The 54,854-nt window shown below is 66.6% G+C and carries 56 protein-coding genes and 1 tRNA gene (1 of these 57 running past the window's edge); 33 read left to right on the forward strand and 24 right to left on the reverse strand.

Going from position 1 to position 54,854, the window contains the following annotated elements; translation table 11 throughout:
- The first annotated feature begins 108 nt into the window (after nucleotides 1–108).
- A tRNA-Met gene (locus GR702_RS17820) sits at nucleotides 109–185 on the forward strand.
- A gap of 344 nt (nucleotides 186–529) precedes the next feature.
- Here GR702_RS17820 and GR702_RS17825 read toward each other — a convergent pair.
- The 8 genes from GR702_RS17825 to GR702_RS17865 form a co-directional block, all read right to left on the reverse strand.
- Nucleotides 530–2,041, reverse strand: a complete 1,512-nt coding sequence (locus GR702_RS17825) for a PAS domain S-box protein (RefSeq protein WP_160987073.1) — start codon at nucleotides 2,039–2,041, stop codon at nucleotides 530–532.
- An 86-nt stretch (nucleotides 2,042–2,127) separates the two neighbouring features.
- Nucleotides 2,128–2,400, reverse strand: a complete 273-nt coding sequence (locus tag GR702_RS17830; protein WP_160987074.1) for a hypothetical protein — start codon at nucleotides 2,398–2,400, stop codon at nucleotides 2,128–2,130.
- Nucleotides 2,401–2,424: 24 nt separating this feature from the next.
- Nucleotides 2,425–4,524 carry a bifunctional glycosyltransferase/UDP-glucuronate decarboxylase gene (locus tag GR702_RS22715; RefSeq protein WP_337192641.1) on the reverse strand — a complete coding sequence of 700 codons (2,100 nt, stop codon included), beginning with the start codon at nucleotides 4,522–4,524 and terminating at the stop codon, nucleotides 2,425–2,427.
- Nucleotides 4,521–5,603, reverse strand: a complete 1,083-nt coding sequence (locus GR702_RS17845; protein WP_160987075.1) for a CgeB family protein — start codon at nucleotides 5,601–5,603, stop codon at nucleotides 4,521–4,523. The genes GR702_RS22715 and GR702_RS17845 overlap by 4 nt, the downstream gene beginning before the upstream one ends.
- Nucleotides 5,600–6,709: a CgeB family protein gene (locus GR702_RS17850; protein WP_160987076.1), complete on the reverse strand. Its 1,110-nt coding sequence runs from the start codon at nucleotides 6,707–6,709 to the stop codon at nucleotides 5,600–5,602. Before GR702_RS17850 ends, GR702_RS17845 begins: the two co-directional genes overlap by 4 nt.
- Nucleotides 6,706–7,824 carry a glycosyltransferase gene (locus GR702_RS17855; protein ID WP_160987077.1) on the reverse strand — a complete coding sequence of 373 codons (1,119 nt, stop codon included), beginning with the start codon at nucleotides 7,822–7,824 and terminating at the stop codon, nucleotides 6,706–6,708. Before GR702_RS17855 ends, GR702_RS17850 begins: the two co-directional genes overlap by 4 nt.
- Complete coding sequence (locus GR702_RS17860; protein WP_160987078.1) at nucleotides 7,821–8,912, reverse strand: NAD-dependent epimerase/dehydratase family protein; 1,092 nt, start codon at nucleotides 8,910–8,912, stop codon at nucleotides 7,821–7,823. The genes GR702_RS17855 and GR702_RS17860 overlap by 4 nt, the downstream gene beginning before the upstream one ends.
- The gene (locus tag GR702_RS17865) at nucleotides 8,909–10,024 is read right to left on the reverse strand and encodes an NAD-dependent epimerase/dehydratase family protein (protein WP_160987079.1); all 1,116 of its coding nucleotides are present in this window, start codon (nucleotides 10,022–10,024) and stop codon (nucleotides 8,909–8,911) included. The genes GR702_RS17860 and GR702_RS17865 overlap by 4 nt, the downstream gene beginning before the upstream one ends.
- Before the next feature lie 224 nt (nucleotides 10,025–10,248).
- On the opposite strand from GR702_RS17865, the gene GR702_RS17870 reads away from it, so the two are divergent.
- Nucleotides 10,249–10,836 carry a histidine phosphatase family protein gene (locus GR702_RS17870; protein ID WP_160987080.1) on the forward strand — a complete coding sequence of 196 codons (588 nt, stop codon included), beginning with the start codon at nucleotides 10,249–10,251 and terminating at the stop codon, nucleotides 10,834–10,836.
- Here GR702_RS17870 and GR702_RS17875 read toward each other — a convergent pair.
- The gene (locus GR702_RS17875; RefSeq protein ID WP_160987081.1) at nucleotides 10,814–11,248 is read right to left on the reverse strand and encodes a DUF6165 family protein; all 435 of its coding nucleotides are present in this window, start codon (nucleotides 11,246–11,248) and stop codon (nucleotides 10,814–10,816) included. The genes GR702_RS17870 and GR702_RS17875 overlap by 23 nt on opposite strands.
- A 4-nt stretch (nucleotides 11,249–11,252) precedes the next feature.
- The gene (locus GR702_RS17880; RefSeq protein ID WP_237449790.1) at nucleotides 11,253–12,140 is read right to left on the reverse strand and encodes a glycosyltransferase family 9 protein; all 888 of its coding nucleotides are present in this window, start codon (nucleotides 12,138–12,140) and stop codon (nucleotides 11,253–11,255) included.
- A 231-nt stretch (nucleotides 12,141–12,371) separates the two neighbouring features.
- Here GR702_RS17880 and GR702_RS17885 point away from each other — a divergent pair, with 231 nt between their 5' ends.
- The 7 genes from GR702_RS17885 to GR702_RS17915 all read left to right on the forward strand — a co-directional run bounded on the left by GR702_RS17885 (nucleotide 12,372) and on the right by GR702_RS17915 (nucleotide 19,930).
- Nucleotides 12,372–13,208, forward strand: a complete 837-nt coding sequence (locus GR702_RS17885) for a TIGR04290 family methyltransferase (protein ID WP_160987082.1) — start codon at nucleotides 12,372–12,374, stop codon at nucleotides 13,206–13,208.
- Complete coding sequence (locus tag GR702_RS17890) at nucleotides 13,205–14,218, forward strand: glycosyl hydrolase (protein WP_160987083.1); 1,014 nt, start codon at nucleotides 13,205–13,207, stop codon at nucleotides 14,216–14,218. Before GR702_RS17885 ends, GR702_RS17890 begins: the two co-directional genes overlap by 4 nt.
- A complete protein-coding gene (locus tag GR702_RS17895; RefSeq protein ID WP_160987084.1) occupies nucleotides 14,218–15,327 on the forward strand; it encodes an inositol-3-phosphate synthase in 1,110 nt (369 codons plus the stop codon). The genes GR702_RS17890 and GR702_RS17895 overlap by 1 nt, the downstream gene beginning before the upstream one ends.
- A 253-nt stretch (nucleotides 15,328–15,580) precedes the next feature.
- The gene (locus GR702_RS17900) at nucleotides 15,581–16,540 is read left to right on the forward strand and encodes an MDR/zinc-dependent alcohol dehydrogenase-like family protein (protein WP_202408357.1); all 960 of its coding nucleotides are present in this window, start codon (nucleotides 15,581–15,583) and stop codon (nucleotides 16,538–16,540) included.
- Nucleotides 16,537–17,511, forward strand: a complete 975-nt coding sequence (locus GR702_RS17905; RefSeq protein ID WP_160987085.1) for a Gfo/Idh/MocA family protein — start codon at nucleotides 16,537–16,539, stop codon at nucleotides 17,509–17,511. Before GR702_RS17900 ends, GR702_RS17905 begins: the two co-directional genes overlap by 4 nt.
- Nucleotides 17,512–17,517: 6 nt before the next feature.
- Complete coding sequence (locus GR702_RS17910) at nucleotides 17,518–18,573, forward strand: polysaccharide pyruvyl transferase family protein (protein WP_160987086.1); 1,056 nt, start codon at nucleotides 17,518–17,520, stop codon at nucleotides 18,571–18,573.
- Nucleotides 18,566–19,930, forward strand: a complete 1,365-nt coding sequence (locus GR702_RS17915; protein WP_160987087.1) for a Coenzyme F420 hydrogenase/dehydrogenase, beta subunit C-terminal domain — start codon at nucleotides 18,566–18,568, stop codon at nucleotides 19,928–19,930. Before GR702_RS17910 ends, GR702_RS17915 begins: the two co-directional genes overlap by 8 nt.
- 7 nt (nucleotides 19,931–19,937) lie before the next feature.
- Here the strand turns inward: GR702_RS17915 and GR702_RS17920 are convergent, their stop codons facing one another.
- The 5 genes from GR702_RS17920 to GR702_RS22720 all read right to left on the reverse strand — a co-directional run bounded on the left by GR702_RS17920 (nucleotide 19,938) and on the right by GR702_RS22720 (nucleotide 23,205).
- Nucleotides 19,938–20,717 (reverse strand): SDR family NAD(P)-dependent oxidoreductase, encoded by a 780-nt coding sequence (locus GR702_RS17920; protein WP_160987088.1) that lies wholly within the window; start codon nucleotides 20,715–20,717, stop codon nucleotides 19,938–19,940.
- Between the two features lie 11 nt (nucleotides 20,718–20,728).
- On the reverse strand, nucleotides 20,729–21,919 hold the full coding sequence (locus tag GR702_RS17925) for a zinc-dependent alcohol dehydrogenase (protein ID WP_160987089.1): 1,191 nt from the start codon (nucleotides 21,917–21,919) through the stop codon (nucleotides 20,729–20,731).
- Nucleotides 21,919–22,494 carry an SRPBCC family protein gene (locus tag GR702_RS17930; RefSeq protein ID WP_160987090.1) on the reverse strand — a complete coding sequence of 192 codons (576 nt, stop codon included), beginning with the start codon at nucleotides 22,492–22,494 and terminating at the stop codon, nucleotides 21,919–21,921. The genes GR702_RS17925 and GR702_RS17930 overlap by 1 nt, the downstream gene beginning before the upstream one ends.
- Before the next feature lie 22 nt (nucleotides 22,495–22,516).
- Nucleotides 22,517–22,741: a hypothetical protein gene (locus GR702_RS17935; RefSeq protein WP_160987091.1), complete on the reverse strand. Its 225-nt coding sequence runs from the start codon at nucleotides 22,739–22,741 to the stop codon at nucleotides 22,517–22,519.
- Between the two features lie 317 nt (nucleotides 22,742–23,058).
- Entirely contained in the window at nucleotides 23,059–23,205 is a 147-nt protein-coding gene (locus GR702_RS22720) for a hypothetical protein (RefSeq protein WP_337192642.1), read from the reverse strand.
- Between GR702_RS22720 and GR702_RS17940 the strand changes: the two genes are divergently transcribed.
- Complete coding sequence (locus GR702_RS17940) at nucleotides 23,206–23,799, forward strand: Crp/Fnr family transcriptional regulator (RefSeq protein WP_337192643.1); 594 nt, start codon at nucleotides 23,206–23,208, stop codon at nucleotides 23,797–23,799.
- An 83-nt stretch (nucleotides 23,800–23,882) separates the two neighbouring features.
- Here the strand turns inward: GR702_RS17940 and GR702_RS17945 are convergent, their stop codons facing one another.
- Nucleotides 23,883–24,392, reverse strand: a complete 510-nt coding sequence (locus GR702_RS17945) for a DUF4142 domain-containing protein (RefSeq protein ID WP_237449792.1) — start codon at nucleotides 24,390–24,392, stop codon at nucleotides 23,883–23,885.
- A gap of 20 nt (nucleotides 24,393–24,412) precedes the next feature.
- The gene (locus GR702_RS17950) at nucleotides 24,413–25,510 is read right to left on the reverse strand and encodes an alpha/beta hydrolase (RefSeq protein ID WP_160987093.1); all 1,098 of its coding nucleotides are present in this window, start codon (nucleotides 25,508–25,510) and stop codon (nucleotides 24,413–24,415) included.
- 209 nt (nucleotides 25,511–25,719) lie between these two features.
- Here GR702_RS17950 and GR702_RS17955 point away from each other — a divergent pair, with 209 nt between their 5' ends.
- Together GR702_RS17955 and GR702_RS17960 are read left to right on the forward strand one after the other, a co-directional pair.
- Nucleotides 25,720–25,905: a hypothetical protein gene (locus GR702_RS17955; protein WP_160987094.1), complete on the forward strand. Its 186-nt coding sequence runs from the start codon at nucleotides 25,720–25,722 to the stop codon at nucleotides 25,903–25,905.
- 82 nt (nucleotides 25,906–25,987) lie between these two features.
- Nucleotides 25,988–26,185 carry a hypothetical protein gene (locus tag GR702_RS17960; RefSeq protein WP_160987095.1) on the forward strand — a complete coding sequence of 66 codons (198 nt, stop codon included), beginning with the start codon at nucleotides 25,988–25,990 and terminating at the stop codon, nucleotides 26,183–26,185.
- A 101-nt stretch (nucleotides 26,186–26,286) separates the two neighbouring features.
- Here the strand turns inward: GR702_RS17960 and GR702_RS17965 are convergent, their stop codons facing one another.
- The gene (locus GR702_RS17965; RefSeq protein WP_160987096.1) at nucleotides 26,287–27,600 is read right to left on the reverse strand and encodes an MFS transporter; all 1,314 of its coding nucleotides are present in this window, start codon (nucleotides 27,598–27,600) and stop codon (nucleotides 26,287–26,289) included.
- Between the two features lie 188 nt (nucleotides 27,601–27,788).
- Between GR702_RS17965 and cyoA the strand changes: the two genes are divergently transcribed.
- The 9 genes from cyoA to GR702_RS18010 all read left to right on the forward strand — a co-directional run bounded on the left by cyoA (nucleotide 27,789) and on the right by GR702_RS18010 (nucleotide 36,140).
- Entirely contained in the window at nucleotides 27,789–29,126 is a 1,338-nt protein-coding gene (cyoA, locus tag GR702_RS17970) for a ubiquinol oxidase subunit II (protein WP_160987097.1), read from the forward strand.
- A gap of 7 nt (nucleotides 29,127–29,133) precedes the next feature.
- Nucleotides 29,134–31,149 (forward strand): cytochrome o ubiquinol oxidase subunit I, encoded by a 2,016-nt coding sequence (gene cyoB / locus GR702_RS17975; protein ID WP_160987098.1) that lies wholly within the window; start codon nucleotides 29,134–29,136, stop codon nucleotides 31,147–31,149.
- A gap of 4 nt (nucleotides 31,150–31,153) precedes the next feature.
- A complete protein-coding gene (gene cyoC / locus GR702_RS17980; protein WP_160987099.1) occupies nucleotides 31,154–31,795 on the forward strand; it encodes a cytochrome o ubiquinol oxidase subunit III in 642 nt (213 codons plus the stop codon).
- Complete coding sequence (gene cyoD / locus GR702_RS17985) at nucleotides 31,795–32,202, forward strand: cytochrome o ubiquinol oxidase subunit IV (RefSeq protein ID WP_160987100.1); 408 nt, start codon at nucleotides 31,795–31,797, stop codon at nucleotides 32,200–32,202. The genes cyoC and cyoD overlap by 1 nt, the downstream gene beginning before the upstream one ends.
- 19 nt (nucleotides 32,203–32,221) lie before the next feature.
- Nucleotides 32,222–32,953, forward strand: coding sequence for an SURF1 family protein (locus GR702_RS17990; RefSeq protein ID WP_337192644.1), 732 nt, complete (start codon nucleotides 32,222–32,224; stop codon nucleotides 32,951–32,953).
- Entirely contained in the window at nucleotides 32,950–34,278 is a 1,329-nt protein-coding gene (locus GR702_RS17995; protein WP_337192645.1) for an ATP-binding protein, read from the forward strand. Before GR702_RS17990 ends, GR702_RS17995 begins: the two co-directional genes overlap by 4 nt.
- On the forward strand, nucleotides 34,275–34,823 hold the full coding sequence (locus GR702_RS18000; protein WP_160987101.1) for a response regulator transcription factor: 549 nt from the start codon (nucleotides 34,275–34,277) through the stop codon (nucleotides 34,821–34,823). Before GR702_RS17995 ends, GR702_RS18000 begins: the two co-directional genes overlap by 4 nt.
- Before the next feature lie 102 nt (nucleotides 34,824–34,925).
- Nucleotides 34,926–35,627 carry a Crp/Fnr family transcriptional regulator gene (locus GR702_RS18005; RefSeq protein WP_160987102.1) on the forward strand — a complete coding sequence of 234 codons (702 nt, stop codon included), beginning with the start codon at nucleotides 34,926–34,928 and terminating at the stop codon, nucleotides 35,625–35,627.
- A 75-nt stretch (nucleotides 35,628–35,702) separates the two neighbouring features.
- Nucleotides 35,703–36,140 carry a GtrA family protein gene (locus tag GR702_RS18010; RefSeq protein WP_160987103.1) on the forward strand — a complete coding sequence of 146 codons (438 nt, stop codon included), beginning with the start codon at nucleotides 35,703–35,705 and terminating at the stop codon, nucleotides 36,138–36,140.
- 42 nt (nucleotides 36,141–36,182) lie between these two features.
- Here GR702_RS18010 and GR702_RS18015 read toward each other — a convergent pair whose 3' ends face one another.
- Nucleotides 36,183–36,884, reverse strand: a complete 702-nt coding sequence (locus GR702_RS18015) for an OmpW/AlkL family protein (RefSeq protein WP_160987104.1) — start codon at nucleotides 36,882–36,884, stop codon at nucleotides 36,183–36,185.
- 221 nt (nucleotides 36,885–37,105) lie between these two features.
- Here GR702_RS18015 and ccoN point away from each other — a divergent pair, with 221 nt between their 5' ends.
- The 10 genes from ccoN to GR702_RS18065 all read left to right on the forward strand — a co-directional run bounded on the left by ccoN (nucleotide 37,106) and on the right by GR702_RS18065 (nucleotide 46,534).
- Complete coding sequence (gene ccoN, locus GR702_RS18020; RefSeq protein WP_160987105.1) at nucleotides 37,106–38,755, forward strand: cytochrome-c oxidase, cbb3-type subunit I; 1,650 nt, start codon at nucleotides 37,106–37,108, stop codon at nucleotides 38,753–38,755.
- Between the two features lie 20 nt (nucleotides 38,756–38,775).
- Nucleotides 38,776–39,525: a cytochrome-c oxidase, cbb3-type subunit II gene (gene ccoO / locus GR702_RS18025; protein WP_160987106.1), complete on the forward strand. Its 750-nt coding sequence runs from the start codon at nucleotides 38,776–38,778 to the stop codon at nucleotides 39,523–39,525.
- On the forward strand, nucleotides 39,522–39,692 hold the full coding sequence (locus GR702_RS18030) for a cbb3-type cytochrome c oxidase subunit 3 (RefSeq protein WP_160987107.1): 171 nt from the start codon (nucleotides 39,522–39,524) through the stop codon (nucleotides 39,690–39,692). Before ccoO ends, GR702_RS18030 begins: the two co-directional genes overlap by 4 nt.
- The gene (ccoP, locus tag GR702_RS18035) at nucleotides 39,685–40,671 is read left to right on the forward strand and encodes a cytochrome-c oxidase, cbb3-type subunit III (protein ID WP_160987108.1); all 987 of its coding nucleotides are present in this window, start codon (nucleotides 39,685–39,687) and stop codon (nucleotides 40,669–40,671) included. The genes GR702_RS18030 and ccoP overlap by 8 nt, the downstream gene beginning before the upstream one ends.
- 74 nt (nucleotides 40,672–40,745) lie before the next feature.
- A complete protein-coding gene (gene ccoG, locus GR702_RS18040) occupies nucleotides 40,746–42,206 on the forward strand; it encodes a cytochrome c oxidase accessory protein CcoG (protein WP_160987109.1) in 1,461 nt (486 codons plus the stop codon).
- Between the two features lie 4 nt (nucleotides 42,207–42,210).
- A complete protein-coding gene (locus tag GR702_RS18045; RefSeq protein ID WP_160987110.1) occupies nucleotides 42,211–42,693 on the forward strand; it encodes a FixH family protein in 483 nt (160 codons plus the stop codon).
- Complete coding sequence (locus GR702_RS18050) at nucleotides 42,690–44,828, forward strand: heavy metal translocating P-type ATPase (protein WP_337192646.1); 2,139 nt, start codon at nucleotides 42,690–42,692, stop codon at nucleotides 44,826–44,828. Before GR702_RS18045 ends, GR702_RS18050 begins: the two co-directional genes overlap by 4 nt.
- On the forward strand, nucleotides 44,825–44,968 hold the full coding sequence (ccoS, locus tag GR702_RS18055; protein ID WP_160987112.1) for a cbb3-type cytochrome oxidase assembly protein CcoS: 144 nt from the start codon (nucleotides 44,825–44,827) through the stop codon (nucleotides 44,966–44,968). The genes GR702_RS18050 and ccoS overlap by 4 nt, the downstream gene beginning before the upstream one ends.
- Nucleotides 44,965–45,189: a hypothetical protein gene (locus GR702_RS18060; protein WP_160987113.1), complete on the forward strand. Its 225-nt coding sequence runs from the start codon at nucleotides 44,965–44,967 to the stop codon at nucleotides 45,187–45,189. The genes ccoS and GR702_RS18060 overlap by 4 nt, the downstream gene beginning before the upstream one ends.
- A gap of 31 nt (nucleotides 45,190–45,220) precedes the next feature.
- Complete coding sequence (locus tag GR702_RS18065) at nucleotides 45,221–46,534, forward strand: radical SAM protein (protein ID WP_160987140.1); 1,314 nt, start codon at nucleotides 45,221–45,223, stop codon at nucleotides 46,532–46,534.
- Nucleotides 46,535–46,547: 13 nt separating this feature from the next.
- On the opposite strand, the gene GR702_RS18070 is transcribed toward GR702_RS18065, so the two are convergent.
- From GR702_RS18070 to GR702_RS18090, 5 genes are all read right to left on the reverse strand, one after another.
- Nucleotides 46,548–46,820, reverse strand: a complete 273-nt coding sequence (locus GR702_RS18070; protein WP_160987114.1) for a histidine kinase — start codon at nucleotides 46,818–46,820, stop codon at nucleotides 46,548–46,550.
- A gap of 341 nt (nucleotides 46,821–47,161) precedes the next feature.
- Complete coding sequence (locus GR702_RS18075; protein WP_160987115.1) at nucleotides 47,162–47,860, reverse strand: peptidoglycan DD-metalloendopeptidase family protein; 699 nt, start codon at nucleotides 47,858–47,860, stop codon at nucleotides 47,162–47,164.
- A 165-nt stretch (nucleotides 47,861–48,025) separates the two neighbouring features.
- Nucleotides 48,026–48,823: a DUF455 family protein gene (locus GR702_RS18080; protein ID WP_160987116.1), complete on the reverse strand. Its 798-nt coding sequence runs from the start codon at nucleotides 48,821–48,823 to the stop codon at nucleotides 48,026–48,028.
- Nucleotides 48,820–49,296 carry a peroxiredoxin gene (locus GR702_RS18085; RefSeq protein ID WP_160987117.1) on the reverse strand — a complete coding sequence of 159 codons (477 nt, stop codon included), beginning with the start codon at nucleotides 49,294–49,296 and terminating at the stop codon, nucleotides 48,820–48,822. Before GR702_RS18085 ends, GR702_RS18080 begins: the two co-directional genes overlap by 4 nt.
- Before the next feature lie 3 nt (nucleotides 49,297–49,299).
- Nucleotides 49,300–52,062 (reverse strand): bifunctional [glutamine synthetase] adenylyltransferase/[glutamine synthetase]-adenylyl-L-tyrosine phosphorylase, encoded by a 2,763-nt coding sequence (locus GR702_RS18090; RefSeq protein ID WP_160987118.1) that lies wholly within the window; start codon nucleotides 52,060–52,062, stop codon nucleotides 49,300–49,302.
- A 177-nt stretch (nucleotides 52,063–52,239) separates the two neighbouring features.
- On the opposite strand from GR702_RS18090, the gene GR702_RS18095 reads away from it, so the two are divergent.
- A complete protein-coding gene (locus tag GR702_RS18095; RefSeq protein WP_160987119.1) occupies nucleotides 52,240–53,970 on the forward strand; it encodes a M28 family metallopeptidase in 1,731 nt (576 codons plus the stop codon).
- Nucleotides 53,955–54,854, forward strand: partial view of an agmatine deiminase family protein gene (locus GR702_RS18100; RefSeq protein WP_160987120.1) — the 5' portion only. 99 nt of this gene lie beyond the right edge of the window; 900 of the gene's 999 nt are visible here — the first part of the coding sequence; the start codon lies at nucleotides 53,955–53,957; its stop codon lies beyond the right edge, outside the window. The genes GR702_RS18095 and GR702_RS18100 overlap by 16 nt, the downstream gene beginning before the upstream one ends.

A 54,854-nucleotide genomic window follows, 5' to 3' on the forward strand; every position in this document is an offset into this window, starting at 1 on the left:
CCCATCACAATGACAAACGCATCAGGGGGGCCAAAGCCCCCTTTTTGCATGCCTTGCAACGCCAAGGCCAACGCTTTGCAGGCTGACACACTCAGCCCAAAACGGTGACGCGGGGTGGAGCAGCCCGGTAGCTCGTCAGGCTCATAACCTGAAGGTCGCAGGTTCAAATCCTGCCCCCGCAACCAACACCAAAACAATACGCAGGCCGAGCAACGCTCAGGGCGGCTCCTCTGTGAATACCTTTCGCAGCTTACACGCAAAAATCAGCCACCCTGCAGCCCCTCTCAAATCCTTAGGATCGCACAATCCTAAACGTGCGACGCGCCGAACATATCGGAGACAAAGCCATCGACTAGCGCTCACTATAATGAGCGAGACGGCCGCTGACGTCCGACCCTTCTGCGCGCCATCGTAGCGTCTTAGACACGTCAGAGGGTCAACAGCCGCACAAGGGACGCTCCGAGAGCGTCAGCCAGCGGATGAGCCGGCCACCAGCAAGGCTTTCCTCCGACCACCAAACCAATGCTTATTACATTTCCTTCCACGTCGCTGTTCCGGCGGAAGCCACTGCGGGGACGGACAGGAGGCAGTATACGCCCCCCGCACGGAACTGGAGACTGGTTTTCATTCCCAACCGGTAAGGAAGAGCGTCCTCTATCAAGCCGCTGCCAAAGCCTCTTCGCGCCGGCGTGCAGTCGATGGCGGGAACGCCCTGCTCCGACCATGCAAGATCGAGCGAGAAACCCCCGCAATCGGCCGGATTGATGCTCCACTCGATCTGCAGTCGTGCGCCAGGGAAGCGCAGGGCACCGAACTTCAGGGCGTTGGTTGTGAGCTCGTGAATGGCAAGACCTATGGCCTCGGCGAGCCGTTCGCTCAATCCGACGGCGGGGCCGGCGATAGACACGTTTTCACAATCGGCCACGCCGACGCTCAGGAGTTCCTCGCGAACGAGGTCTTCCAGATCGGCCAGCCCGTCCGGGCTTAGGGCGGCGGAAATCTGGGTGCGGGCAAGATGGTCCAGTCGGCCGCGAAAGTGTTCCGCGATGCTGTCCATGTCGCCGCCGGCCTCCACGGTGCGGGAGAAGACTGCGCGAGTGACAGCGAGGATGTTGCGGGCGCGATACTGCAGCTCGATCAGGAGCCTTTGAAGGCGCCGCTCGCTGGCACGAAGGGCCTGCTGGGATCGCTTAAGCTCGTCGATGTCGTTGACGACGGTCACGGCTCCGGTGACGGAACCTTCCCCATCGCGGAGGGGAACGCATGCGACCGTGGTCCACCGCTCGCCGCCTTGCGCGTCGGTATGGATGAACTCCATTCCCGGCAGAGTGCTGAAGCCCTGCAGCGCCCTGATCCCCGGGTAGTCCGCGGTTGCAACGGGTGAGCCGTCCTGATCGACGGCTTTCCACCCGGGATTTCCGACCGGATCAACGGAGGGCAGGCGCCCCGAGACGAAGAGCCGCTGGGCCTCGGCGTTCGCAAGGATCAGCGTGCCTGCCGCGTCCGAAAGGGCTATGCCGACAGGCGCGGTTTCGAAGATGGCGGCCAGCTGCTGCGCTTTCTGCGCAAGTTGTGTCTGGGTCTGCTTCCGCTCGAGCACATCGCGAAAAAGCACCGCGAGTTGACGGTCGCCTGGGTCGCCAAAAGGCGTTGCGAACACTTCATACCACCGCCCGAGAGCATCGGCCCGATCTTCGAAGCGCTCCGCCGTCCCGGTGCGAAGGATGCGGCCGAAAGTGTCGAACCAATGCTGTTCGTGATCGGGCACGAGTTCACGAGCCGTCCGGCCCACGGGCTGGGAAATGCCGGTCTGTCGTTCGAAGGCCGCATTGGCCTGAAGGAAGCGGTAATCGAGGGGGGCGCCCGCGCCGTCCTCTATAATCTCGATTATGCACAGCGCATCGTCGATGGCATCGAACAGGGCGCGATAACGCGCCTCCGACCGCTCGGCAGCCGCAAGGCGGGCCCTCGCGTCGCCCAGATCGGCCTCTGCCAGCGTCAGCCGTGCGGTCAGGCGGGAGATCTCACCGTCGTCGGACATCGTTCAGCCGTTCGATTACCGATATCCGGACGGGGCGAGCCTCCCGCCCGGGAGACCCGAGGGGAGGCTTTGCGGAAGTTTTGCGATCAGCCGTCCTTGGAGACGAACTTGTTGAAGCGGCTCTGCTTGCTCTCGGCGGTCTCGTCCTGATGAAGGAACGCGAGGTCGTTCTCGTCGAAGATTTCGAAGAACCGCTCCCAGTCCACTTCCTCGAGTTCGTCGTCAGGCTCGGCGAAGTCCACGCGCAGCAGGCCGCCTTTTCCATCGTCGGTCGAGGCGACGATCGTCGGGCGCCCACCGCGCTCCTCGATCCACTTGCGGATTTCGTCGTGATCGGTGGTCTTGTTGGCTGAACTCATGATCTTCTCCTGCAACTGGCGATGTTACTCCGCCGCTACCGGCACAGTCACCGGATCCTGAACGTCGCCGCCGGCGATCTCCTCGGCGAACCAGGCGCATGTCCGCGCCAGGCCCACGGAGAGCGGCGTACGTGGCCGCCAGCCGAGCTGCGCTTCGGCGCGCGAGATGTCGGGCCGGCGGCGACGGGGATCGTCGGTGGGCAAGGGCAGGTGCGTCACCGTCACCGGGCGGTCGACGATCTGGAGAATCGCTTCGAGCAGTTCCGTCACGGTCAGTTCCTCGGGATTTCCGAGATTGACCGGCTCCGACCCGTCGAGGTCTCCCTCCATCAGGGCAATCAGGCCTTCGACCATGTCGGAGACGTAGCAGAAGCTGCGGGTCTGGCTGCCGTCGCCATAGATCGTGATGTCACGGCCCGAGAGCGCCTGGCATACGAGGTTCGATACCACCCGTCCGTCGTCCGGGTGCATGTGAGGGCCATAGGTGTTGAAGATGCGGGCGACGCGGACATCGGCGCGGCCCATGCGCGCGAAGTCGAAGGCCATCGCCTCGGCTGCGCGCTTGCCCTCGTCGTAGCAGGCCCGCGGGCCGGTGCAGTTGACCCATCCGCGATAGTTTTCAGGCTGCGGGTGCACTTCGGGATCGCCGTAGACCTCGCTGGTGGAGGTGAGCAGGAAGCGCGCGCCCGACGTCTCGGCGAGCCGCAGCAGGTGGTCGGTCCCCACCACGCAGGTCAGCATCGTGTGCTCTGGATCCGCTTGGTACTGCGGCGGCGATGCGGCGCAGGCGAGATTGTAGATCCGCTCGAACTGCCCGGCGCGAGACGTGATGTCCACCGGCAGCGCATTGACGATGTCGCCTTCCACGAACTCGAAGTTGGGGTGGTCCTCGAGCAGGCGCAGGTTCGTGGGCCGTGCGGTCTGAAGATTGTCCAAGCAGACCACGCGCTTGCCGCGGGCAAGAAGTTCCGCGCACAGGTGCGAACCGATGAAGCCCGCCCCGCCGGCTACTAGGGTGAGCGATTGGTCTTGAGCAAGCTTCATCGTCCTCTTCTCCATGTTCTTGTTGGCGCGGCGCGGCATGGCCTCGACCAGGTGAGCTTCCAGCTCTGCAGCGCGGTGTGCGGCGGTGTGGGCGGCAAGGACCCGCTGGCGTGCCGCATCGCCGACCTCGCGGGTGGAGCTCGCCAGAACGTCGAGGACCTGCTCCGGCGTATCGGCAAGCACGATCTCGCGTCCGGGCACGAACAGGCTGTCGATACCCTCCCAGCGGTCGGACAGGATCGGAGTGCCGCATGCCGCGGCTTCGAACAGGCGGACCGAGGGCGACCAACCTGCCGCGATCATGTCGTCCCGGGTGACGTTCAGGGTCATGCGCGAGGCGTTGTAGAACGCCGCGTGCTCGGCGGGGGGCAAGTGCTCGATCCGCTCGACGTTGGCAGGCCAGTCGATGTCGGCGGGGTACTGCGGCCCCGCCACCGCGAAACGCAGGTCGGGGCGGCGGCGCGCAGGCTCAAGCAGAAGCCGCTCCAACGTAGGCTGGCGATCGGGGCTGTAGGTGCCAAGGTAGGTCAGGTCCCAACGCACAGGCTCGTCAAGCGGACGGTAGGCCTCGGGATCGACGGAACAGTAGAGCGCGCGGGCTGCCGGAGAGCCATAGTCCGCCTCGATGCGCCGCAGCGTGGGCCCGCCCGTGAACGAGAGATAGGTGTCAAAACCGGGGATGACCTCGGGAGAGAGATATTCGTAATCGCCTCGCGCCAGCCGGGCCAGCGTAACGGGCGTATCGATATCGTAGAAGGCAGTCGCACCGGATGCATGTTCCTGCACGAACCGCGCGACTTCCACGCCCTCGGGGACGTACGAGCCCACGATGACCGCATCGGCCTGCGCGATCGCCTCGCGGTGGCGGGAAAGCTGGTCGAGGTCGCGGTAGTATTCGAGGCGGCAGAACTGCGGGTTCACGAGATCGCGATGGTCTCCCCCATACCACGGGACTTCGCGCTCCAGAAACAGCACATCGTGTCCACGCGCGGCGAAAGCGGCGAGGAGAGCGCGGTAAGTGGTGGCATGGCCGTTGCCCCACGAGGAACCGAGGCTAAGGCCGAGAACGACGAGCTTCATGCGGTTTCCCTTGCGCGGTGTTGCTGGAAGATGCGGTGCACCTGTTCGGCGCGCAGCGCATAAGTGTGCTCGGCCAGCACCCTCTTCAGGGCTGCGGCGCCGATCTCTTCCGCCCGTTCCTCGGAAAGGCCCGACAGGATATCGGCCACGTCCTGCCCGTCCCGCGCAACGAGGACTTCCTTGTCAGGCGTGAGGAACTGCTCGATGCCTTCCCAGGCGTCGGTGATAAGGCAGGCGGCGGCGCCGGCCGCCTCGAACACGCGGGTGGCGGGCGAGAAGCCGACCTGCGCCATCGAATCGCGGGCCACGTTCAGCACGGCGCGGGGGGTGGCGTTGAAGGCGTTGTGATCGCCGGTGCCGACGTGCCCGATCGCGCGCACGTTCTCGCTCATTCCCTTGTCGTCCCAGCCGTTGCCCCCCAACAGAAAGCGGTGCTGCGGGAGAGCGGCGGCAGGCCGCAGGAAGAACTCCTCAATACGGCTTTCACGGTCAGGCAGGCGGTTCGCAAGCAGCCCCAGGTCGGCGGAAAAGCGGGAATCGCGAGGAGCTGGGTGATGCGTTTCGGGGTCGAGCGCATTGTAGATCGGCTCGCAGCGCGCCGCGCCGAAATCGACATACGCGTCAACCACCGGCGGGCCGCCGCCATAGGTCAGAACCATGTCGAGCTGCGGCAGGGCCTTCAGCACCGGGTGCGAGGCATCCCCACGCATCTCGTCGAGAGTGGCGGCGGCATCCACGTCCCAGAAGATCCGCATGGCACCGGGCCGGCTCTGCTCGACGATGCCTTCGAGCAGTTCGCGATCGAACACGCCCACGCCGTTGGCCTTCACGACCACGTCGGCGTCGCCCGCCCGGGCGAGGACGCCCCGCAGGCCTTCTTCAGTGGCGGGATAGACGACCGAGCGTGCCCATTCCGGCGGCTCGATGTCGCGGTGCTGCTGGCGGTCGAAAGCGTCGGGCTCGTAGAAGGTGATGTCGTAGCCGTGCGCCGCCAGCGCCTTGAGGATGCCCCGGTAATAGGTGGCGGCGCCGTTCCAGTAGGACGACAGCAGGCTCGATCCGTAGAAGGCGATTTTCATGCGGCATCCTTGGCGGGGGTGGTCGTGAGCGCGGCGGCGATGGCGAGCAGTTCGTCGACGCGGTGCGCGCAGGTATGGCGCGAGAGGATGGTCTCCAGCCCGCTTGCGACAAGATCGGCTCGCAGGTCAGGATCGTCGCGCAGGGCGGTGAGATGGCGGGTCATCTCCTCGCCGCTGCGCGCGACGAGATAGTCTTCGCCCGGACGGAAGAGCCGTTCCGCATCGTCCCAGGGCGCGGAGACGAGGGGAATGCCGCAGGCCAGCGCCTCGAACACTCGGATGGTGGGAATGCCGGGCAGGATCGTCGCATAGTAGCGGCGCGGGACGTGCACGGTCGCAAGGTGGCGGGCGAAGATCCCGGGAGCGCCCGCATTGGGGGCCCACCCGTGATAGCGCACCCCGTAGCGTTCCAGCATCGCGCGCGCCTCGTCCGGATAGCGCACGCCGTAGACGTCGAGCGCAAGGGCAGCCTCGCGAGCAGGGCGGAAGAGGAATTCCTCAAGCTCGCCGGTCCGCTCGCCGTCGCCCCAGTTGCCGATCCAGACCAGCCCTTCGCGGACATCTTCCTCGCGCGGGGGATGGAACCGGCGCACGTCGGCCGCTTCGTGCCAGGTCCACACGCGGTCGGTCCAGCCCCAGCCCCGGTAGACTTCGCTCAGCGCCTCGCCGAAGGCCAGCACGCCGTCGTACCCGGACAGGTCGTATGCGCGCATTTCATGAGGGGCGCTCACCGCGCGGTGGTGGGTATCGTGGAACAGCAGGGTGAACGGGGCGCCGTGCGCGCGGATGCGGCCGACCTGCGCGACGAGTTCCGGCTCGTTCCACTCGTGGACGATGACCAGCTCCGCCCCCTCCAGCATGTCCTCGACGCTTGCGTCGGGGCCATAGGCAATCGAAGAAAGCTCAGGATAAGCCTTGCGATAGGCGTCGAGCCCTGCATCGCCGTGATCGGCCAGCAGGTTGCCGAGGCTCCAGGCGTTGGCCGGCTCGCGAACGGACACATCGTGCCCGCGCGCGATCAGTTCGCTCAGCACTCCGCGCAGGAAATGCGCATTGCCGTGGTTCCAGCAGGAAGCGAGCGAATGGGTGAAATAGACGATCTTCATGCGGCAACCCTTCCGCGGGAAGGCGCTTGTGACAGCGCCTCGTCATAGATGTGGAGCATCGCGTCGGCCATGGCCTGAGGACGGTAGCGAGCCGCGCGCGTGCGCGCCGCTTCGCCCAGAGCGATGCGGGACTGCGGCTGCGCAAGAAGGCCCGAGATCGCCTCAAGGCAGGCGTCGTCGTCACCTTCCGGAACGAAGAGCGCGGCGCCGTCCCAAAGCTCGCGGAACGTATCGATGTCCGATAGGACAAGCGCGCAGCCGGCCTGCGCGGCTTCCAGCACTGCCAGGCCGAACGGTTCGAACGAGGCGGCGGATACGAACACCGGCCGTTCCTGCAATCGAGCGCCGAGCGCTGCTGCGTCAAGCTGTCCAAGCAGATTGAGGTGACCGACCTGAATGGTCTCCCCATGCGGACCCACCGCAGCGCCTGCAGCATCGAATGGAGCGGCCAGCCGCGCCGCGACCCTGTCCAGCAGGTCCATCCGCTTCACTGCATCCCACAGACGTCCGACCGTCAGCGCCCGAGCCGTGGGTTCTCCGCCGGCGGCCTCGGAAATCGGATGGCGGCCGTTGTGGACGACCCGGGGCTCTTGCACGAGGCCATAGTGCTCCGCGACGTGCCGCGCGTAGGACGCGCTCGGCGCGACCACGCGGTCGGCGCTGCGAAGGCCACGCCCCATGACTTCGCGGTGCCAGTGGAAGTCGGGCGCAAGGGGTTCGTCTTTCTTCGCCCGTTCCCACCAGGTCGAAACGCAGCCGTGGGTCACCGCGATCACGGGCGTGGAGCCGGCCCAGTCGGCGGCCAGCGCGGGGGTGTTGAGGTGGATGATATCGGCCTCCACCTCGGCGGCGAGGTCGGCGATCCGCCGTCCGGCATCGAGGACGGGATCCGGGCCAGCGCATAGCCAGTCGAGCGGAAGGCCGGAATCGATCACCGTGGTGCGGGGAATGCGGCGCGCTTCCTGCGCCTGCACCGGATCGGGAGCAGGGCCCAGTACTACCAGTACGGGCTCTGCCCCGCGAGCTACGAGCCCGCGGGCGAGATCGAGACCATACTGCCACACGCCGCCCACTGCATCGAGCGTGATCAGGACGCGGAGCCTCCCTGCCTTCACAGGGCGGCCACTCCTTCCGTCACGGCGATGGCAGGCGCTTGCGTTACTTGCGTGTCGAGCCCGCGCTCGGCTGCAAGCCAGCGGGCAAGGCGCTGAACGCCCTCACGCCAGGGGAGGGCGGCAGAAAGGCCCAGGGCCTCGGTTGCCGCGCGCGTGTCGGCCACGAAGTAGCGCTGGTCGCCCGCACGCCAGTCGTCGTGCCGCACATCGAGGCCCCTGCCCACGAGTGTGCCCACATAGTCGAGCAGGATGCGCAGGCTCACCGCATTGGCAGGACCGCCGCCAAGGTTGAAGGCACGCCCGGAAACCTCGGAGATGCGCTTCCACGCGGCGAGGTAGGCATCGACCGCGTCGCCCACTTCCAGGATGTCGCGCACCTGGTGGCCGTCGCCGTAAAGGACGATCGGTTCACCCTCGAGCGCGCGGATGAGGAAGTGCGCGACCCATCCCTGGTCCTCGGTGCCCATCTGCCGCTCGCCGTAGATGCAGCTCATCCGCAGGACCGCGGAAGGGATTCCGTAGCTGCGGGCGTAATCGAGCACGTACTGGTCCGCCGCGCCTTTGGAGCAACCATAGGGCGTGTGGAAATCCAGCGGGCGGTCCTCACCGATCCCGTTGCCGCGCACCCCGGGATCGGTTGGCATGTAGCCGCCATCGATCTTTCCAAGGGAGATGTCGGCCAGATCGCCATAGACCTTGTTGGTCGATGCGAAGATCACCGGGATGCGGTCACCCCGGGCGGCTTCGAGTATGTTGAAAGTGCCGCCCAGGTTGATGTCGAAGTCTTCGCGCGGGTTCGTGAGGCTGGTGGTCACGGCGACTTGCGCTGCCAGGTGGAAGACGACCTGCGACTTCGCTACGGCATCGGCCACGAGCGCGCCGTCCCGCACATCGCCGATCAGGGGCTGGATGCGCTCGCCATGCCGTTCGCGAAGCCACGCGAGATTGCGTTCGACGCCCGGCCGCGAAAGCGCGTCGAGCACGATTACATCGTGACCCGCGCCGGCCAGCCGGTCGGCAAGGTTGGACCCGATGAAGCCTGCGCCGCCAGTGACGAGGATCGGGCGATCGCTGCGCCCGCCGCTCATGCCACAAGCCCCCGGGCTTCGAGCTCGGCCCGCGCCTGGCTCACGCGGTCCTCCGCGGTCTGGAGCTGCACCCAGTCGGCCAGTTCGGCCAAGCCCTGCTCGAAGTCCTGCGTGGCGCGGAAGCCGAGCTGTTCAGCCGCAAGCGTGGTGTCGCAGAAGCAATGGCGGATATCACCGATGCGCGCCTTGCCGACGATCTCGGGCTCTACGGCGTTGCGTCCCATCGCGCGTGCCAGCGCCTGCGCGACCTCGGTCACCGAACGGTCTTCGCCCGAACCGATGTTGAAGGTCTTGCCGGAAGCCGCAGGCAGCACCAGAGCGTCGGCAAAAGCGCGGGCCACGTCGCTGACGTGCACGAAGTCGCGGCGCTGTTCGCCGTCTTCGAAGATCATCGGCTGCTGACCGTTCAGCAGGCGCGAGGCGAAGATCGCCAGGACGCCGGTGTAGGGGTTGGACAGGGCCTGCCCCGGGCCATAGACGTTGAACAGGCGCAGGCACACGCTTTCAATGCCGTAAGGCGCACCCATGATGTGCGTCGTGCGCTCCTGCACGTACTTGTTGAGGGCATAGATGGAGGCGAGGCTGGGACGCTTCCACTCGGGCGTCGCAACCGGCGACAGAGGGCGGCCCTGCTCGTCGAGCGGGTCCCAGATCTTCTGGCCGTCGCGAACGGTTCCGCGCTCCGCATTCTCGACGAACTCGCCGTCTTCGTTGCGGTAGAGGCCTTCGCCGTAGATGCTCATCGAGGATGCCGTGACGACCCGGCGCACCGGCTTGTCGATCAGGCGCTCGAACAGGACCGCAGTGCCGACGTCGTTGGTCGAGGTGTAGCGCTCGACCTCGTACATGGACTGGCCAACGCCCACTTCCGCGGCGAGATGGACGACGCTGTCCACGCCGTCGAGCGCGCGCGATACCGCATCGCCGTCGCGCACGTCGGCAACGATCAGCTCTGCTTCCGCATCGAGGCTTTCAGGCCGTGTGCCGCCGCCGTGGACCTGTTCCAGCAGGCAGTCGAGCACCCGCACCTTGTTCCCGCGCCGCAGGAGTTCCGCCGTGACCTGTCGGCCGATGAAGCCGGCGCCGCCGGTGATGAGTACGGTTTCCGCCATGAGAAGTCCCCCCGCGTAGGTGTGTCCGACGATGACCCGGGCCACCGAAGCCGTGAACTTCGGGCTGGGATCACCGGAAGCATCAACATCATCTTCTTCAACAGGTTCCTTGTTCCAGCTAAAACTAATCCAGTTTAATCATCTACGTTTCGCGGCGAAGTTCGCGCCGCTTCATCCGGCTAGACTGTTTGTGTTTTGAAGAAGGCGCAGGTACCTGATCGCGCATGACTTTCATCCATCTTGCCCGCCACGCGACCCACGACGAAGTCGGCCATATTCTGAGCGGCCGCTCCGACATTGCCCTCAACCCGAAAGGGGAGGCCGAGGCGCTGGCGCTGGCTGCCGAGATGAGCGCCGTGCCCTTGGACAGGATCTATACCAGTCCCCGGCGCCGGGCGACGCAGACCGCAGGTGCGGTCGGCACGATGCGCGGCATCGATCCACTCGTCGCTCCCGCGCTGGACGAGATCGACTTCGGCACATTCACCGGGCGCAGCTTCGCCGCGCTGGAAGACGATCGCGACTGGCAGGCCTGGAACCGGGAGCGGGCGACCGCGCGCTGTCCGGGCGGGGAGACCATGGAGGAGGCTATCGCCCGCGCCGCAGACTTCATCTTCGGTCTTGCCCAGGCGGACGCGCCCGTCCTTTGTGTCACGCATTGCGACATCATTCGCGGACTGGTCGCTCACATGCTCGCCATGCCGATGGACCGCATGTTCATGCTCGGTTGCGACCCGGCCTCGGTGACCACGCTGGCGATCGACCATGGCGATGTGCGCCTGGTGACGCTCAACCGATGCGCTCGGAGATGATAGTCTGCGGACGCGGCGCCGGGGAAGTGGCGGCGTAGCTCTTTTCCTCGACCAGTTCCGATTCAAGCAGCAGGTTGATCTGCCGCTTGATGGCCGCGCGGCTGTCGTTCGTCTGGTAGACCGATCGAGCCAGCGCCACGAACCCGGGTCCGAAGCGCGCCTGATCCTCGCGCTGGCGCAGGGCATCCTCGACGTCCCACAAGGTCCGGTTGATCCGCCGCAGCTGCTCGAACAGCGGGGCTATGCCCTCGCGCGGCAATACCTCGCGGGCAGTGGCGCCCAGCAGGGCGTGCTCGCGCTCCACGTTCAGGAGACCGGGCCCGGCGGGAAGGCGTTCGCGCTTGATCTCGAGGATGGAAACCTTGTCGAGCAGTTCTCCCCAGGAAACCGGGACGGAAGGAACGGAAGGCATGGCGTCATCCTTTCTTCATGAGAGTGCGTGTTTCGAGATCGGCGAGAATGCTGCCGACGACGGCAGGCCAGTCTCCCGGCGTGGGCTGTGCATAGAGCCTCATCGACGAATACCAGGGGCTGGTCGTCTGGCCCGGTGACCAGCGCCAGTCTGGCTCGGCCTTGAGCATCAGGAACGTGGGGACGCCCAGTGCTCCGGCGAGATGAGCAGCCATCGTATCCACGGTGATCACCAGCGATGCGCCCGCGATGATTGCGGCCGTGGCCTCCATGTCCATGGGGCAGCCGCCGGGGTTCAGCACCGGCAGATCCGTGGGACCGGGCACCAGCGTGACGCAGGGCGCCAGCGAGCATAGGGGCTCAAGAAGGCGGGGCGGCAGCGAGCGCTCCCGGTCCCAGTCACCCCCCGCATGGCACAGGGCAATAGTTCCTTCAGGCAGGATGGCCTTGCTGGTCGACAGGTAAGGAGCGGGCGCCGCTGACGGGGCCATCCGCAGCGCGAGCGGCAGCTCGGTGATCTCCAGGTCGCATTCCGCAGGTGGAAGCGGCGCCGCAGGATCGAAGGGCATAACGCATGTGAGGCCTTCCAGCTTATCCATCAGCGGGATGAGCGAGGGCTGCACCTCGAGCGTCACCGTCGCGGCTCTAGTCGCAAGTTGCGGCAGGAAGCGCACGAACTGGATGGTGTCGCCAAGGCCATGGTAGCAGCGCACAAGGACATGCCGCCCATCGAAGCTGCGCCCGTCCCACACCCAGCGCTCGTGGTATGGACGGGAAGGATCGTCCCTGGTTGCAGGATCGCGGGAGCGCAGCGTGGCGTCCGACAGGCGCCAGGCCTCCTCGTAGCGACCCGCTCGCATGGCTTGTATCCACAGCTGCGACGTGTCAGTCATGGGGGATACAATGCGCCGCGTGGGCAGAGGTATCCCGGGGAATGGCTTGGCAGCTACAATCCAAACCTGGGTTCAGGAAATAGCTTAACCTGAATTAGAATGGAGCAATCTTTGTAGATGCTGGGGAACAAGGCTGGAGATCCCTCGTTGGCCCGATCGTAACCAGCATCTTTCCTGTGCGTGACATTTCCCTGCTTGCAGGCGTCGGGCACGGCCCCTTGGAGGATTTCGTTGCGCCGCGTATCCGCTTCCGTTCATGCCGATGTACCCCGAGACCAGGACCGCAGTGCCGCACTGCGCAAGGGCATCGAGGAACTGGGCCCCTGGTTCCACAACATCGACCTGCATGACGGCATCACCACGGCGCCGGACCATTTCCTAGGCGATTACCCCCGGTTCAAGTTCGCGACCTTCGAGCATGTCCTGCCCGCGGACTTGTCGGGCAAGTCGGTGCTGGACATCGGCTGCAACGCCGGGTTCTACTCCGTCGAGATGAAGCGACGCGGTGCGGAGCGGGTCGTCGGTATCGATAGCGATGAGCGCTATCTCGCGCAGGCACGTTTCGCCTGTGCCGAACTGGGGTTCGAAGGCATCGAATTCCGCAACATGTCGGTCTACGACGTGGCCGCGCTGGGCGAGAAGTTCGACTTCGTGGTGTTCATGGGCGTGCTGTATCACCTGCGCCACCCGCTGCTCGCGCTCGATCTGATCCGCGAACACGTGGCCGGTGACATGATGCTGTTCCAGACCCTGCAGCAGGGATCGAACGACGTGCTTGCCGTTCCGGAGAACCACCCCTTCTTCATGCCGGGGACGACCACGCCGCCCGCCTATTTCGATGATCCGGGCTATCCCAAGATGCATTTCATCGAGCGCGAGTTCGCGAACGACTGGACCAACTGGTGGGCTCCTAACGCCGCTTGCAGCCAGGCCATGCTACGTGCGGCAGGCTTCACCATCGAAGCGCATCCGCAGGCCGACGTCTATCTGTGCCGCACGGCCCCCGTTCCCTATTCTGGGTACGGTCCGGCGGCTGTCTATCCGGCAAGAGGGGGGGAAGTGCGATGATCGAAGCGGCGATGCTCTGGAACGAGCCGAACAACAAATCGCACTGGGACCCCGCCATCGATCCCGAGTGGTCGATGTTCGCGGATCACGTAATCCGTGCCGGGCAGGCGATCCACGAAGTCAACCCGCAGATGACGCGCGTGCTCGGCGGGATGTCGCCGATCGATCCGCACTGGCTTCGCCGGATGGAGGCACACGGGGCGCTCGATGCGGTCGACGTGGTGGCCGTGCACGGTTTTCCGCTGGACTGGAACCTGTGGCCGCTTTCCGCCTGGCCGGACAAGATCGCGGAGATCCGTTCCGTGACGGACAAGCCGGTCTGGGTTACCGAAGTGGGCGTCAGTTCCTTCGGGGCCGAGGAAGTGCAGGTCTTCGGGCTCCAGCGCACGGTCGAGCTTCTGAAGCCCATCGCGCCGCGCGTCTTCTGGTATTCGCTGTTCGATCTGCCGACGAGCTGGGGCGCTGAAACGCGTCACCGCGAGGCGGAGGGCTCGTCGTACTACCGGCATTTCTACCTTGGCCTCATCCGCGAGGACGGTACCCCCAAGCCCGCGCTCGATGTCTATGCCAAGCATGCGCAGGACATCGGCCTCATGCAGTGGTTCCACTTCGAGGATCCGCGCCTTGGCGAAGCGGTGGCCTGGATGAAGCGGCTGGGCACCCGCCGCATTCGCACCGGGCTTTCCTGGGCGGACAGCTTCCGTCCCAACGCGGTCGACTGGTTCGATCGCCAGATGGAGGCGCTGGCCGATTTCGACGTCACCGTCACGTTCTGCTTCACCCCGCAGCATCTCGGCATCGAGCCGCACCACACGAGCCCGGCGCGTGACCCTCAGGCATTCGCGGACTTCTGCGCCTGGATGATCGACCGCTATGCGCCTGCCGCCACCGGTGGCCAGGGGATCGCTCCGCCCCAGGCGCCTGCCGGCCTCGACCTGCGCGCGCCCGAGCTTTCCGCATTGAATTTCGACCGCGACGAGCGGCTCGGCACTGAACGGAGCATGGTCTGATGCTTTCCCCCGACCGCCACTGTATCAACGTCGCTCTGGTAGGCGTCGGCAATTGCGCGAGTTCGCTGGTGCAGGGCGTGGAACATTACCGCGCAGGCTCGAACGAGATGGTCGGCCTCTCGCACGCGGAAATCGGCGGCTATGGGCCGAGCGACATCCGGTTCGTGGCGGCCTGGGATATCGACGAGCGCAAGGTCGGGCACGACCTGTCGAGCGCGGTCTTTGCCAAGCCCAACTGCACGACGGTATTCTGTGAAACGATCGAGCCGACCGGCGCGATGGTTCGCATGGGCCGCGTGCTCGATGGCGTGGCCGATCACATGATGGACTATCCGGACGAGCGCACGTTCCGGAAGGCGGCGGCAGCCGAGCCCAGCCAGGCCGATGTCGTGGCCGTGCTGCGCGAAACGCAGGCCGATGTGCTGGTGAACTACCTGCCGGTGGGCTCGCAGCAGGCTACCGAGTTCTACGCCAAGTGCGCGCTGGAGGCAGGCGTCGCCTTCGTCAACGCCATCCCCGTCTTCATCGCCAGCAATCCCGAATGGGCAGCGCGGTTCGCCGCCGCAGGCGTCCCGATCATCGGCGACGACATCAAGGCCCAGCTCGGCGCCACCATCGTTCACCGCGTGTTGACCGACCTGTTCCGCAAGCGTGGCGTTAAGCTGGAGCGCACGTACCAGCTGAACACCGGGGGCAACACCGACTTCCTCAACATGCTGAACCGCACCCGGCTCGCGTCCAAGAAGGAATCGAAGACCGAGGCAGTGCAGTCCGTCGCGCAGGCGCGGCTGGAGGACGAGAACATCCATGTCGGCCCCAGCGACTACGTCGCATGGCAGAACGACAACAAGGTCTGCTTCCTGCGCATGGAGGGGCAACTCTTCGGCGGCGTGCCGATGAACCTGGAACTGCGGCTTTCGGTGGAGGACAGCCCCAACAGCGCCGGCGTTGCCATCGACATGATCCGCTGCGCCAAGCTGGCGCGGATGCGCGGGCTTGCCGGTCCCATTCATCCGGCCTCGACATGGTTCTGCAAGCATCCTCCGGTTCAGGTGCCGGACGACCAGGCCTGCGCCGAGTTCGACGCCTTCATCGAGGAGCAGGCGTGATCGCCGCTGCGGCGGGCCATCCAGTCGCCAGCGTGACCGCTCTCCTCCCGCATGCTGACGAATGCGCAGCGATGCGGCTCGGCCGGTGAGCGTGATCGCCACTCGCGTACGGGAGAAGCCGGGTGCCCGGCCGCTCCGATCCTGCTCTCCCGGCTGGTCATGCCGCTGCGGCGCGAGACGCACTGCGCTGGTCACCGGGTGATCATCAACATTTTCAACGTTTGAGGGTTCAATGGTTTCGCAGGACGAACAGATGATGCGCGCGGCCGTGCTCGAAGGTCCGGGTGCGATCCGGATCGCGGCGACGGCTCGGCCGGAACCCGGGCCGGGCGAGATCCGCATCCGCGTCGAGGGCTGCGGGGTCTGCGCTTCCAATCTGGAGCCGTGGGCAGGCCAGGAATGGATGACCTATCCCGGCGAACCCGGCGGGCTTGGCCACGAGGCATGGGGCTTCGTGGATGCACTGGGTGAGGGTGTGACGAACTTCGCCGTGGGCGAGCGCGTGGCCGCCCTCTCGTACCGGGCCTTCGCGCAGTACGATATCGCCGCCGCCGACATGACCATCCGCCTGCCCGAGGAACTGGCAGGGCAGCCGTTCCCCGGCGAGCCGCTCGGCTGCGCCTTCAACATCTTCCGCCGCAGCGACATTCGCGCGGGGCAGACGGTGGCGATCGTCGGCATCGGCTTTCTCGGCGCGGTACTGACCCGGCTCGCCACCGCGGCAGGGGCGCGAGTCATCGCCATTTCACGGCGGCAGGAATCGCTGGAACTTGCTCGGCGCTACGGCGCGGCCGAGACCATCGCGATGCACGACCACTGGGAGATCATCGAGAAGGTGAAGTCGCTTACCGGCGACAACTTCTGCGAACGCGTCATCGAATGCGTGGGCAAGCAGTGGCCGTTGGATCTCGCGGGCGAACTCGTCGGCTTCGGGGGGCGGCTGGTGGTTGCCGGGTACCATCAGGACGGTCCCCGCCAGGTTTCCATGCAGATGTGGAACTGGAAAGGCATCGACGTGATCAACGCGCATGAACGCGATCCGGCGGTGCAGATGCAGGGCCTGCGCGAAGCGGTCGAGGCCGTCGCCGGTGGGCGGCTGGACCCCGCCCCCCTCTATACGCATCGCTACACGCTCGATGACCTTGGCAAGGCGCTGGACGACACGCGCGACAAGCCGGGAGCTTTCGTCAAGGCGCTGGTGACGTTCTCATGAAGCCTCGCCTCGGATTTCTTGGAACCGGCTGGATCGGCCGCCACCGGATGGAAGCGATGCTGGCGACCGGCGCGGTGGAAGCGGGTGCGATCTGCGATCCCGAGCCCGCCTGCGCGGATGAGGCGGCAGCCCTTGCGCCCGGCGCGGTGCGCGTGGACACGCTCGAGCAGATGCTGGAGCAGGACGTGGACGGCGTCGTGATCGCAACGCCAAGCGCTCTCCACGCCGAGCAGGCGATCGCCGCGCTCAAGGCCGGGAAGGCGGTGTTTTGCCAGAAGCCGCTGGGTCGCAGCGCCGTGGAAGCGCAGGCGGTGATCGATGCGGCAAGGGACGCCGACAGGCTGCTGGGCGTGGACCTTTCCTATCGCCACACGCAGGCCATGCGCCAGATCGCCGACCTCGTCCGTTCGGGCGAACTGGGCGACGTCTTCGCGATCGACCTGACGTTCCACAATGCATACGGGCCCGACAAGCCGTGGTTCTACGACCCGGACCAGTCCGGTGGCGGCTGCGTCGTGGATCTTGGCGTGCATCTGGTCGATCTTGCGCTTTGGGTGCTGGATTTTCCGCAGACCGGGGCCGTCGATGCGCGGCTTACCTGTGAGGGTCGTCCGCTAAACGCCGGGCAGGTCGAGGATTACGCCACGGCCCAGTTCCGCGCGGGCGACGCCGAGGTTCGGCTCGCCTGTTCGTGGCGGCTGAATGCGGGGCGCGACGCGGTGATCGAAGCGGCGTTCTATGGCACGCGCGGCGGCGCTGCCCTGCGCAACGTGGGCGGCTCCTTCTACGACTTCACCGCGGAGCGCTTTCAGGGCACCGCCACGACTTCCCTTGCCGAGCCGCCCGACGAATGGGGTGCGCGTTCGGCCGCAGCCTGGGCGGAGCAGTGCGCGGCCTCGCTTCGCTTCGATGCCGCCGCCCAGAACTACGTCCGCAGCGCCGAGGTGCTGGACCGCATCTACGGGCGGTGATGCGATATGAAGGTCGGCGTCCTCACCTTTCACCGCTGCATCAACTACGCGTCCTATTGGCAGGCGCGCTGCCTGGTGGAGGGTCTGCGGGCGATGGGGCACGATGCCGAACTGCTCGATCATGATGCGCCCGAAGTGCGCAGTGCAGAATGGCGCTGCGCCTTCAGCCCGCGCCTGCCCGAGCGGACCGAACGGGCGGACATCCGCCGGTACGGGATCAAGGCGCGCAAGTTCCTGTCCGCCTTTGACAGGCTCGAGCAGTCGCGCAGGTTCCCCCTCGACCGTCCCGAAGAAACGGCCGAGTACGACGCTGTCGTCGTCGGCAGCGACGAGGTCTGGAACTTCCGTCACCCATGGTACGGCTTCAAGCCGATCTTTTTCGGGGAGCGGCTGCGCACCGGTCGGCTCGTGTCCTATGCGGCGAGCTTTGGAAACCACGATGCGTCATCGGGCCTCGATGCGGATTGGGCGCGCAAGCTGGAGCGCTTCGCCTTCATTTCTGTGCGGGACGAAAACAGCCGCGAGATCGTGCGGCGCGCGCTGGGCCGGGACCCCGCGCTCGTGCTCGACCCTTGCCTGCAGTTCCCCCCCGCAGCGACCGCCCCGGCGGAGGAAGAGGCGCCTTACCTTGCGGTCTACGGACATGGCTTTCCCGAATGGTTCGTCCGCCACGTGAAGGCGTGGGCCCGCGCCACGGGGCGGCGGCTGCTGAGCATCGGCTACCGCAACGATTGGGCCGATGAGCAGCGCATCGAGGCCGGCCCCGATGAGTTCTCGTCCCTCATCGCAGGAGCCGATGCGGTGGCGACGAACTTCTTCCACGGCTGCGTATTTGCGCTGCATCATCGCAAGCCCTTCGCCTGCACCCCGTCGGCCTATCGCTTCAACAAGGTCCGCGATCTCGTGCAGAGCGTCGGCGCCTCAGCCCATATGGTCGATGAGGCGACCCCGGCGCAAAGCTACGAGGCGCTGCTCGGCCTTCCGCTCGACCAGGGTGTGGAGTTCCGTATCGCCGCCCTGCGTGCGCAATCCTCGCGCTATCTGGAAACGGCGCTTGGCTGAGGCCACTCTCGCACCCGCAGACGTGGTCGAGGCCGGGCTTTGCATCGGCTGTGGCGGCTGCGCACCGCGCGCGGCGATGAAGTGGGACAAACACGGGCAGCTCAAGCCCAGTGGCGATTTCACGGCAAAGCCCACGCCTGCCTTCACCGCGATGTGTCCGTTCTCGCCGGGCGCCCGGAACGAAGACGAAATCGCCGCCGCGCGGTTTCCCTCGGCGGCGGTACGCGACGAGCGGATCGGGCGTTACGAAGAGGCCTACGTCGGCCATGTCTCGGAAGGCGCATACCGGTCGGAAGGAAGTTCGGGCGGGATGGCGAACTGGGTAGCGGCGTCGCTGCTGGAGAGCGGCCTCGTCGATGGCGTCGCCCATGTCATACCGGTCGACCCGGCGCAGGAAGGGCGCTTCTTCCGCTACCGCCTGTCGCGCAGCGTCCCGGAACTGCGGGAAGGTGCGCATTCCCGCTACTACCCGGTCGAGATCTCGTCGGTGCTCGATGCGATCCGCACCACGCCGGGACGGTACGCGGTGGTGGGTGTGCCCTGTTTCATCAAGGCGATCCATCTTTTGCGCGCGCAGGAGCCGATCCTTGCCGAGCGCATCGCCTTCACGCTCGGCCTGTTCTGCGGGCACATGAAGAGCGCGCGGCTCGTCGAAAGCTTTGCCTGGCAGCTGGACGCTCCGATGCCCGAGGTCCGCGCGGTGGAGTATCGCCGCAAGGATCCCTCCCGCCCGGCGAACTGGTATACCGCGCAGCTCACACTCGCCGATGGGTCCATGCGATGGCAGGACTGGTGGCACCTTGCCGACGGCGACTGGGGCGCCGGGTTCTTCCGCAACTCGGCCTGCGACTACTGCGACGATGTCGTCGCGGAGACGGCTGACGTCGCATTCGGCGATGCCTGGGTCGAGCCATACTCGTCGGACGGACGCGGGACGAACGTGGTGATCGTGAGGCATCCGGCCCTGCATGCGATGATCCAGTCGGCGCGGGAAGAAGGGCGCCTGGCGCTGGACACCGTCGATGCCGACTTCATCGCCGGCACCCAGGCGGCAGGCTTGCGGCATCGCCGGGAGGGACTTGCATACCGGTTGCGGATCGCGCCTCCGCGCCTTCCTCTGCGCAAGCGCGTTTCGCCGGGTGGGCACGACCTGCCCTGGCGGCGCAAGCTGGTCTACCGGGGGAGGCGATGGATCGGTTCCGGCAGCCACCACATCTTCGCCGCTGCTCGCAGCACGGGTTGGCACCGCCTGTATACGGTGTGGGCCGGCCTTGCGCTAAGGGCCTATCAGGCGGTCACGTATCTGCGCGGCCCGCTGGGAGCTGTCCTTGGACGGTTGAGCAAGGACAGCTCCTGAGGAGCGATCAGTTGGCCGAGCCGGGCTCGGCCATCTTGCGGTGCATCTCAGCCAGGATCGGCGTCGGCGTGATGTGGCTGGCTGCGGCCTGCAGCTTGTTCATCCAACCGGAAACCACATGGGACTTGCCCGCATGGAGCGCGTCCCAGCCATCCTTCGCGACCTTGGCGGGATCGTCCTTTTCCTTCGTACCGACGTCGGTATCGAGCATTCCGCCACGGGCGAAGAACTCCGTTTCGGTGGGGCCGGGCATCAAGGTGGTGAGCGTCACGCCCTTGCGGTCCTTCAGTTCACCGCGCAGACCGTCGGTGAAGTTGTCGATGAAGGCTTTGGTGGCGTTGTAGACGGCCTGGTACGTGCCCGGCATCAGGCCTGCGATCGACCCGGTGACAAGCACCTTGCCCGCATCGCGCGCGGCCATTTCCTTGAGGACGCGCTGCAGAAGGTACACGGTGCCGGTGACATTGGTGTCGATCACCCGCCTCCAGTCCGCCACGTCCTGCTCCAGGAAACCATGGCCCAGACCTCGCCCGGCGTTGGCGCAAAGGACGTCGATCGTCCTGCCGCCTGTGGCTTCGAGCAGATGGTCGACACCCTCGATCGTGGACAGGTCGCACTCGATGCTGCGCACTTCGGTACCGTGGCTGCGCAGGTCGCGTGCCGAAGCATCGATCAGGGCCTCGTCGGCCACGATCAGGAGATCGTGGCCTTCCTGCGCGGCAAGATGGGCGAGTTCGAAGCCGATGCCTGTCGAGGCACCAGTCACGACGGTGAATTTGCGTTCCATCGCGGCTCTCCTCAGGCGGCTACGCGGTCGAGATCGGGCTTGAGCACGATCTTGGTGACCTCGTTCTGTTTGTCGTGGAACATCTTGTACCCGTCGGGTGCCTGGCTCAGCGGCAGGCGGTGGCTGATCAGGAAAGTGGTGTCGATCTTGCCTTCCATGATCGCGTTCAGCAGGCCGGGAAGATAGCGCTGGACGTGGGTCTGGCCGGTCTTGAGCGTCAGGCCTTTTTCCATGAAGGCGCCCAGCGGAAACTTGTCGACGATGCCGCCGTAGACCGCAGGCATCGACACGCGTCCGCCCTTCCGGCACGCGACGATCGCCTGCCGGATCGAATGGGTGCGATCCGTTCCCAGGAACAGCGAGGCCTTGATCTGGTCCACCACGTTGTCCACGAAGAAGCCGTGCGCCTCGAGGCCGACCGCATCGATGCAGGCATCGGGACCGATCCCGCCGGTCATCTCCTGCAGCGCCTCGTAGACTTTCGTCTCCTCGAAGTTGATGGTTTCCGCGCCGAACTTGCGCGCCAGCTCCAGGCGGTGCGGGAAGTGGTCTATCGCGATGACCCGCTCGGCCCCCATCAGGAAGGCGGACTGCACGGCGAAAAGACCCACCGGTCCGCAGCCCCAGACAGCCACGGTGTCGCCCGGCTCGATCTCGGCGTATTCCGCAGCCTGCCAGCCGGTGGGAAGGATATCGGAGAGGAACAGCACCTTGTCGTCGTCAACGCCGTCAGGGACGACGATCGGCCCGACGTCGGAAAAGGGCACGCGCACGTACTCGGCCTGTCCACCGGCATAGCCGCCTGTCATGTGGCTGTATCCGAAAAGCGCGGACATCGGCTGGCCGTAGACCTCCTGCGCGATGTCCTGGTTGTCGGCCGGGTTGCCATTGTCGCAGGCGGAGTACTGCTGCTTCCCGCAATGGTAGCAGCTGCCGCAGGAAATGGTGAAGGGAACGACGACGCGCTGCCCCTTCTTCAGCGTCGAGCCGGGACCGGTCTCGACCACTTCGCCCATGAACTCGTGGCCCAGAATGTCGCCAGCCTTCATGGTCGGGATATACCCGTCGTAAAGGTGCAGGTCCGAGCCGCAGATGGCGGTCGAGGTGACCTTGATGATCGCGTCACGCGGGTTGACGATCTCCGGATCGTCGACGGTATCGACGCGGACGTCGTGCTTCCCATGCCATGCCAATGCGCGCATCAGGCGATCTCCTCTTCGTGTTGCTGCCTGTTCACGGCATTGGTGGCGACTTCGCCGGTTTCCATGAGCTGCTTGAACCGGCGCAGGTCGCGCCGCGCCTGGACTGCGGGCTCGCGCTGGAACAGCTTGGCCACCGCTTTCCCGACGATGCCGCCCGGCGGATCGTAGAGGATCGTCGCGGTGACGACGGTTCCGCGCGCCCCGGCATCGCGGAACTCGATACGACCGCTGTTCGCCACGCCCGCACCATCGGTGGAAGCCCAGGCGATGGCCTCGTCCTCGATGTCTTGGGTGATCTCGGCGTCCCATTCGACCGTAGACCCGCCGGGCGCGGCGACCACCCAATGGCTCGTCCTGTCGCCGGTGACATCGACACGAACGATGTTGTCCATGAAAGTGGGCAACTGGGAAAAGTCGCGCCAGAAGCGGTAGAGTTCGGCCCGGGGCCGGTTGATCGTCACCGAACGTGAGACGAGGCTGTCGCCGTTGGGCTCCAGCGCCAGGTCCCCGGCATGATCTGCGCCGCTACCGTGCTTGGCGGTAGCTGGCGGCGCATCGTCGCGCATGTCAGTCATTGCAGCTCCTGTGGTTGGTGGTTCAGCGGGTGAGATCGCCATCGCGGCGTTCGGCCTCGGGGTAGTCGTCAGGCTCGACCTCGTTCACCAGAGGGCGATCTTCGACCTTTTCCGGCTTCTGGCCGCCGCGTGTACGATCGTCGTGGCCTTCGTCGGGGCGGGTGTCGCCAAAAGGCCCGCGCGGCGTTTCGGATGGATCGTTCGCCGTGCGCTCGGTGTCGCCCCGGCCGGATTCGGTTCCGCTCATGTGGTTGGCTCCTTCGTATGCCAAACCAAGTCATGCGCCGAAGCATTGGTTCCCTGCACGCCGGACCCGATAACGTCGATCAGTTGCGAAAATCGGGTGGTGCGGTGATGCCCAACTGGCGGCGGTGCTGCGTGATCGGGTTGCCGGGGCGAGTGCCGGACGAAGGCGCGTGTTACAGACGGCCGTCATCGACAATTGTGGTGCACTATTTCTGTCGAAATGGCCCGCCGCATTCGCAGTATGCTGAGGGAGAACTTGCAGCGCACGCGCCGAATGTATCCTTTTGACCGCAAAAGAACTTACGAGTACAATCTGGATCAATTCGGTTGATGGTGAGTTGGTGGCATGTTGTCGATCCCGGGGGGAATCCGAAAGACGCCATGCCGATGGAACAAGGGCATCTCAGCCAGCGCAAATTCAGGCGCCATGAACACCTCGCGCACCGGGGTGAGCTTCAGGATCACGTGCTCCATCTGGAGGAAGGCTGGGCCAGCCGCTACTGCGTGCTGCCCGACGGGCGGCGTCAGATCACGGCCCTTTTCCTGCCGGGAGACTATTGCGAGCCGCAGTGGCTGCTATCGGGCAAGGCGGAGCTTCCCATCCTGGCGCTGACGCCGGTGAAGGCGCGGGCGATCCCATTGGCCGGCGTCCATGCAAGGCCCGGTGATACGGTGATGAAGCTGCTTGGCGGCGTGCTCCAGAACCACGATCGGCAGACGGCATGGATCGTCAGCCTTGGCCGCAAGACGGCCCTTGAACGCGTGGCGGGCCTGCTGGTCGAACTGTTCGAGCGGCTGCAGGCGACCGGCAAGGTCGATGACAACCGCTGCACGATCCCGCTGACCCAGCAGGACATAGCCGACGTGGTGGGGCTCACCCCCGTTCACGTGAACAGGGTTCTGGGCGACCTGAGGAACCGCGGCCTCGTCCGGCTCAGCGGGAAGATCCTGCATCTGCCCTATCCGCAGGCGCTGGGTGCCGCCGCTTCCTCCTCGTCGGAGCGGCCGGTGGACCCGGACGCGCAGCGCACTGCATGGCCGGCCGGAAAGGCGGCCTGATCCGCCAGGCCCCTCGCAAGGATGATCTTGCCGGCGAGGGGTGAAGCGGAACCGCCAAACGACGGTTCCGCTCCAACACGTTTCTACATGCTCTTCAGCATCGTGATGTGCTGTTCGACCACCGGGACGATCTTGCCGGCGGCGTCGCGCAGCGGCTTGGCGGTGCCCTCGCGGGCATAGGCCTGCTGCACGGCCAGAGCCTGGTTGTGGGCCATCTTCTGCTGCGCGATATGGGCGCTGTCGCGTGCGGTACCGGTTTCGCTGTTCAGCTGTGCGATCATCTCGGACTGCGCCGGTGTCAGCTTGGGTGGCATGGGCTTGAGCCCCGATGCCTTCGCCGCCGCCTTGACTTCCTCGGTGCTGTTGGTGTGGTGCGCCACCATCATCTGCGCGAACTCACGCAGTTTGGGGTTGCTGGTGGAGGAAAGCACGATCTTGCTGGATTCGCGCTCGTAGAGGTCGCTGGCAGCGGCGGCGGTGACATACTCCTTCGCGCTCATCGCCTGCGCCTGCGCTGCGGCGGGGGCCAGCAACAAGGCCCCGACTGCGGTGGCCACGCCGTAGATACCGATGCGCCTGTCTTTCATGGACATTGTCTTTCTCCTTGCAAGTCTCAGTTCTTGAACGCTGATTTGAGCCGCGCGATGGCATACTGGTTCGCATCATAGGCGCCGCGGACAATCGCGCCCATGCCGAAGAACTCGTGGGTGACGCCCTCGAACGTGCGCTGTTCGACCTTGACGCCGGAGCTGCGAAGCGCGCCCGCCAGCGTCTCGCCGTCCGAACGCAGAGGATCGATCCGTGCGTTCACGATGGTCACGGCCGGAAGTCCGCGCAGGTTCGCTGCCACAAGGTTGATGCGCGGGTCCTGCGCATCGGCCTTGGTGCGGCTGTAGTAATGGGCGAACCAGTCGAGCATCGGGGTGTTGAGCGGCTTTGCGTTCGCCGAATCCATGCGCGAGGGCAGGGTCCTGGAGCTGTTCGCGATCGGATAGACGCTCAGGATGTGCACCGGCATGGGCAGGCCACTGTCGCGGGCATGGATGGCCGTCGCAACCGCCAGGTTGCCGCCCGCGCTTTCGCCGGCAATGGCCACCCGCTTCGTATCGCCGCCCCAGCTTGCGGCATTGGCCAGCACCCATCCATAAGCGGTGGCGGCATCCTCGTGCTGCGCAGGGAACTTCGCCTCGGGCGCATGGCGGTATTCCACCGATACCACGATGGCGTTGAGCTGCTTTGCCAGCAAGCGCGGCGCGGCGTCATAGACGTTCACGTCCGCAATCACCCAGCCACCGCCGTGATAGTAGACGATGACCGGACGGGGGCGATCGGAGGATTGCACCGGCTCGTAGATGCGGGCGAACTGCCATGGATCCTGGCCATAGGGTATGTCGCGCGTCTTCACCGCGGGATCGGGGGCGGTGGAAAGGCCGCGCGCGCGCATCACGGCCTTCGCCGCGTCGGCAGCGGTGGGCTGGATCCGGGCCTTGACCGGCGTCAGGGTTTCGATCGGCTTGGGCAGCATTGCCGCCAGCGCCGTGAGGACCGCCTGCATGTCGCTGGCGGGCGCCGGCGGCTGTGCGGCGGCGGACCCGGCCGCAGGCTTGGCGACAGGCGGGGGCGGGGCATTCACGGAAGTGGTCGACTGGGCAAGCGCCCCGGTCGCGCAGCCGATGGAAAGGATTGCACCGGCAAGTAGGCTGTATCGCATGAAGGTATCCCTGTTGCCCCTCCGGCTGCGCCAACTCCGAGCCGGAGCCCGGCGTTGCGAGCAAAAGGCACCGGCCTGATCCATGTATGCGATCTTCCAGGATGATTAACCTGGATTGGTTCAGGCGCAACGCATGGCTCCCTCGCGGACTGCCCGCTTATACTGCGGGCGCTTCCGGCGCCCTTGGCTGCGCATCCAAAGGAGCTGTGATGACACCCGACAGGAACACCGATCCGACCAACGTCTCGCCAAAGCGGAAGGGGCGCGCGGCCATTGCCGTGGTCACCATCATCCTGGCGCTCATCGTGATCATCTTCGTCGGCCGCAACCTGTGGCATTCGGATGTCGAGGAACGCGATGAAGCGATCGAAACCCAGCAGCAGGCCACCGGCTGAGGGCGCGAGCCGGGATCGATAGCGATGCCCCGGCGGTTACAGGGTGAACTGCAATCGGCAGCGATGCACCAAGGAGGCCATCATGACGAACGAGCGCACCAAGGGCGAGGACCTCTCGGAAGAGCGGCTCAACCCCGGCTCCGAGTTTCACGGGTCGGGCGGCGCCGGCGCCAACCCGAAGCAACACCGCAAGGGCGAGGACGACGACGCTTTCCTTCGTGAAAGCAAGGTCCAGGCCGGAACGCAGCGCGATCCCGTGCACCGCGAGGAGGACGGCTGACCGCCCCCGCCCGCTTCCCCAAGCGGCATCGGAAACGAAAAAGGGCGCCTCCACCACGGTGGAAGCGCCCTTTTTCTATCCGCCTGCCGGAGCCGACAAGGTCAGCGGCTGGCGAGTTCCTTGTTCAGCCACAGCGCGATGAGAGTCGCCAGCGCGCCCGACAGGAGATAGCCGCCCGAGGCGATCAGGCCGAACTTCACCGACAGCAGCAGCGCGGCGAGCGGCGCGAAGCCGGCGCCGAACAGCCAGGCAAGGTCGCTGGTGAGCGCCGATCCGGTGTAGCGATGCTCCGTCGCAAACGCGGAAGAGACGACGCCCGACGACTGGCCGAAGGCAAGACCGAGCAGGATGAACCCGGAAATCATGAACACGATCTCGCCCGCGGTGCCGCCGTCAAGCAGCTGGGGAGCGAAGCCGCTGAACACCGCGATGCCGACGGCGCAGGCGCCCAGCAGGGTGCGACGGCCGTAGCGGTCTGCGAGGCGTCCCGAGAAGACCATGGCGACGACGCCGAACGCGGCGGCCAGGGCCTCGATCAGCAGGAAGCCGGTGGGCGCCTCGCGGGTGAAGAGGAACACCCAGGAGAGCGGGAAAACGGTGACCATGTGGAACAGCGCAAAGCTGGCGAGCGGGGCGAACGCGCCGATGACGATCGTGCGCCACTCGCGCGAGACGGTGTTCATGACGCTGACCGGCTGCAGGTCGCGACTTTCGAAGAGGTTCTGGAATTCCTCGGTCACGACGATGCGCAGGCGCGCGAACAGAGCGACGACGTTGATCGCGAAGGCCACGAAGAAGGGATAGCGCCAGCCCCAGTCGAGGAAGTCGGCGGCCGGCAAGGTCGCGATCATGAACGCGAAGAGCAGGCTGGCGACGATGAGGCCGAAAGGCGCGCCGAGCTGCGGGATCATCGCGTACCAGCCGCGACGGTTCTCGGGAGCGTTCAGCGCGAGCAGTGAAGCCAGACCGTCCCAGGTGCCGCCCAGGGCAAAGCCCTGGCCCAGCCGCATCAGCGCGAGCAGCCAGACCGCGCTTGCGCCTGCGGTCTCGTACGAGGGCAGGAACGCGATAGCCGCCGTGGAGCCGCCCAGGCCGAACAGCGCGATCGTCAGCTTCACGCCGCGTCCATAGGCGCGGTCGATCGCCATGAACACGAGCGAGCCGACCGGCCGGGCCAGGAAGGCCAGCGCAAAGACGGCGAACGAATAGAGCGTGCCGGTAAGCGGATCCACGAAAGGAAAGAACAGCTTCGGGAAGACCAGCACCGACGCGATCGCGTAGACGAAGAAGTCGAAGAACTCGGATGTACGCCCGATGATCACGCCGATCGCGATCTCTCCGGGAGAGATCGTGTGGTGCGCCTTGAACGTCGGCAGGCCGAGTTCCTCGCGGGTCGGGGTGGTTGTAATGCTCATCTGGCGTCTCGCAGCCTTCGTCTGGTAGTAACACACGTCCGGGTGAAAAGTCTCCACGCGTCCGCGAATCGCGCAGGCGCGGCAGGCGCCCGGCTTCACACGTGCCGCCTATGTCATGGACAAGGCGCAAGGGGATTGGACAAAATGTCCTATGTTCGCATCCGCAGCACGAGCCTAGGCGCAGCGCCATGCACCCGCTCGAGTCTCGTCTGAACCCGCCCGGCCGCAGCAGCGGCCCGAGTCGCTTCCTCAACCTGCGCGCGCTTTCAGCGCTTGCGCTTGCCGGATCGCTGGCCGCCTGCAACACGGTCGTGCTCGATCCTGCTGGCGACGTGGCGCGTCAGCAGGGAGACCTGGTCGTCATCTCGACCTTGCTCATGCTGCTGATCGTCGTGCCCGTGATGTCGGCCGTGGCGATCTTCGCATGGCGCTACCGCGCGTCGAACAAGGATGCCCGGTACGAGCCCGACTGGGACCACTCGACCCAGCTGGAACTGCTCATCTGGACGGCTCCGCTGCTAATCATCATCTGCCTGGGCGCGGTGACCTGGGTGAGCACGCACCTGCTCGACCCGTACCGCTCCATCGGCCGGATCGACGCCAGGACTGCCGTGGCCGCCGATGCGCGCCCGCTGCAGGTCGAAGTCGTCGCGCTCGACTGGAAGTGGCTGTTCATCTATCCCGAGCAGGGCATCGCCACAGTGAACGAGCTGGTCGTGCCCACCGGCAGGCCGCTGCAGTTCAAGATCACCTCGTCGAGCGTGATGAACTCGTTCTACGTGCCGGCCATGGCCGGACAGATCTACGCGATGCCTGGCATGGAAACCCGCCTGCACGCGGTCATGAACGAGCCTGGCAAGTTCGTCGGCCTTTCGGCGAACTACTCCGGCGCGGGTTTCTCGAACATGCGCTTTGCCGCGCATTCCGTCTCGGAAGATCAGTTCGCCAAATGGGTCGGCAAGGTGAAGGCCTCGCCCATGCAGCCCGGCCCCATCGGCGAAGCGGCGGACGATCCGCTCAAGAACGCGCCGCCCCCGCGCCCGGTCGGCGGTAACCTCGACCGCGCGGCCTACCTCGAGCTCGAAAAGCCGAGCGAGAAGGTCCAGGTGATCCGTTACTCCTCGGTCGCGCCCGATCTCTACGATGCGATCGTCGACATGTGCGTCGAACCCGGCAAGATGTGCTCGAGCGAGATGATGGCCATCGACGCGCGCGGCGGGCTCGGCAAGGCCGGGATCCGCAACGTCTCGATGCTCGAATACGACAAGAACGGACGCGCTGAAGGAAGCAAGGCCACGGCTAACCCGAACGATGCGGTCCGCAAGGAACTGGCCTGGGTGCGCGCCTTGTGCCGCCAGATCCCTGGCGCCGCGCCGGACGGCACCATCAAGGCGCCCGCCGACATGCGCTCGCTGAACGGCGCCGGCCTTGCCGCGCCGCAATCGATCGGCCTTGGCGACGAAAGGGCGGCTCCCGCCGCCCGTACGTCGCCGGTCGAGCACATTTCCCTGAATTCCCGGAACTGACACGATCATGGCAACCGAAGCCGCCGTAGACCACTCCCACTGGAGCCCCTTGCTGGGCCGCCTGTGGCTGGACGCCATCCCGCAGGAGCCGATCGTGCTCGCGACCTTCGTGGTCGTGGTGCTCGGCGGCATCGCCATGGTGGGGGCGCTCACCTACTTCAAGCTGTGGAGCTACCTCTGGAAGGAGTGGTTCACCAGCGTGGACCACAAGAAGATCGGCATCATGTACATGGTGCTGGGCCTGGTCATGTTCCTGCGCGGCTTCGCCGATGCGGTCATGATGCGCATCCAGCAGTCGATGGCCTTCAACGGCAACGAAGGCTACCTGAACGCCCATCACTACGACCAGATCTTCACCGCGCACGGCGTGATCATGATCTTCTTCGTGGCGATGCCGTTCGTCACGGGCCTCATGAACTACCTCGTGCCGCTGCAGATCGGCGCGCGCGACGTCAGCTTCCCGTTCCTCAACAACTTCAGCTTCTGGATGACCACCGCCGGTGCGGTGCTGGTCATGATGAGCCTGTTCATCGGTGAGTTCGCGCAGACGGGGTGGCTGGCCTATCCGCCGCTGTCGAACCTTGCGTACAGCCCGTGGGTCGGCGTCGACTACTACATCTGGGCGCTGCAGATCGCAGGTGTGGGCACGCTGCTTTCGGGCGTCAACCTCATCTGCACCATCGTGAAGATGCGCGCGCCCGGCATGACCATGATGCGCATGCCCATCTTCACCTGGACGTCGCTGTGCACGAACATCCTCATCGTCGCCGCCTTCCCGGTGCTGACGGCGGTGATGACGATGCTCTCGGTCGACCGCTACCTGGGCTTCAACTTCTTCTCGAACGACTTCGGCGGCTCGCCGATGATGTACGTCAACCTCATCTGGATATGGGGCCACCCCGAGGTCTACATCCTGATCCTGCCGCTCTTCGGCGTGTTCTCGGAAGTGACTTCGACGTTCTCGGGCAAGCGCCTGTTCGGCTACTCGTCGATGGTCTACGCGACCCTCGTCATCACCATCCTGTCCTACCTCGTGTGGCTGCACCACTTCTTCACGATGGGTTCGGGAGCGAGCGTCAACTCGTTCTTCGGCATCACCACCATGGTGATCTCGATCCCGACCGGCGCGAAGCTGTTCAACTGGCTGTTCACGATGTACCGCGGTCGCATCCGCTACGAGCTGCCGATGATGTGGACCATCGCGTTCATGCTGACGTTCACCGTCGGCGGCATGACCGGCGTCCTGCTCGCCGTGCCGCCTGCCGACTTCGTCCTCCACAACTCGCTGTTCCTCATCGCGCACTTCCATAACGTGATCATCGGCGGCGTGCTGTTCGGCCTGTTCGCGGCGATCAACTTCTGGTGGCCCAAGGCCTTCGGCTTCAAGCTCAACCAGTTCTGGGGCAAGGTCAGCTTCTGGCTGTGGGTGCCCGGGTTCTGGGTGGCGTTCATGCCGCTCTACGTCCTGGGCCTGATGGGCGTCACTCGCCGCATGCGCGTGTTCGACGATCCGAGCCTGCAGATCTGGTTCATCATCGCCGGTATCGGCGCGGCCATGATCGCCGGCGGCATCGGCGCCATGCTGGTCCAGTTCGCCGTCTCCATCTGGAAGCGCGAGGAACTGAAGGAAGAGACCGGCGATCCGTGGAACGGCCGTACGCTCGAGTGGTCGACCTCGTCGCCGCCGCCCGAGTACAACTTCGCCTTCACGCCGATCGTGCACGACATCGACGCTTGGGAAGACATGAAGCGCTGCGGCGTCCAGCGTCCCACCTCCGGCTTCCGCCCGATCCACATGCCCAAGGGCACTGGAACCGGCGTGATCCTGGCTGCGCTGTCGACCATCTGCGGCTTTGCGATGATCTGGTACATCTGGTGGCTTGCGGCGATCTCGTTCGCCGGGATCATCGGCTACGCCATCTTCCACACGTTCAACTACAAGCGGGACTACCACATTCCCGTCGAGACGGTCGAAGCGACCGAGGCGGCACGCACCCGCCAGCTCGCCGCCGCGGGAGCCTGAGCCCATGACTGCAACCATCGACACGACGCATGACCTCAGCCAGCCCGAGCTGCAGGCCGCGTTCTATGACCTGAACGAGCACGACCATCCCGAAGGCGGCAGCACGATGCTGGGCTTCTGGATCTACCTGATGAGCGACTGCCTCATCTTCGCGATGCTCTTCGCGGCATACGGCGTGCTGGGCGGAAGCCTGGCTGCCGGGCCCGGTCCCAAGGACCTGTTCGAACTGCCGCTGGTGGCGCTCAACACCGCCATGCTGCTGTTCTCGTCGATCACCTACGGCTTCGCCATGCTTGCCATGGAGAAGGGCAATAAGGGCGGCACGCAGCTGTGGCTGCTGGTCACCGCGGTGTTCGGCGGGGCGTTCCTCTCGATCGAGATGTATGAGTTCTACCATCTCATCCACGAGGGCGCGACGCCGATGCGTTCGGGCTTCCTCACCGCGTTCTTCTCGCTGGTGGGCACTCACGGCCTTCACGTCACCTTTGGCATGATCTGGCTGTTCACGCTTGTCGTGCAGATTGCGCAGAAGGGTCTCATCCCGGCCAACAAGCGCCGCCTCATGTGCCTTTCGCTGTTCTGGCACTTCCTCGACGTCATCTGGATCGGCGTCTTCACGTTCGTCTATCTCATGGGAATGCTGTGATGGCACACGCCGACACCCACACCGAAGAGCACGCACATCCGCATCCCGGCGCCGACAAGCACGACGCCATGGAGCATGGCGGCCACGGATCGATGCGCGAGTACGTGGTCGGTTTCATCCTCTCCGTGGTGCTTACGGCGATCCCGTTCTGGCTCGTGATGTCCGGTGCCATCCCCGACGGACGGACGACCGCGCTGGTGATCATGGCCTTCGCGATCGTGCAGATCGTCGTCCACATGATCTACTTCCTGCACATGAACACCAAGTCGGAGAACGGCTGGACGGTGATGGCGCTGATCTTCACGATCGTCATCGTGGTGATCGCGCTGTCGGGCTCGCTCTGGGTCATGTACCACCTCAACACCAACATGATGCCCATGAGTCACGACATGAGCCAGATGCCCTGACGCGCAATCCGGTTCGCAAGTGACTCGTATCGAAAACAAAGCAGCGCGGCGGCCTTTCGGGCTTGCCGCGCTTCTGCTTGTGGCCATGGTGGCATTCGCCGCGCTGGGCGTCTGGCAAGTGCAGCGCATGCACTGGAAACATGCGCTGATCGCCCGGGTGGAAGCGCGGGTCCATGCCGCGCCGGTTGCCCTTCCGGCGGGCGCACGGCTTGCGGGAACGGGCGCTGGCGAACTCGAGTATCTTCGCGTGCGGGCATCGGGCGTGTATCAGGCGCGCGCGACAGCCCTTGTGCGGGCCGCGACGGAGCTTGGCACGGGATACTGGACGATGACGCCGCTGCGCCTGGAGGATGGCCGCACTCTCTGGATCAACCGGGGCTTCGTGCCCGAAGGAACGGCAGTGAGCGCGGCCGCCGCATCAGCGCCGGAAGGGTGCGTGACCGTGGTGGGCTTGCTGCGCAGGAGCGAGCCGGCGGGCAGCCTGCTCCAGTCCAACCGGCCGCAGGACGATCGCTGGTACTCCCGCGATGTGGCCGCGCTCGCAGCGGCGCGCGGGGTAGGCGCAGTGGTGCCGGCCTTCGTCGACGCACAGGCCGAGCAGGCGGGCCCCGCACGAAGCACAGGTGCAAGGCCGGTGCCGGGCCTCACGCAAGTTCGCTTCCCTGACAGCCACCTGACATATGCGCTTACCTGGCTCGCGATGGCGCTGCTCTCGGCCGTGGGGCTTGCGTTCGTCTGGCGCCGGGCGTGATCGAACGGGTGGCGAGCCTGTTCCTCCCATCCGGAGGAGCGTTGAACTCGCCGAGCCGCTCCAGCGTTATCCTGCTGACCCAGCTGCGCTGGACCGCCGTCTTCGGGCAGCTCGCGACGATCGTGGTCGTCTCGGCAGGCCTTGGCATCCGGCTGCCGCTGGCTCCGCTGCTGATGGCGCCCCTGCTGCTGATCGTCGTCAACCTCATGGTGGCGGGCGTGCTTAAGCGGCGCCGGGCGTTTTCCCAGCGCGAGCTGTTCTCGGCGCTGATGATCGACGTGGTGGCGCTGTGCTGGCAGCTTTACCATTCGGGCGGGGCGACAAACCCCTTCACCTTCCTGTTCCTGCTCCAGATCGTGATCGGGGCCATCATCCTCGAGGCGCGCTGGAGCTGGCTCGTGGCGGTCAACGCGTGCCTGTGCATGGCGCTGCTGACGTTCCACTACACCCCCTTGCGCCTGCCGCCGCCCCATTCCGGGGATCCGTTCCGCCTTTATATCCAGGGCAGCCTGTTCTGCTTCGTGCTGGCTGCTGTGCTGTTGATCGTCTTCGTGGTCAGGCTCGACCGCAACCGGCGCGAGAGCGATGGGCAGCTCGCCACGCTTCGCCAGCAGGCCGCGGAAGAGGACCACATCATCCGGATGGGCCTGCTCGCCTCGGGTGCGGCGCATGAACTGGGTACGCCGCTTTCGTCTATTTCGGTGATCCTGGGAGACTGGAGCCGCGAGCCCCTGATCGCCGGCGATCCCGACATGGCGGCGGATCTTGCCGACGTGCGGCGCGAGTTGGAGCGGTGCAAGACCATCGTCTCGGGCATCCTGATGTCTGCCGGGGAAGTGCGCGGGATCGACCCGGCCGTCACCGGCGTGCGCGCCTTCATCGAGGACATCGCCGAGGAGTGGCGCGCGCGCATCCCCGGCGAGCTGCGGCTGGTCGACCGGGTGGAGGAGGACGTGACGATCATCGCCGACCCGGGCCTGCGCCAGGTCATCGGCAACGTGGTGGACAATGCCGCCGAAGTCTCGCCCGACCTCGTGGTGATGGAGGCGTGGACGGACGGCGATGCGGGCGCGCGCACGCTCGTGCTCACAGTGAGCGACCGAGGGCCGGGCTTCGCGCCCGAGATGCTGGGCCGCATCGGCCAGCCCTACGCCTCTACCAAGGGCCGCGACGGAGGAGGGCTTGGCCTGTTCCTCGTCGTGAATGTCATCCGCAAGCTGGGCGGGGCCGTACACGTCGAGAACCGGCCCGGCGGCGGAGCGAGCGTGCAACTCGCGATACCTCTGGCTACACTGGCCCTGAACGACGGGGACGAAAAGCCATGAGCGAAATCGATGTGCTGCCCGAAGGCGCCAGCCTGCTGATCGTGGAGGACGACCCCACTTTCGCGCGCACCCTGCGCCGTTCGTTCGAGCGGCGGGGCTACGCGGTGCAATCCGCCGCCAGTCCCGAGGAAGCCGCCGCGCTCTACACGAGGGAGCACTTCGACTTTGCGGTAGTCGACCTGAAGCTCGGCAGCGCCTCGGGCCTCACCGTGGTGGAGGCGCTGCACGGCCATTCGCCCGATACCCGCATCGTGGTGCTGACCGGGTACGCCAGCATCGCGACAGCCGTGGAAGCGGTGAAGCTGGGAGCGGCGCACTATCTGGCCAAGCCTTCCAACACCGACGACATCGAAGCTGCCTTCGCGTCCCTGCGCGGTGACGCCAGCGTGCCGGTCGAGGGACGCAAAAGCTCGATCAAGACGCTGGAGTGGGAATACATCCACCGCACACTGGTGGAGTGCGATTTCAACATCTCGGAAACCGCACGGCGGCTCGGCCTGCATCGCCGCACGCTGGCGCGCAAGCTCGAGAAGCGCCAGCTGTGACATTCGCGGGCCTGTTCTCGCGAACAGTGGCGAGGTTCCAACATCGCCTCACTTGCGCTATCCGCGCGTTCGACAACTGTCCTTTTCCGGTGACCCACGTCCATGGCTTCCTGTGATCTCTGCGTCGTCCGCAACCGGGCGATCTGTTCGGCGCTCGATGCGCGGGAACTTGGCGCGCTCAACGCCATCGGGCGCACGCGCATGCTGTCGGCCGGCGAATCGATAATCTGGGAAGGCGAGGATTCCGTGTTGGTCGCCAATGTCATCGACGGCGTCCTCAAGCTTTCCACCAACACCGAGGACGGCCGCGAGCAGATCGTCGGAGTGGTATACCCTTCCGATTTCATCGGGCGGCCTTTCGGCGGCACCACGGGCCACGGCGTCACCGCGCTCACCGATTCCACCGTCTGCGTCTTCTCGCGCCGCGATTTCGACGCTTTCGCCCGCGAGCATCCCGCGCTTGAGCACAAGCTGCTGGAACGCACTCTGGGCGAACTCGATCGCACGCGGCGCTGGATGCTGCTGCTGGGGCGCAAGTCCGCCGCGGAAAAGATGGCGAGCTTCCTTGTCGAGATGACGGAGCGCCTCGGCGGTTCGGGATGCCGCATCGATGCCGGCAAACCCAACGAGCGGATGCTCACGCTTCCTTTTTCGCGGCAGCAGATCGCTGATGTCCTCGGGCTCACGATCGAGACCGTCAGCCGCCAGTTCACCCGCCTCAGGAACGAAGGCGTAATCGAGCTGCCCTCGCGCCGCGAGGTCGCGATCCTCGACTATGAAGCGCTCGTGGCCGAGGCAGGATAACGGCCCGGCGTGTTTGGTGCGGTGCCTCGCGCCGCGCAGGAAACAACCGCGCTTCCACCAAGTTTGGCGAAGATCATGCTGATTTCCCGTTACGCCCATGGACCCCAGGATCATCCGGGGCTGTTCAGCCGACACGGTGCAGTGCTGTTCCTGCGCAACGCAGTCGCCTCCAGCTTCTGCTTCGGCGTGGACATGGCGCTGATCTGGCTGCTGGTCTCGCAGATCGGCGTGGACAAGTACGTGGCGGTGACGCTCGGCTTCCTCAGCGCCAATGCCCTTAACTACGTAATCGCGCGGGCATGGGTCTTCCGCGAAAGCGACCGGGGGCTGTTCACCGGCTACGTCTACTTCCTGGGCAACGCGCTTGTCGGCCTCGGGATCATCCTCGCCGGCTTCGCGTTGCTGACAGGGCCGCTGGACACGCACTATCTGCTGGCGCGGGTGATCGTATCGCTGTGTTCGGGCACGATCGTATTCATCCTGAACGCGACGCTGAACTTCCACGAGGTGTGACGCCGCCCCGGAACCGGGCCGGGGCGACGACGGCAGCATGGCTCAGAACCGGTACGACAGGCCCGCGCTGACGACCCAGGGATCGAGGTCGTGGCGGGTCTTGAGCACCTGCTGCCCATCGGCGTAGAAGCTGGCGGTCGGCTTGATGAAGTACTTCTTCGCATCCAGCGAGATGCCATAGCCGTTCTCGCCCAGCGCGATGTCGATGCCGCCCTGCAGGGCGAGACCCAGCGAGTTCGACATCTTTACCTTGTCGACGCCGAGCGCGCGGGCGGTGGAGCCGGGCTTCTCGTCGAAGACGAGGAACAGCGCCGGGCCCGCGCCGACATAGGGCTTGAGCGGACCGCCGGTGTCGAGGTGGAACTTGGCCGTCACCGTTGCGGGCAGGATCAGGACATGGTCCACCAGACGGGTGCCCGCCAGGTCGGCGGCGCCATCGACGTGGTGCTGGGTGAAGCAGCAGATCGTCTCCACCGACACGTTCCTGCTGAAGAAGTACTCGGCCGCGAGCGTTGGCACGACATTGTCGTTCGCCTTCGCATCCACGTCGCTCACGCCCATGCCGGACAGGGTTGCGGCAAGTCCGCTGTCGATCGACTTGATCTTGTCGATCCCGCCATCGGGAAGGACGCCGGTCGCCAGTACCTTGACCTGGAACTTGCCAGCGGGGCTGCCGGCGAGGGCCGGGCCCGAGATGGCGGTCGCGGCGGCCAGTGCGGCTGCGAGCAGGGTGATCTTGCGCATATCGTGTGTTTCCGTAGCCGCCGGGGCCGCACCTTGCGAAATCCCCCCTCTTGAGCGGCGCACCCGAACCTGCGCCTTCCCCTCTTCGCTTGAATTGATCGCGCGCAAGAACCGCCCGATTTTACGCGCGAGCCGGCAATTTGATCGCCGTCAATGCGACTCTCCGTTGCCCGCCGCAAGGCCGCCATTGATCAGCAACTCACCTCGAAAAGAGAAGGCTTATGGTTTCGGTCCTTGCGCGGGCAGGCGTCTGGCTCGTCGTGCTATTCCTGGCCGTCATGGCATCTGCGCTGGCGGCGGACGGGGGCTTCGCGGCCCACATGGGAATCGTCGCCCTCGCCGCTTTCGTCGCGCTCTGGTTTTCCCTGCGCGGAGCGGACTACGATGGCATCGCGCGCGGCGCCCTGCGCTTCCCCGATCAGGGGCGGTACGACGACGACCCGATCCGCTGGGGCGTCATCGCCACGGTGTTCTGGGGCATGGCGGGGTTCCTTGCGGGCGTGTTCATCGCCGCGCAGCTCGCCTGGCCGTGGCTGAACCTGGAGCCGTGGTTTAACTTCGGGCGGGTGCGCCCGCTGCACACATCGGCGGTGATTTTCGCTTTCGGCGGCAATGCCCTGATCGCGACGAGCTACTACGTCGTCCAGCGCACCTGCCGGGCGCGGCTCGCCTTTCCCGCGCTCGCCCGCTTCGTGTTCTGGGGATACCAGCTGTTCATCGTCCTTGCCGCCACGGGCTATCTGCTCGGTATCAGCGAGGGCAAGGAATACGCCGAGCCCGAGTGGTACGTCGATTGGTGGCTGACGATCGTGTGGGTGAGCTACCTCGCGGTCTTCGTGGGCACGATCGTGAAGCGTTCCGAGCCGCACATCTACGTCGCCAACTGGTTCTACCTCGCCTTCATCGTCACCGTGGCGATGCTGCACGTGGTCAACAACCTCGACATGCCTGTAAGCCTGCTGGGCGCCAAGAGCTATCCGCTGTTCGGCGGCGTGCAGGGTGCGCTGGTGCAATGGTGGTACGGGCACAACGCAGTCGGGTTCTTCCTCACCGCCGGTTTCCTGGCGATGATGTACTACTTCGTGCCCAAGCAGGCCGAGCGTCCGATCTATTCCTACCGCCTTTCGATCATCCACTTCTGGTCGCTGATCTTCCTCTACATCTGGGCCGGGCCGCATCACCTGCACTACACCGCCCTGCCCGACTGGGCGCAGACGCTGGGCATGGTGTTCTCGATCATGCTGTGGATGCCGAGCTGGGGCGGCATGATTAACGGGCTGATGACGCTCAACGGTGCCTGGGACAAGGTCCGCACCGATCCGATCATCCGCATGATGGTCATGGCGCTCGCCTTCTACGGCATGAGCACCTTCGAGGGGCCCATGATGTCGATCAAGAGCGTGAACTCGCTCTCGCACTATACCGACTGGACCATCGGCCACGTCCACTCCGGCGCGCTGGGCTGGAACGGGATGATCACTTTCGGGGCGATCTACTATCTCGTTCCGCGCCTGTGGGGACGGAGCCGCCTCTACAGCCTGCGGATGGTGAACTGGCACTTCTGGCTCGCGACGCTGGGCATCGTCTTCTACGCCGCCTCGATGTGGGTCTCGGGCATCACGCAGGGTCTCATGTGGCGCGAGTACGGGGCTGACGGATACCTCGTGAACTCCTTCGCCGACAGCGTGGCCGCGGTGCACCCGATGTTCATCATGCGGGCCTTCGGCGGCCTCCTCTACCTCGTGGGCGCCGCGATCATGACCGTGAACGTCTGGGCCACGATCCTGGGCAGGCTGCGCCGGGAAGCCCCGCTGCGCGATGCGGCCCACGATGCCGCCCGTGATCGGCCCCTGCCGGCCCCCGCCGCCTGAACGACGAAAGGACCACAACCATGACCACCATCGTCGAACGCCACAAGACGCTCGAGAAGAACATCACCCTTCTGGGCATCTGCTCGCTGGTCGTCGTCGCCATCGGCGGCATCGTCGAGATCGCGCCGCTGTTCTGGATCGACAACACGATCGAGAAAGTGGAGGGCGTGCGCCCCTACACCCCGCTCGAGCAGGCAGGCCGCGACATCTACGTGCGCGAGGGATGCCATACCTGCCACAGCCAGATGATCCGCCCCTTCCGCGACGAGGTGGAGCGCTACGGCCACTACAGCCTTGCTGCCGAATCGATGTACGACCACCCGTTCCAGTGGGGTTCCAAGCGGACCGGGCCCGACCTGGCACGGGTGGGCGGGCGCTATTCGGACAGCTGGCACGTCCAGCACCTCAGGAGCCCGCAGTCGGTGGTGCCGGAATCGGTGATGCCGCAGTACGGGTTCCTGGCGGAGCGCGACCTCGAGGTTCCCGATCCTGCGGCCAGCCTCACCGCGCTGCGCCGGGTGGGCGTGCCCTATACCGACCGCGACATCGAGAGCGCGCTCGCCGACCTCAACGCACAGGCCGATCCCGAAGCGGACGCGGGCGATCTCGCGCAGCGCTATCCCAAGGCGCAGGTCCGCGACTTCGACGGCGACCCCAAGCGCGTGACCGAGATGGATGCGCTCGTCGCCTACCTGCAGGTGCTGGGCACCATGGTGGATGTGAACGCCCCTGCCGCGCAGGAGGAACTCGCCTCGGAGAAAGGCCGATGAGCACGCACTCCACCTACGACATGCTGCGGCACATCGCCGACAGCTGGGGCCTGCTGGCCATGCTAGCGATCTTCCTGGTGCTGGTCACCTGGCCCTTCAGGCCCGGGCACCGCGCCAAGAACCACGCTGCCGCCACCCTGATCTTCAAGGACGAGAACGATGGTTGAAGCACCCGGGGCCGACAAGCACCCGAAGGGCCGCCTCGATGAAGCCACGAACACCGAGACCGTGGGTCACGAGTGGGACGGCATCGAGGAGCTCAACACGCCGCTGCCGCGCTGGTGGCTATGGACCTTCTACGCGACGATCGTTTTCGCGCTGGGCTACAGCATCGCCTATCCGGCCTGGCCGATGATCTCCCGCGCAAGCGAGGGCATGCTCGGCTGGTCGAGCCGGGGCGAACTGGCCAGCGACCTTACCGCGCAGGCGTCCGAGCGCTCCCGGCTGGTCGCCGAATTGGCCATCACGCCCATCCAGTCGCTGCCCGGCAAGCCCGAGCTGATGCGCGCGGCAGTGGCGGGCGGGGCCGCCGCCTTCAAGGTCAACTGCGTGCAGTGCCATGGCGCTGGGGCGGCGGGGTCGAAGGGCTTCCCCAACCTCAACGACGACGACTGGCTCTGGGGCGGCGATCTCGTCGCGATCGAGCAGACGCTCCTCCATGGCATCCGCCAGCCCGGAGACGCCGCCACGCGCCAGTCGATCATGCCCGCCTTCGGCGTCGACGGGCTGCTGACGCCCGAGCAGATCGAACAGGTGACGAGCCACGTCCTCGCGCTTTCGGGCAAGGCACGGCCCGATCCGGCGGGCGCGAAGATCTTCGCGGACAACTGCGCGGTCTGCCACGGCCCCGGCGGCAAGGGCAGCCGGCAGTTCGGCGCGCCCGATCTCACCGACGCCATCTGGCTGGACGGCTCCACCCGCGAGGACATCGCCGCGCAGATCCACCGCCCGCACATGGGCGTGATGCCCGCCTGGGGCGAGCGGCTCGATCCCGTCACGATCAAGATGCTGGCAGCCTATGTCCACTCGCTGGGCGGCGGCGAGAAGTTCGCGGCCGTCCCCGATGCCACGGCCGCGCCCGCCGAGGGTGGTGCCCGCGCGGCCCCGCAAGGCCAGCCTTCTCCCACCACGACGGAGGCGCCCTAGGCCGCTTCGGAGGCGAGGGGGCGCGGCGGGCCGGAGCGTGGCTCCGCTCCGCCGCCCCATACGGAAGACATGAAATGACGCAGGATCAGCAACTCGCCCGCAAGCCCGGCACGCCGCCCCCCTCGCTCTACGCGAAGCGCGAGCCGGTCTTCAATCGCCGCATCGACGGCAGGTTCCGCCGGATCAAGTGGGCGGTCATGGCGCTGTGCCTGGCGGTCTACTGGGTCACTCCCTGGCTGCGCTGGGACCGGGGTGCCTATGCGCCCGACCAGGCCGTGCTGATCGACCTTGCCCATCGCCGCTTCTACATGTTCGGCATCGAGATCTGGCCGCACGAATTCTACTTCGTCGCGGGCCTGCTCATCATGGCGGGCATCGGCCTGTTCCTCGTCACCAGCGCGGTCGGCCGGGCGTGGTGCGGCTATGCCTGCCCGCAGACCGTCTGGACCGACCTGTTCCAGCATGTCGACCGGCTGATCGACGGGGATCGCAACCAGCGCTTCCGGCTTTACAAGGCGCCGTGGGGCCCCTCCAAGATCGCCAGGCGCCTCGTCAAGTGGACGATCTACCTTGCCATCAGCTTCGCCACGGGCGGGGCGTGGATCTTCTACTTCGCGGACGCGCCCACGCTGCAGCGCGCGTTCTGGACCGGCACGGCAGACCCGGTGGCCTACGCCACGGTGGCGGTGCTGACGGCCACGACTTTCGTCCTGGGCGGCTTCATGCGCGAGCAGGTGTGCATCTACATGTGCCCCTGGCCGCGCATCCAGACTGCCATGACCGACGAGAAATCGCTCACCGTCACCTACAAGGACTGGCGCGGCGAGCCGCGTGGCAGCCTGAAGAAGGCGCTCAAGGCGCCCGATGCCTTTGGCGACTGCATCGATTGCAACCAGTGCGTGGCCGTATGTCCTACCGGCATAGACATTCGCGAAGGGGCGCAGGTCGGCTGCATCACCTGTGCGCTTTGCATCGATGCCTGCGACCGCGTGATGAAGGACGTGGGCCGGCCGCGCGGGCTGATCGACTATGCGACGCTCGAGGATGCGCAGGCCGAGAAGGCCGGCAAGCCACCGACGCCGCATCTGAAGCTGATCTGGCGGCCAAGGACCATTGCCTATTTCCTGGCATGGTCCGGGATCGGCCTTGGCCTCCTGTTCCTTCTGGGGGCGCGGGTCCATACCGAGGTGACTGTCGCCAAGGACCGCAACCCGCCCTTCATCGTCATGAGCGACGGTTCGATCCGCAATGCCTACACGCTGCGCCTGCGCAACATGCAGGCCCGCCCGCGCCGCATGGAAATCGTCGTCGAGGGTCTTCCCGGCGCCGTCATGTGGACGGGCGACACCGCGCGCCAGCAGGCTTCCGCCCGGCTCCTTCGCATGGTCCCCGCCGATGCCACGCAGCCGCTGCGGGTCTACGTCGTCGCTCCGTCCGGCACGAGGGCGCGCGACTTCGCCTTCACCGTGCAGGCCGTGGGCGAGCCCGGCGAGGCCGACCGCTCCGCCGCCACGTTCGACACTCCCGAAGGATGACACGATGACCATCAAGCAGCGCAGCAAGCCGTTCACCGGCCGCCACATGACGGCCATCCTCGTCGCAGGCTTCGGGGTCGTCGTCGCTGTCAACCTGACCATGGCGCGTCTGGCGGGGTCGACCTTCGGGGGCGTGGTGGTCGAGAACTCCTACGTCGCCAGCCAGCACTTCAACCGGTGGCTGGGCGAGGCCAGGAAGGAGCAGGCGCTCGGCTGGAGCATCGCGGCGAGCCAGCGGCCCGACGGGCGCATCGAGGCGCGGCTCTCCGCTCCGTCGGCCGTGGGCGGTGCAAGGATGAGCGCGCTGGCACGCCACCCGCTTGGCCATCTGACCGACGTGCCGCTGGCATTCCGCCAGCAGGGTCCGGGCGAATGGGTCAGCACGCAGGCCCTTCCGGCGGGCCGCTGGATGCTGCGCTTCGATGTCGCTGCGCCGGGCGTGCAGTGGCGCAGGGAAGTGCCGGTCAAGGCGGAGGCGCGGCCGTGAACGCGATTTCGCAAGTCGAGGTGCCCACGGGCGATCCGCTCACCGACAGCCGCTTCACCGTTCCCGGCATGCGCTGCGCCGGCTGCATCGGCAAGATCGAGCGCGGACTGGCGCTGGTGCCCGGCGTCGCGGCGGCGCGGGTGAACTTTTCCGCCCGCCGCGTCGCCGTCAGCCATTCGGCCGCGCTCGACGCCGAAGCGATCCTGGAGGCGCTGCGAGGGCTGGGCTTCGAGGCCGAGCGCGCCGCCGACAACCCGCTCGCACGGGACGACGACGAGACGCGAAGGCTGCTGCGCGCGCTGGCGGTCGCCGGCTTCGGGATGATGAACATCATGCTGTTCTCGGTCTCGATCTGGTCGGGGGCGGACGTGATTACGCGCGAGATGTTCCATTGGATCAGCGCCCTGATCGCCATTCCGGTAGTCGCCTACTCGGGGCGCCCGTTCTTCGCGTCTGCGGCGATGGCGCTGCGATACCGGCGCACCAACATGGACGTGCCGATCTCCATCGGGGTGATCCTTGCGACGGCGATGAGCCTCTACGAAACCGTGGCGGGCGGGGCCCACGCCTATTTCGACGGCGCGGTCATGCTGCTGTTCTTCCTTCTCGCCGGTCGCGCTCTAGACGCGATGATGCGCGGGCGGGCGCGGTCCGGGATCGCCGCGCTGCTTGGCCGGATGGGAAGGGGCGCGCAGGTGATCGACGAGGCCGGGAACGCGCGCTACGTCGAAGCTGAAAGGCTGGCACCGGGCATGCTCATGCTCGTGGCCGCCGGCGAGGCACTGGCGGCCGACGGCATGATCGTGGAAGGACGCACCACGATCGACGCCTCGATGCTTACGGGCGAGAGCGATCCGCGCTCTGCCGGTCCGGGCGATCCCGTCCATGCCGGGATGATCAACCTGGGCAATCCGGTGCGCGTCACCGTCACCGCCGCTGCGCAGGATACCGCGATCGCCGACATCGCCCGGCTGATGGACGGGGCAGGGCAGTCGCGCTCGCGCTATGTGCGCGTGGCCGACCGGGCGGCAAGGTTCTATGCCCCCGCCGTGCATGCGCTGGCGTTCCTCAGCTTCTGCGGCTGGATGATCGCGGGGGCAGGGGCATACAAGGCGCTGACCATCGCGACGGCGGTGCTCATCATCACCTGTCCCTGCGCGCTGGGCCTCGCCGTGCCTGCGGCGCAAGTGGTGGCGGCCGGCGCGCTGATGCGGCGCGGGCTGCTCATCAAGGACGGGTCCGCGCTCGAACGGTTGGCCGAGGCGGACCAGGTGCTGCTGGACAAGACCGGCACCCTTACGCTGGGCGAACCGCGCCCCACGAACCTGCAGGTGCTCTCCGCGCGGGACTGCGCAATAGCCCTCGGCCTTGCGCAGTCCAGCCGCCATCCGCTCAGCCGTGGCCTTGCCAGGGCCCTCCGCGAAAAAGGCGTCGAGCCTGCCACGATCGAGGGGATCTCGGAAACCGCAGGAACCGGCATGCGCGGCCTGTTCGAAGGGGTGGAGGTCGCGCTGCTGCGCCCCGAGGCGGAGACCGGCGGCCTTGCCGCGGACCTTCTCGTCGATGGCTCGCGCACCCGCCTGACCTTCGCCGATCCGCTGCGGCCCGATGTGCGGCCTACGCTTTGCGCCTTGCAGGCAGAGGGGCTTCCTGTTGCGGTTGCCTCCGGCGACCGGTTCGATGCGGTCGCCAGCGTCGCCCGGAAACTGGACCTGTTCGCGGTGGCCGCGATGAGCCCGGCCGACAAGCTCGCCCTGCTGGAGCGGCGGGCGGCGGCGGGGCACCGGGTGCTGATGGTGGGCGACGGGCTCAACGACGGACCCGCGCTCGCCGGCGCCCACGTGTCGATCGCGCCGGGCGGGGCAAGCGATGTCTCGCAGCAGGCGGCGGATGCGGTCTTCGTGGGCGAGCGGATGATGCCCGTCGCCCTTGCCGTGAAAGTCGCGCGCGCGACGATGCGGATCGTGCGCCAGAATTTCGCGATGGCGGTGCTCTACAACGTCGCGGCGGTGCCGCTTGCGATCATGGGCTTCGTGACTCCTCTGGTGGCTGCTATAGCGATGTCGGGCAGCTCGCTCCTGGTCGTGGGAAATTCGCTTCGGCTGGCGCGCGCGGCGGGGAAGGAAGAAGCATGACGATCCTCGGTTTCCTGATCCCGCTGGCGCTCGTGTGCGGAGTTCTGGCGCTCTACTTCTTCTTCTGGGCCATGCGCAGCGGCCAGTTCGAAGATCTGGACGGAGCCGCCAACCGCATCCTGATCGACGAAGAGCCATGAGACGCGCGCCCGCCCTGTTCGCCGCGCTGGCGCTGGTGCCGGCCATGGTCGGGCCGCTGGAAGCGCAGGCCCGCACCCTGGCTGTGCCGCTGTGCGGTGGAACCGCGATGAGCGTGCCGGTCCCCTCGCGCGATGCGCCGCCCGGGCCGCCGCAGGGACCGTGCTGCGCCAAGGGCTGCCATTCCGACAACAAGCGCAAGCGGGTTGATCGAACGCAATGACCATGGCTGCGGGCCGGGGCATTCCCGCGCCATGTGGACCTATCACCCCGAACTCCTGGCGGTTCCCGTGCCGCGTTACACAAGCTTTCCCACCGCAGCCGAATTCGGCGAGGCGGTAGGCGCAGCGCACGTGGAAGCAGCCCTTTCGGCACACGAGGGGGAGGTATCGCTCTATGTCCACATCCCCTTCTGCGAGAAGATCTGCTGGTATTGCGGCTGCAACACCAGCGCATCGAACCGGGCCGAACGCGTCGCCAGCTATCTCGACGCGCTTCACCGCGAGATCGTCCTCGTGGCCGAGCGGCTTGCCCCATCGGCGGGCGTCACGCGGATCGCCTTTGGCGGCGGCAGCCCGAACGGCATCTCCCCGATCGATTTCGTGCGCCTGGTCGATGCGCTGACGCTGCAGTTCGCCGCGTCCCGCCCGGTGATCTCCATCGAACTGGACCCGCGTACGTTGGGTCCCGACTGGGCGGGCGTGATCGAGACGGTGCAGATCGAGCGCGCGAGCCTTGGCGTGCAGACCTTCTCGCCGGAACTTCAGGCAGCCATCGGCCGCATCCAGCCCGCCGGCATGATTGCCGATGCCACGGCCATGCTGCGCACCGTCGGGGTCGGCTCGCTCAACTTCGACCTCATGTACGGGTTGCCGGGGCAGACGCTGGCGCACTTGCGCGATTCGCTCGAAAGCACCGCCGCGTTGGGAGCGGACCGTATCGCGCTGTTCGGCTATGCCCACGTTCCCCACCTCATCGCCCGCCAGCGCAGGATCGATGGCAGCGCGCTGCCCGGAGCCGAGGCCCGGTTCGACATGGCCGCCTTTGGCCACGTGTTCCTGCTGGACGCGGGCTATGTGCCGGTGGGCTTCGACCACTTCGCGCGGCCCGGCGATCCGCTGGCGCAGGCGGTGCTGCAGGGGAAGCTCAGGCGGAACTTTCAGGGCTTCACCGACGATGAGGCCCCCGTGCTCCTGGGCCTGGGCGCATCGGCGATCAGCGAGTTCCCGGGACTGCTCGCCCAGAACGAGAAGAACACCGGCCGCTATCGCATGCTGCTCTCGCGCGAGCGGCTCAGTGCGGCGCGCGGCGTCCTCCGCAGTGCAGACGACCGGCGCCGGGGAGCGATCATCGAAGGGTTGCTCTGCCGGGGCCGGGCCTGCGTTCCCCCGGACCTGCGGCAGGGGGCATGGCCCCTCCTGCGGCCTTACTTCGATGCGGGCCTGTGCGAAGCCGATGCCGATGATCTCGTGATCCAGCCCGGCGGCCTGCCCTACGCCCGCTCGATCGCGGCGCGTTTCGATCCCTACCGCAACGATGCGCTGAGGCGCTTCAGTTCGGCGGTCTAGGGGCGGGGCGGGGTCATCCAGCGGTATCGAACTCCACCCCGAACAGGTTTCCGCAGCGCCAGCGCACCAGGCCCCACAGTTCGCGGCCGTCCTTCAGCTGCGCGCGCACCACTTCGTTCGGCGCCGGCGCCTCCCCCAGCGCCGCCGCGCCCAGTCCGCGCGCGGACGTGTCGCGCACGATCGTCGTGATCTCAACCTCACGCGCGTCGGTGAGGGTAAAGCGCGTGCAGCATCGCCGCCTTCGTTCGCGAAGGCGGGGCGTCGGGCGGAAGAGAACCTTGTCCATCGGCAAGAAGGACGGAGCGAGTGTTCGGAAATGAAGGCGAACCGGCTGGATACGCTCGTTTTGACCGCGATCAATGCGGCGGGGCGGAGGTGGTGCGAAGAAGGCGCTGCCGGTCCCGCACCGCAACCCGCTACCTGGCGGACCCCCCGGTGCGAGCCGCTTCTCCCCGACTTCGGGCGGCCCCGCCATGGCGTAAGGGCCGCCCTTTTTTATCGATGTTCCACGTGTGTCCAACAAGAAAAAGGCGGCCCCGAGGACCGCCTCTTCCCTCCTCTCCAAACCTGGCTTGGCCGGTCAGTCTGCTGCGGACCGTGCCTGGGGTTTGAAACTCTGACGGCCGGTCAATCGCCCGCCGCAGCGACCGAGACGCCGGCCTGCATGTAGGGGATCGGATTGACGGCTTCGCCGCTGACGCGCACCTCGTAGTGGAGGTGCGGGCCGGTGGAATTTCCGGTGCTGCCCACGAAGCCGATCACGTCGCCCTTGTGGACGCGCTGTCCTTCGGCGACGTTGAGGCGCGACATGTGGCCATAGCGCGTCTGCATGTCCGCGCCGTGCTCAAGCGAGATGTAGAGGCCGTAGCCGCTGAACCACGAAGCGCGGCTGACGGTGCCGTCGGCGGTGGCGTAGATGGGCGTGCCCACGGGCGCTGCAAGGTCAACGCCCTTGTGGCCGCGGCGGCCGCCGAGAATGGGGTGGTCGCGCATGCCGAAGTTGCTGCTCATGCGCGAGGCCATGAGCGGATTGCGTGAGGGGATGGCGACCGAAGCGAACGAGCCGGCAACCGCAGGCTTGGGCTTTGCGGCGGCAAGCCCGGTTTCCTCGAAGTTCTGCCACGAACTGAAGAGCTGGCGGAACTGTTCGTCCTCGCCGCCCGTTACAGACTGGTTGGCAGCCTGCGCGGTGCGCAGCGGGGCGGAGATATCGGCAGCGGCAGCGCTGCTGTTGGCCATCGCGGGATGCGCGGCGACCGAAAGTCCGGCGACGACGAAGAGACCAGTCACTGCGCGGAACTTGGCGAAGAATTTCGTTACGACCACTCGCAATACCTTGCTTTCCGCCGCTGCATGCCGGGCTTTGCCAGGTCTGCGCGACGTGTTTTGAACCCGGCAAAGTCCGTGAACGGACGCCGTCGAGCCTTGGATTGGAGATGGTCGGAACCCCCCGCCGTCTCACGGAAGATGACTTATGCCGTCATCACTCAGCTAGGCAAGCGCGCTGTACAGCTCGCGCGACAGACCGGCCATAAGCCGCGCCGAGTCGTTGAACGGTGGTTTCAGGTTGCCCCGAAAGTAACGAAAAACCAAGGATTTCCACAGGTTTCCCGGCTCTTCGCCCAGCCGTTTGGCTGCAGCGTCGAAATGATTTGCGCCGAAACGCACGTGGCGAATCTCGTCGTCAAGGATTCGTTCCAGGATCCTTGCGCCGCGCTCGTCGCCGGCAGCGCGCACGCGGTCGATGGCGGCAGGAGTGACGTCGAGCCCGCGTGCCTCCAACACCATCGGCACGACGGCAAGCCGGGCCGCCACGTCGTGCCGGGTGTCGTCGGCCGCGCTCCACAGCCCGTCATGCGCGGGAAGTGCGCCATAATGGCTCCCATGCGCGCGCAAGTGGCGGTCGAGGAGCGCGAAGTGCATGGCCTCGTCGGCGGCGACGGAGAGGAAGTCCGAGACGAAGGCCTCGCCCATTCCGGCGCCGAAGCGGCCCGCCATGTCCAGCGCGAGGTCGATCGCCACGAATTCGATGTGGGCCAGCGCATGCCAGAGCGCGACGCGGCCGTGTTCCGAGCCCTTGCCGCGCTTGGGCATGCGGGCAGGCAGGAGCAGTTCGGGAGCGTCCGGCCGGCCGGGCGCCTCGGGCATGGCCACGTCAAACGCGAAGGCGAGCCGGCCCAGGCGCCAGTCCCGTGCGACCTTGCGCGCGTTCATCACCTTGGACCGGACATCGCGCTCGCACAGCACGGCCCGGATCGCGGCAGCCACGCTGACGCCGGCCGTTGTCACAGCGCACGTGCCGCTTCCAGCACCTTTGGCGCGTGATCCTTGACCTTCACCTTGTCCCAGACCTGCGCGATCCTGCCGTCGGGGTCGACAAGGTAGGTGGTGCGCACCATGCCCATGTAGGTGCGGCCGTAGTTCTGCTTCTCGGTCCAGATGCCCAGCGCGTCCGAGAGGCCGTCCGTCTGTGCATCGGTGGCGAGCGGCGCCTTGAGGTCGTGCTTGGCGATGAAGTTCTGGTGCTTCTTCGCCGAATCCTTGCTCACGCCCAGCAAGGCCGTGCCTGCGGCCTCGAACTCGGGCGCGAGGGCCGAGAACTCGATGTTCTGCGTCGTGCAGCCGGGCGTCGCGTCCTTGGGGTAGAAGAACACCACCAGCTTGCGTCCGCGAAAGTCGGAGGCCCGGAAAGTGCCTCCCTCCGGCGTTTCGAGCGCGATGTCGGGGAACATGTCGCCGACGTGGGGGCGGGGGGTGGTCATGCGTCAGGTCTCCAGTCGTTCACCGAAGGCCGCCATCCAGGCGGACGCGACTTGCGCCCGCGCGGCGGCGAGGCCTTCCTCGAGGTCTTGCCAGTCCCCATAGCCACATGCGCGCACGAGCGCCATGCAGGCCGAAGCTGCCGGTATCCGGGCATCCGGGGCAAGCAGCCGCCCCGCCACCAGCAGGCGCGTGAGGGTGTCGTGCGCATCGACCAGCGCCGCAGGCACCAGCGCGAGATCCGCAAGGGCGCGCACGGCCTCGCCAAGGTCGGGGTGAAGCCCCGGCCCGCCCTCGCGCAGCTGCACGAAGTGCACGATGAACTCCAGATCGACGAGCCCGCCGCGCAGCAGCTTGACGTCGAGCGGGCCCTTGGCGGGTTTGTGCGTGGCCATCCGCTCGCGCATTTCCAGCACGTCTGCGCGCAGCCTTGCCGGGTCGCGCGGCAAGGTGAGCACCTCGTGCACGATCTCGCCAAGCCGTGTCCGTCCCGGCGGCGAGCCGTAAAGCGGTCGAGCGCGGCACAGCGCCATGTGCTCCCAGGCCCAGGCCTGCTGGCGCTGGTAGGTCTCGAAGCTTTCCAGGCTGGCGGCGGGCGGCCCCTGTTCGCCGGAGGGGCGAAGGCGGGTATCCACCTCGAACAGCGCGCCCTCCGCCGTCGCGACCGACAGGGCCGAGATCGCCCGCTGCGAAAGGCGGTTGTAGTAATGCGTCGCGCCCAACGGACGGCGGCCGTCCGATTCCGCCCGGAAATCGCCGCTGAACAGGTAAATGAGGTCGAGGTCCGAGGCGTGGGTGAGCACTCCGCCGCCCATCCGGCCAAGGCCGAGCACGAGCAGTTCGCTGCCCGCAACGCTGCCGTGGGTGGCGCGAAATTCCTCCACGGCGGCGCTGGTGAGGACGACGAGCGCCGCCTCGGCGATGCGGGCGAGGCCGCGGCCGATCTCCAGCGGGTCGTTCGCCGCCTCGATCAGCTGGACGCCAAGCTTGAAGCGCAGTTCGCCCACCTTGCGCCGCACGGCATCGAGCTTGCGCTCGTAGTCGTCGCCGCGTTCGAAGCGGGAAAGTTCGGCGACGAGATCGGCCACGGGGCCCGGCAGGTCGAACGCGGACGCATCGATCAGCGGGTCAAGCAGGTCGGCGCGCCGGGCGAGCGCGTCGGCGAGAGGAGGGGCAAGGCCGAGGATCCGGGCGAGAAGGTCGATGAGCGCCGGTCGCGCCTCCAGCAGGTTGAACAGGTTGATCGCGCTCGGCAGGTTCCCCAGCAGCTCTTCCCAGCGCGCCATGAGGCGGTCCGGATCGGGAGCGGCGGCAAAGGCGGCGAGAAGGTCGGGGCGGATGGCCTCGAACGCGCGCCGTGCCGCGTCGGAGCGCAGCGCCCGCACTTTCCCGCCCAGCCATCCCTGCATCCGCTCGGAAAGTGCGGCGGGATCGGCAAATCCGAGCGCCTCCAGCTCGTCGGCAAGCGAGGTCTGGTCGGGCATGGCGACCGGCACGCCAGAGCGTTCGGCATTGTCCATGATGAGCGCGTCGTAGCGCTCTCCCACTGCCTCGGTGATCGCGGAAAGCTCGTCCAGCAGCGCCTTTGCGCTCCCCATGCCGTCGAGCAGGGCGACTGCCTCGATCGCTTCGTGCGTTTTGGGCAGGCTATGCGTCTGCTGGTCCTGAATCATCTGCAGACGGTGTTCGACCGTGCGCAGGCGATCGTAGCTTTCGCCCAGCAGCCGAGCTTCCTGTGCGGGGACGAGGCCCGCCTCGGCCAGCGCGTCCAGCGTCTCGCGAGTGCCGCGAGGGCGCAGCGCCGGGTGGCGACCGCCGTGGATCAACTGGTGGGTCTGCGCGTAGAACTCGATCTCGCGGATGCCGCCGCGCCCCTTCTTGAGGTCGAAGCCGGGGCCGACCACCGGCGAGCCGCGAGTGCTGGCGCGGATCTGCGCGGTGAGCCGGCCGATCTCGGCGATCGCCCCAAAGTCGAGGCTGCGGCGCCACACGAAGGGGCGGATCGCCGCCAGGAAGGCCTCGCCGCCCGCGATGTCGCCGGCGCAGGCACGGGCGCGAATAAAGGCCGCCCGCTCCCAGGTGAGGGCGGAGGATTCGTAGTGAGTGAGCGCCGCGCCTACAGGGATGGCGAGCGGGCTGACTTCGGATGCCGGCCGCAGCCGCAGGTCGACGCGGAAGACGTAGCCTTCGTGGTCCACGCGCGAGAGCGTCTCCACCAGGGTGCGCGCCACCCGCTGCGCGGCCTCGCCGGGCTCGTCCCGCTCTCGCCTCGGGAGGACGGCCGGATCGAACAGCAATATGGGATCGATGTCGGAACTGTAGTTCAGCTCCCCGGCCCCGTGCTTGCCGAGCGCGAGCGCGATGAAGCCGGTCGAGGCGGCAGCGGGATCGAAGTCGGGTACACGGCGGCGGATGCCCTCGACGATCGCGGCATCGAGCGCGCGGTCGGCGAAAGCGGAAAGGGCGCCGGTCACCTCCAGCAGCGGAAAGGCTCCGGCCAGATCGCCGATCGCGAGCGTGAGGGCGAGCGCGTGCTTCTCGCGCCGCAGGGCAGAGCCGGTGTCCGGCGCGCCTTCGCCCGCGCCTCGCGCCAAGGCCAGCGCTCCGGCGCCGTCGCCCTCGGCAAGACGCGCGGCGAGCGCGGGCTGCCGCTCCAGCATTCCGGCAAGGTAAGGAGCGTGGGCGCGGGCGCGGGCGATGGCATCGCTCCAGTCGGCGCCCGCAGGCCGGGCGAGGCTCGGGTCGGTGGGGGTCCAGTCGGCACTCATGCCCTTGTTCCTGCCGCTGCGCCCCTGCATGGGCAAGGGCCGTGTTCCAGTCTGGTGGAATAAACCGCGCTTTCCGCCGAGAAGGCGCAGGGCGTGGCGGACATGCGCCGGTCTTGCCCCGCGCGGCCTGCTCTGGCACCTGTGCCCCTTGCGTTCCCGTGTGAGGTGCTCCGTTTTATGAAACTCGTCCCGTTGCTTGCCGCCACCACGGCGCTGGCCCTGTGCGCTGCCGCGACCTGCACCGCCGCCGCCACCGCGCAGGAGCCCTCCCTGCCCAAGGGAACCGCGCTGCCGCCGCCGGTCAATGCGGGCGCACAGCCGGACGTGCCTGTGCCGCTCATGCAGGCGGTGACCAAGCGCCTGGCCTCCGACGAGTTCGAGGGACGCGCTCCCAGCACGGCAATCGAACCCAAGGTGCTCGACTATATCGTGTCGCAGTTCAAGGCTGCGGGCCTGCAGCCGGGCAACAATGGCCAGTGGCTGCAGGCGGTGCCCACGGTGGAGATCACCGGCGGCAACTATACCCCGCTCATTGTCTCGGGCGGGGCTGCCAGGCTCTCGTTCAAGCCGGGCGAGGACTATGTCGCGGCCAGCTACCGCGTCACTCCCGGCACGCAGGTGAAGGACAGCGAACTGGTCTTCGTCGGCTACGGCATCAACGCGCCCGAACTGGGCTGGAACGACTATGCCGGGATCGACATGAAGGGGAAGACTGCGGTCATCCTCGTCAACGATCCCGATTACGCGAGCGAGACCGAGGACGGCCTCTTCAAGGGCCGCCGCATGACCTACTACGGCCGCTGGACCTACAAGTTCGAGGAAGCCGCCCGGCAGGGCGCCACGGCGGCGCTGATCGTGCACGACACGTTCCCTGCCGCCTATGGCTGGAAGGTCGTCAATTCCAGCTGGACGGGCGCGCAGTACTATGTGCAGACCCCCAATGACGGCATGGATCAGACGCAGGCCAACGGCTGGATCCAGAAGCCGGTCGCGCAAGCGATCCTCAAGGCGGCGGGCAAGGACCTCGCCGGGCTGACCGCCGCGGCCCAGAAGAAGGGCTTCCGGCCGGTGCCGCTGGGCCTCAACGTCAACCTCGGCTTCGAAAACGCGGTGCGCCGCTCGACTTCGAACAACGTGGTGGGCGTGCTGCCCGGCAAGACCCGGCCCGACGAGGTCGTGCTCTATTCCGCGCACTGGGACCACCTTGGCCGCTGCACTCCCGATGCGACCGGCGACGACATCTGCAACGGCGCTGTCGACAATGCCGACGGCGTCGCGGCGCTGACCGGCATCGCGAAGATGAACGCCGAGGCAGGCCCTGCCGCGCGCACCCAGGTCTTCGTGGCGTTGACGCTCGAGGAATCGGGCCTGCTCGGCTCGGAATACTACGCCGCGAACCCGGTCTACCCGCTCGACCACACCGTAGGCGGCGTGAACATGGACGCGCTGCTGCCTTCGGGCCGGGCCAAGTCCTACACCCAGACGGGCGGCGATAAGTCGGAACTTGGAGACCTCTATCGCAAGGCGCTGACCGAGCGCGGCCTCACCGACGTGCCCGAGGATCATCCCGAGCGCGGCGGATATTACCGATCCGACCACTTCAGCCTCGCCAAGCGCGGCGTGCCGATGTTCAACGTGGAGCGCAGCGGCGATCTGGTCGCGGGCGGCACGGCGGCGGGCGAGAAGGCGGCGCAGGACTATACCGACAACCGCTACCACGCCCCTGCCGACGAATATTCGGACGCCTGGGACTGGAGCGGCATCGCGCAGGACGTGGAGCTGCTCTACGACCTTGGCCGCACTCTGGCGGACGGCACCATGTGGCCGAACTGGCGACAGGGCGACGAATTCCGCGCCATCCGCGACAAGGCCTGCGCTGCCGCAACCAAGGGATGCAACGCCAAGTGACTTTCACGCTTCCGCCCGAATGGGCTTTGCAGGACTGGATCTGGATAGGCTTCCCGCACGATCCGGTGGAGTGGCCGGGCTTCCTCGAACGCGCGCAGGAGCAGATGGCGGCCTTCGCCAGCGCTGTTGCCGAAAGCGGGCAGGAAGTGCGACTTGTCGTACGCGACGAGATGAACCGCGCGCGGGCGAGCGAGCTGGTCTCCGGCAAGGTGAAGCTGGAGACGCGCCGCTATGGCGACGTGTGGCTGCGCGACACCGGGCCGCTGGTGGTCATGGACCAGCACCGTCAACGCAAGGCCATGCGCTTCGGCTTCAACGGCTGGGGCGGCAAGTACCTCATGGAAGGCGACCAGGAGATCGGCGAGGAACTGGCGCGCGACGCCGGCCTCGACGTGGAACTGGCTGACTGGATCCTCGAAGGCGGCGCGCTGGACGGGGACGGCACCGGGCTTGTCGCCACCACCGAGCAGTGCCTTCTCAACCCGAACCGCAACCCGCACCTTTCGCGCGACGATCTGGAAATGCGCCTCAAGCGCGATCTTGGTTATGATCGGGTGCTGTGGCTGGGCGATGGACTCGTCAACGACCACACCGACGGCCACGTCGACAACCTTGCCCGCTTCGTGGCGCCCAACGTGCTGGCGCTTCCCCGGGCGACCGGGAACGACGATCCGAACGCCGCGATCTATGCCGACGCCCGGGCGCGGGCGGAAGCGGCAGGCGTGAAGGTCGCCGAGGTACCTTCTCCGGGCCGGGTCGAAAGCGACGGCGGGCGAATCGAGCCGGCCAGCTACATGAACTTCGCCGTGACATCGAAGTTGGTGGTGGTGCCTGTCTATGGCACGGCGCACGACGAGGAAGGCGTGGCCGCGATCGCCGCGCTG

It is taken from the genome of Novosphingobium silvae, assembly GCF_009856825.1.
Classification (GTDB): Bacteria; Pseudomonadota; Alphaproteobacteria; order Sphingomonadales; family Sphingomonadaceae; genus Novosphingobium; species Novosphingobium silvae.

Excerpts from the sequence above, each read along its gene's own strand:
- GR702_RS17825 (WP_160987073.1), bottom strand. The coding sequence starts at position 2,041 with ATGTCCGACGACGGTGAGATCTCCCGCCTGACCGCACGGCTGACGCTG.
- GR702_RS17830 (WP_160987074.1), bottom strand. The coding sequence starts at position 2,400 with ATGAGTTCAGCCAACAAGACCACCGATCACGACGAAATCCGCAAGTGG.
- GR702_RS22715 (WP_337192641.1), bottom strand. The coding sequence starts at position 4,524 with ATGAAGCTCGTCGTTCTCGGCCTTAGCCTCGGTTCCTCGTGGGGCAAC.
- GR702_RS17845 (WP_160987075.1), bottom strand. The coding sequence starts at position 5,603 with ATGAAAATCGCCTTCTACGGATCGAGCCTGCTGTCGTCCTACTGGAAC.
- GR702_RS17850 (WP_160987076.1), bottom strand. The coding sequence starts at position 6,709 with ATGAAGATCGTCTATTTCACCCATTCGCTCGCTTCCTGCTGGAACCAC.
- GR702_RS17860 (WP_160987078.1), bottom strand. The coding sequence starts at position 8,912 with ATGAGCGGCGGGCGCAGCGATCGCCCGATCCTCGTCACTGGCGGCGCA.
- GR702_RS17865 (WP_160987079.1), bottom strand. The coding sequence starts at position 10,024 with ATGGCGGAAACCGTACTCATCACCGGCGGCGCCGGCTTCATCGGCCGA.
- GR702_RS17870 (WP_160987080.1), top strand. The coding sequence starts at position 10,249 with ATGACTTTCATCCATCTTGCCCGCCACGCGACCCACGACGAAGTCGGC.
- GR702_RS17875 (WP_160987081.1), bottom strand. The coding sequence starts at position 11,248 with ATGCCTTCCGTTCCTTCCGTCCCGGTTTCCTGGGGAGAACTGCTCGAC.
- GR702_RS17880 (WP_237449790.1), bottom strand. The coding sequence starts at position 12,140 with ATGACTGACACGTCGCAGCTGTGGATACAAGCCATGCGAGCGGGTCGC.
- GR702_RS17890 (WP_160987083.1), top strand. The coding sequence starts at position 13,205 with ATGATCGAAGCGGCGATGCTCTGGAACGAGCCGAACAACAAATCGCAC.
- GR702_RS17895 (WP_160987084.1), top strand. The coding sequence starts at position 14,218 with ATGCTTTCCCCCGACCGCCACTGTATCAACGTCGCTCTGGTAGGCGTC.
- GR702_RS17900 (WP_202408357.1), top strand. The coding sequence starts at position 15,581 with ATGATGCGCGCGGCCGTGCTCGAAGGTCCGGGTGCGATCCGGATCGCG.
- GR702_RS17905 (WP_160987085.1), top strand. The coding sequence starts at position 16,537 with ATGAAGCCTCGCCTCGGATTTCTTGGAACCGGCTGGATCGGCCGCCAC.
- GR702_RS17910 (WP_160987086.1), top strand. The coding sequence starts at position 17,518 with ATGAAGGTCGGCGTCCTCACCTTTCACCGCTGCATCAACTACGCGTCC.
- GR702_RS17920 (WP_160987088.1), bottom strand. The coding sequence starts at position 20,717 with ATGGAACGCAAATTCACCGTCGTGACTGGTGCCTCGACAGGCATCGGC.
- GR702_RS17925 (WP_160987089.1), bottom strand. The coding sequence starts at position 21,919 with ATGCGCGCATTGGCATGGCATGGGAAGCACGACGTCCGCGTCGATACC.
- GR702_RS17930 (WP_160987090.1), bottom strand. The coding sequence starts at position 22,494 with ATGACTGACATGCGCGACGATGCGCCGCCAGCTACCGCCAAGCACGGT.
- GR702_RS17935 (WP_160987091.1), bottom strand. The coding sequence starts at position 22,741 with ATGAGCGGAACCGAATCCGGCCGGGGCGACACCGAGCGCACGGCGAAC.
- GR702_RS17945 (WP_237449792.1), bottom strand. The coding sequence starts at position 24,392 with ATGTCCATGAAAGACAGGCGCATCGGTATCTACGGCGTGGCCACCGCA.
- GR702_RS17950 (WP_160987093.1), bottom strand. The coding sequence starts at position 25,510 with ATGCGATACAGCCTACTTGCCGGTGCAATCCTTTCCATCGGCTGCGCG.
- GR702_RS17955 (WP_160987094.1), top strand. The coding sequence starts at position 25,720 with ATGACACCCGACAGGAACACCGATCCGACCAACGTCTCGCCAAAGCGG.
- GR702_RS17960 (WP_160987095.1), top strand. The coding sequence starts at position 25,988 with ATGACGAACGAGCGCACCAAGGGCGAGGACCTCTCGGAAGAGCGGCTC.
- GR702_RS17965 (WP_160987096.1), bottom strand. The coding sequence starts at position 27,600 with ATGAGCATTACAACCACCCCGACCCGCGAGGAACTCGGCCTGCCGACG.
- cyoA (WP_160987097.1), top strand. The coding sequence starts at position 27,789 with ATGCACCCGCTCGAGTCTCGTCTGAACCCGCCCGGCCGCAGCAGCGGC.
- cyoB (WP_160987098.1), top strand. The coding sequence starts at position 29,134 with ATGGCAACCGAAGCCGCCGTAGACCACTCCCACTGGAGCCCCTTGCTG.
- cyoC (WP_160987099.1), top strand. The coding sequence starts at position 31,154 with ATGACTGCAACCATCGACACGACGCATGACCTCAGCCAGCCCGAGCTG.
- cyoD (WP_160987100.1), top strand. The coding sequence starts at position 31,795 with ATGGCACACGCCGACACCCACACCGAAGAGCACGCACATCCGCATCCC.
- GR702_RS18000 (WP_160987101.1), top strand. The coding sequence starts at position 34,275 with ATGAGCGAAATCGATGTGCTGCCCGAAGGCGCCAGCCTGCTGATCGTG.
- GR702_RS18005 (WP_160987102.1), top strand. The coding sequence starts at position 34,926 with ATGGCTTCCTGTGATCTCTGCGTCGTCCGCAACCGGGCGATCTGTTCG.
- GR702_RS18010 (WP_160987103.1), top strand. The coding sequence starts at position 35,703 with ATGCTGATTTCCCGTTACGCCCATGGACCCCAGGATCATCCGGGGCTG.
- GR702_RS18015 (WP_160987104.1), bottom strand. The coding sequence starts at position 36,884 with ATGCGCAAGATCACCCTGCTCGCAGCCGCACTGGCCGCCGCGACCGCC.
- ccoN (WP_160987105.1), top strand. The coding sequence starts at position 37,106 with ATGGTTTCGGTCCTTGCGCGGGCAGGCGTCTGGCTCGTCGTGCTATTC.
- ccoO (WP_160987106.1), top strand. The coding sequence starts at position 38,776 with ATGACCACCATCGTCGAACGCCACAAGACGCTCGAGAAGAACATCACC.
- GR702_RS18030 (WP_160987107.1), top strand. The coding sequence starts at position 39,522 with ATGAGCACGCACTCCACCTACGACATGCTGCGGCACATCGCCGACAGC.
- ccoP (WP_160987108.1), top strand. The coding sequence starts at position 39,685 with ATGGTTGAAGCACCCGGGGCCGACAAGCACCCGAAGGGCCGCCTCGAT.
- ccoG (WP_160987109.1), top strand. The coding sequence starts at position 40,746 with ATGACGCAGGATCAGCAACTCGCCCGCAAGCCCGGCACGCCGCCCCCC.
- GR702_RS18045 (WP_160987110.1), top strand. The coding sequence starts at position 42,211 with ATGACCATCAAGCAGCGCAGCAAGCCGTTCACCGGCCGCCACATGACG.
- ccoS (WP_160987112.1), top strand. The coding sequence starts at position 44,825 with ATGACGATCCTCGGTTTCCTGATCCCGCTGGCGCTCGTGTGCGGAGTT.
- GR702_RS18060 (WP_160987113.1), top strand. The coding sequence starts at position 44,965 with ATGAGACGCGCGCCCGCCCTGTTCGCCGCGCTGGCGCTGGTGCCGGCC.
- GR702_RS18065 (WP_160987140.1), top strand. The coding sequence starts at position 45,221 with ATGTGGACCTATCACCCCGAACTCCTGGCGGTTCCCGTGCCGCGTTAC.
- GR702_RS18070 (WP_160987114.1), bottom strand. The coding sequence starts at position 46,820 with ATGGACAAGGTTCTCTTCCGCCCGACGCCCCGCCTTCGCGAACGAAGG.
- GR702_RS18085 (WP_160987117.1), bottom strand. The coding sequence starts at position 49,296 with ATGACCACCCCCCGCCCCCACGTCGGCGACATGTTCCCCGACATCGCG.
- GR702_RS18090 (WP_160987118.1), bottom strand. The coding sequence starts at position 52,062 with ATGAGTGCCGACTGGACCCCCACCGACCCGAGCCTCGCCCGGCCTGCG.
- GR702_RS18095 (WP_160987119.1), top strand. The coding sequence starts at position 52,240 with ATGAAACTCGTCCCGTTGCTTGCCGCCACCACGGCGCTGGCCCTGTGC.